Origin of the sequence: Advenella incenata, assembly GCF_004217095.1 — a bacterium.
Lineage (GTDB): Bacteria > Pseudomonadota > Gammaproteobacteria > Burkholderiales > Burkholderiaceae_B > Advenella > Advenella incenata.
Genome location: NZ_SHKO01000001.1, coordinates 1,323,860 through 1,380,195, shown reverse-complemented (window position 1 = coordinate 1,380,195; position 56,336 = coordinate 1,323,860). Strand labels below are relative to the sequence as shown.

Here is a 56,336-nt window from a genome sequence, read left to right as displayed (position 1 = left end):
TTTTTACATTTGAAATATTTTTTAATAGCGTAAATGAGGCATAAATACAGCAATCGCTTTTCACTATGACCAAGGCGCCTGTCGCAGCGTTGGGCTGCGCCGGCATTTGCCCCGACCAAAACCCGCGGGTATGACGTGGTCCATCCGGTAACGGTCACCCACGATATAAGGGCAATGCGCAGTTATTATTTATGTCATACGATTGAAGTAATATGATTCAGTCGTCGCAAGCATTCCTATTCCTCGAAACCATTGTCACATGCAGATATTGCTGTGAACTCATGTTTATGTCCAACAAAAAAAGTGCAGCTAGTTGGGGTTGGCGATTATTCGCCCTTTCCTGGATTCCCTTTATCGGCATCTTTTCCTATGTGTTCTACCCGATAGAAGAATGGCTGCCCCCGATTTCGATATATTGCCTGGTGATCTCGCTGTGCATGATGATCAGCGGCGTCGTATTGATTCTTGTGTCACTGTCTTCGGGCGCCAGCGATAATCGCCGGATCCGCCAGACGGGTGAACCTGGCCAGGCCACGATCCTGTCGGTACAAGATTCGGGAACCCGGATCAATAACCATTTCGTGCTGAACGTGGGTGTTCGCATTGCACCCGCATTCGGGCCCGCCTTTGAGACTGTCTGCAGCCAGGTCATTCCAATCTACCATATGGCGCAGATCCAGAAAAACAATACGGTAAACGTGCTGTATCTGAAAGACACGCAGGAAGCGGTGATTGATTTTGAATAAAGCATTACCTATGAAACGGGGGCCGGACACCGATTGAGCAATTAGAAAATTTAGGCCCATCAGCCGATTGTGAGGCTCAGGTTCATCCCAAGGCCCCTTGCCGGTTGCTGACCCGCGAGATCCCCCCAGAGGCAAGCATATATGCGACAGAACATACCAAGCCCGCGCGAACAGTGAGGCCGATTGTAATAAGAGCGCGGGCTTGATCAGATGCAAAGCGCCTAAGTGCTCAATGTACCGGGTTGCCTTGCACCGGTTTGCGGGGAAGCCGGATTGCTGGAACGCCAGATGAGAAAAAAATTAAAGAAAGAAAGAATGAGAAGAACAGGAAAAAGAGGGGAAAAAAAGACCTTTAACACCGCCGACAGGCCCTGCTTGCTGCGTATGGGATTTGAGCCTGCCACCGGACTAAAGGTCCAGGCAAATAATAGCGCCCAGGCGAGTACCCTGCCTTGATCTGAATAAATTTTTGTACTTTTTTTTTGGGGGAAAACTGCCAGCCAGCGGGGGACTCACCCACAAGGCTTGCGGGCCGGACAGGCAACCTGAGAGCGGCAGCTAACGCGCAGCCCCCTCGAGCAGCAGATCGGTGGTCGTCGCGAGCCCTTCATACCCACTGCCAACGGGCCCGGCGCTGCTGACTGATATACGATCCGCTTAACCTGTCACGATCACTGCCTGCAGGCCCGGCCAAATAACCATGGCGATGGTGCCTGCGGGTGCCTGCTCAGGCCACGCCCTCCCACGCCTGCCGGATCACCTTGGCGCTGGCAGCCAGCGCATCTTCTTCCCTTGCCGAGAGTGCCGGCATGTAGGTCTCCAGCACCCCTTCCTTGCCAAGCAGCGACGGGAGTGACAGTGTCGTCTCAAAGGCTGCGATATGAGATCCGATGGGCACGACCAGTTTCTCGTCGTTCAGAATCGTTCTGGTGATATGCGCGGTGACCATGCCAATGCCCAGTTGACTGGCGCCGGTGCCTTCAATAATGCTGATATTGGCAAACCGGACTTCATCTTCGATCTGTTTCTGGAATGCTTCGCAATCCTTTTCATTGACATCCAGCACCTGGGCCAAGGGCACGCCGCCGATACGCACACCGGACCAAATAAACACCTGGGAAGTCCCATGTTCGCCCAATACCATGGCTTCAACAGACGCAGGATGTACGCTCGCGTGGCGGGCGATGTGAAAGCGCATGCGCTGGGAATCGAGCAGCGTTCCTGAACTGATCACATGTGCTGCATTGCTGTACTGGCGTGCCACTTCAGCCAGCGGGTCCGGCGGATCGGTCACCACCAGAATGATGGCCCCGGGCGCCGCTGCATTGATTTTCGGGATAATGTCCTGATAGATTTTTGCATTATCGTCCAGCAGCCGCAAGCGGCCAGCATCATCGCTTCGGTCCGTCGCCCCGCCTGTTTTCTCGTTCACACCCACGGTTACAATGACTAACTTGCACTGGTCAAGATCTTCATAGTGACCCGCCCGCACCTGAACCGCCGGCAATAATGTCGTTCCGTACTGGATGTCGGCCACCATGCCCTGGGCCCGTTTATGATTGCGATTGACCAGAACAATTTCGCGCGCGCCCCCTGCATACACCAGGGACATCAAACAGGCACGACCTACCGCACCCGCACCGATCAGACCGATCTTCATACCGTATCTCCGTTGGTTAACGCTAAAAAAGCAATCTGCCCAGTTTATCGCAGCTATGCATAACGGTTGTATGCATTCATGTTAAAACACAATTGAATAATAAATAATAGTGAACATCAACCCGTCTCTTTATGCAGACTCGCTGTCCGCCCGCGTTGATGCCAAGCCCGATAGTCGATTTCTATTTTGGTCAGCACGGTTGCTGAGCGCAGAGGTCACTCCCATGAAACTTCGTATTTTTATGCTGATTGTGATTGGCATTGTCGCCTTTTCGATAGCGGCAGGGGCAATCTGGCTGCTGACCCTTCCCCTGCCAGGCAACCATCCCCCGTTGCCCGGACTTGATTCGCACGAGTACGAAACGGCAATGGCAACCCTTGCTCCGCCAAAACGCCAGCGCCCTCTGATTGCCGTTATCGGTATTAACGAGGCCACCGAAACCACAGACTATCTGTTGCCCTACGGCATTCTCAAACGTGCCGGCATCGCCGACGTCATGGCGCTGTCCATGGAAGACGCACCGATCCGGTTATATCCGGCACTAACAGTTCGGGCCGATGCCACCGCTGAGCAGTTTGATCGTCGCTACCCCACAGGCGCAGACTATGTGATTGTACCTGCGATGAGCCGTGACGATGACCCCGCCGTCATTGCCTGGCTGCGTCATCAGAAAGCCAAAGGCGCGATCATTATCGGCATCTGTGCCGGCGCAAAGGTGGTAGCCGAAGCCGGATTGCTGGATGGCAGGCGCGCCACAACCCATTGGTATTATCTGAACTCGCTGCTGGAGAAGCATCCCGATATTGATTATGTGGCAAACCGTCGATGGGTGGTGGATAATGGCGTTGTCACCACAACCGGCATCACGGCGTCTATGCCGACGATGCTCATGCTGATCGAAGCCATCGCCGGCCGCGAAATTGCACAGCACGTTGGCCAGGATCTGGGCGTGACGCAATGGAGTGCAGCCCATGACAGCCAATCGTTCCGTTTTACCCGCCCCTTTGCCTTTACTGTCATTGAAAACACGTTGGCGTTCTGGCGCAAGGAACAGTTGGCTCTGCCGTTGCACACGGGTATAGACGAAGTATCGCTGGCACTGGTGGCGGATGCCTGGTCACGTACCTATCGCTCGCGCGTAACCACGTTCACGCCCGATCACGACACGATCGTCACGCGCAATGGCATGCAGATCATTGCCGACCGCGCCGCGACAACGTCGGACAACGGCACTGCCGTCCCAGTGGTTGACATGGCACATCCGGCCGCCGCGCTGACCGGCACGCTCAATGCAATCGGCAGGCGCTATGGCTTGCCAACTGCCAGCGTGGTGGCGATGCAGTTGGAATATCCATGGCCGGCAGCCATGCCTGATCACAACGCTGATCGCAACTGAACAAGGCCACCGTGGCCGGCCCGTGTGCAGCCTTAGCGTTGCGCCGGCTTACATAATAAGGAGATTGAATGCACAGCCAGCTTTATCATCAATCGTCCACGAACCTGATATGGCATGGAAAATAATGGACATCAATTACCTGCAGAGTTTTATTACCGTTGTCGAAGCCGGCTCGTTTGCCGAAGCCGGCCGACGTCTTGATCTGACCTCGGCGGCGGTCGCTGCGCGCATCAAGGCGCTGGAAGATGACATGGGCGTGGAACTGGTGCGCCGCTCTGGTCGATCGGTCAAGCCTACGGCAAGCGGCATGCGGATTATCGAAAGTACACGTTCGGTCGTCAGGCAGATCAGGGATATGCGCGCCATGGCGATGGACAGAAACAATCAGGGCGAACTGCGCCTGGGTTGCTTTGTCTCTGCTATGACCAATATCCTTCCGCCCATTCTAAAGCGTCTCTATGACATTTATCCCGAGGCGTCCGTTTTTGTGACACCGGGCGCCTCCATCGAGCTGTGTCGCAAGGTCGCGGCCGGGGAGCTGGATGCGGCCATCGTGGTCGAACCGCAGTTTGCCGTGGCAAAGCATTGCATCTGGCAAAAGTTCATGGAAGAGCCCCTGGTGGTGATTGCCCCTACGCATATGCTGGGGCGCAACCCCCATGATGTCCTGGCCAGCGAACCCTTTCTTCGCTACGATCGCAGCGTTTACGGCGGACAGCTTGCCGATCGCTACCTGCGCGACCACGACCTGCACCCCAGGCAGCGCCTGGAGATCAACAGTCTGTCCTCGATTGCCGTCATGGTGCACGAAGGGCTGGGGGTCTCGTTGGTGCCCGACTGGTCGGCCATGTGGCAATCGCTGGATATTGTACAGATCAAGCTGCCGGGCAGAACGCTGGTCCGGCGCAACGGGCTGGTGTGGAACCAGCACGGGCACCATGCCAGGCTGGCCGCCTGTCTCCATGAACAGGCCCGGGCGGTATTTGGTGTGGGCAACTGATGCTCGCCACCCCTGGCCCAAAAAAAAGATGACGCTATGCCGCATGCTGCAGGATTGCGAATCCATTTGCTGCGGCGCCAGGCTGTCGGCGCAACGCCGCAGCCTGGACCTGCCCGCGCCGTAAAATTAGCGCGGCACGGTGCCTTTGGTCTGGGGGGCCCGCAGAAAATCGAAATCCACACCTTTGTCTGCCTGCGTTACCGTATCCAGAAACAGCTTTTTATACCCGCGCTCGGCGCTTGGCACGACCACCGGCGTACGCTCGCGACGCAATGCCAGCTCCTGCTCGGATACCAGCAGGGAGATCTCGCGCCGGCTCACGCTCAGGCGGATTCTGTCGCCATTTTGTACATAGGCCAGCGGTCCGCCTATCGCTGACTCCGGTGTGACATGCAACACGATCGTACCGAAGGCGGTGCCACTCATGCGCCCGTCGGAGATGCGCACAATATCCTTGACCCCCTGGATCGCCAGTTTGCGGGGAATGGGAATGTAACCGGCCTCTGGCATGCCCGGTGCGCCCTTCGGGCCGATGTTTTTAAGTACCAGAATATCATCGGCCGTCACATCCAGTTCGTCCGAATCAATGCGCAACGCCAGATCCGCCGCGTCTTCGAACACCACCGCTCGCCCTTCGTGTTCCATCAAACCGGCATCAGCCGAAGACTGCTTGATAATGGCACCGCCCGGGGCGAGATTGCCTTGCAAAACCGCAATCCCGCCTTGCGGATAAATCGGATCGGCGGCGCTTTTTACCACTGTCTGCGCAAACCCGGGACCGGCGCGTTCAATTTCTTCACCCAGGGTGCGCCCGGTGACAGTCAGGGCATCAAGCTTGAGCAGGGGCTTGAGTTCACGCAGCAGCGTCGCCATGCCCCCGGCCTTGTGAAAATCTTCCATATAGTGCTGGCCCGAGGGCTTCAGATCGAGCAGCACCGGCGTATCTTTGCCCATGCGATCCAGCGCCTGCAGGTCGATATCCAGGCCAACCCGTCCTGCAATGGCGGCCAGATGCACAATGCCGTTGGTGGAGCCCCCGATGGCCAACAACACCCGCATGGCATTTTCAAAAGCATCGGGCGTCAGGATTTTATCGATCGTCAGCTTATCGTGCGCCATCTGAACGGCCTGTGCCCCGGTCAGCTCGGCAATGCGCATGCGATCTGCCGTCACCGCCGGCGGACTCGCTCCGCCTGGCAGACTCATGCCCAGCGCCTCGCTCAAACACGCCATGGTGCTGGCGGTCCCCATGACCGAACAGGTGCCCACGCTGGCCACCAGTTGGTTATTCACATCTGCAATTTCCTGGTCGTCAATCTCCTGTGCTCGATATTTACCCCAGTAGCGGCGGCAGTCAGTACAGGCGCCCACTCTTTCGGAACGGTGCGAACCGGTGAGCATGGAACCGGTGACCAGCTCAATCGCAGGAATGCCTGCAGAGGCAGCGCCCATCAACTGGGCCGGTACTGTCTTATCACATCCGCCAATCAGGACAATCGCGTCCATCGGCTGGGCCCGAATCATCTCTTCGGTGTCCATCGACATGAGATTGCGCAGGTACATGCTGGTCGGATATGAAAAGCTCTCATGAATGGAGATCGTGGGAAAGTCCAGCGGCAAGCCACCGGCCAGCATGATGCCCCGTTTGACCGCTTCGAGCAGTTGGGGCATATTGCCATGGCAGGGGTTGTAGGCGCTGCCGGTGTTGGCAATGCCTACAACCGGACGGGTCAGCGCCGAATCCGAGTACCCGGCGCCCTTGATAAACGCTTTTCTCAGGAACAGAGAAAAACCATTGTCGCCGTAACTGGTCAGGCCTTTTTTCAATCCTGTTGCTTCGGGTTGGTCATCCGACTGGTTGCGTCTGGACATGTTGCTTTACCTCAAGTGTGATTAGCGGGTGGTGATATTGCCGTCTTTGATAACTTTGTCCCACAGGGCAATTTCTGCCTTCAGGCGCTCTGCCGAAGCGTGGATACTCAGGGGATCGGCATACACCCCTTGCTCCAGTAATTGTTTCTTGACTTCATCCTTGGCCAGTGCCGTAGTCAGTGCTGCGTTCACCTTATCCAGGACCGCCTTGGGCGTACCGGCCGGCGCCATGACGCCAAACAGGGAGCTTACATTGTAATTGTCATAACCTTGTTCCTTGGCGGTGGGAATATCAGGCAACATGGATATGCGCTCGGGCGTCAGCACAGCCAGTGGCCGCAGCTGTCCCGATTTGATAAAGCTGATGGCTGCCGGTACAGTTTCAGTCATGACCTCAACCTGCCCGCCAACCAGGTCAGTCATGGCCGGACCGCTGCCGCGATAGGCGACGTGCACAATATTGACGCCTGCGATCTGCTTGAACAATTCCATGGCCATGCGTTGCGGCGCACCGGCTCCGGAGGACGCAAAATTGAGCTTGCCGGGGTTCTTTTTGGCGTTCTCTGCCAGCTCGGGCAAAGTCGATACCTTCAAGGACGGATTGGCCACCGCAACCAGCGGCACCGAACCCACTACACCAACAGGGGTCAGATCTTTTTGCAGATCATAGGTCAACTTGCCTTTTTCCAGTATGGACATCACAGAATGCGAGGTGAGTGCCCCCATTAGCAGGGTATAGCCATCCGGTCGGGCTTTGGCAACTTCGGCCGCGCCGATATTGCCGCCGGCGCCACCTCGGTTTTCAATCACCACCTGACCGCCGATCTGGTCACCCAGATTTTTCCCCACAATGCGCCCGATCACATCGGTCGCGCCACCCGGCGGATATGGAATGATCAGCCGGATCGGCTGATCGGGATACGTTTCGGCATGAGCGCCAGCAAACGGTGCGAGCGTCAACGGGCTGCCAAGCAGCAGACAGGTCGCCACACTGGCTGCCCTGCGATGAAATCTGGTCATGAACATATCTTGTCTCCCGATTATTGGTATGGGTTACTTGTGCTTTTTGTGAACTTGCGTGCCCTTGTCATCTGCCCTGCATGGGATGCCGACAAGGTTTCACCATCAAGGCGCCGGGCGCCGCTGTAAAAGGGGCACTTTGGCCAATTTGCCTGGCCAGCTGTCCCTGGCATAGAGCAATGTGCAGTATGACAAATGAAAAGCCTGCGAAAACCAAAAATTTTTTTGTTTTATCTATAAAAATTGCACATCAATCGCTTGTGCAGGCGCTACCGGAAAACCCCTGATTGACCGCCAGCGGATGCCGGTATTATGGTATAGCCAGCGTCCCAGCCGCCACCATCAAAGGGCTGGCTGCCCGCAACTGGCTTGGACGCGGCACCCGCGGTACACCCAGTTGTGAACGGACCGCGGCAAACCAGACCAGGAGTGCCTTATTCATGTTTATGTGCACAAGAACAGCGCTGATGCTGATGTTGCTCGTGGAGGCGGGTCTCTTTTACGCGGCATCGCTGCTCCATGCTGGCGTTGTCCTGGGTGGGTATATGCATTTGCGTGCAGCAACAGCCGAAGCCGTCATTGGTACCATACTGGCTGTGGGGGTGGTGTTCTGCATAGTCCGCCCTGGGCAAACACCGCAGGTAGCGCTGTGGACACAGGGTATTGGGCTGGTGGGAACGCTGGTTGGCGCATTCACGATCGCCATTGGCATAGGACCGCAAACGCTGGCCGATCAAATTTTCCATGCCTTTTTGCTAACCGTGCTGACAGTCGGAATTGTGCTGGCATGGGAAATCTGGCACAGGCCACCGTAAAAGCACTGTCTCGCCGACAATGACAGACCGGCGCTACCAGTGGCCGGTTCCCGTTAGCTGCTGCGCTGCATCAAGGCGTTTTTACCCCTGCATTGTCCGCTGCCACCCAATCATGGACGATCGCGCCACCTGAAGTCAAAAAACAGGTGCAGGCACTATAATGCTCCAACATGCTATCAACACCGGTCAACCTGGCCAAGCCGTCCTGCCAGATCGCCCTATTATTGACATGAATTCCGACTGCAGCAATGACACAAACGCACACAACAATAACGGATACCCACCAAATTCAGACCAGCCAAGGTCGTTTACATGCCCAATCGTGGTCGCTGCCGCCAACAGGCGCAGACCGCCAAACGCCAATTATTTTGTTACACGATTCTCTGGGTTGCATTCCTCTTTGGCGCGATTTTCCGCAAAAACTGGCACTAGCCACCAGGCACCCGGTGATTGCCTATGACCGTCTGGGATTTGGCCGCTCCGACCCCCATCCGGGCACATTAACGGCTGATTTTATCGCCCAGGAAGCCACGCAGATCATGCCGCAAGTATTTGCAGCATTTGATATCGACCGCTTTATTGCTTGTGGCCACAGTGTCGGCGGCGCCATGGCAGTGCAGGCAGCTGCGCAATTTCCGGATGCCTGCAAGGCGCTCATTACCATGGGCGCGCAGGTGTTTGTCGAGGAACTCACACTCAACGGGATACGCCAGGCCAAACTGGATTTCGCAAAACCGGAGAATTTGTCCAGGCTGGATAAATATCACGGAGACAAAAGTCGCTGGGTTGTAGATGCCTGGACCGATACCTGGTTATCGCGGGAATTTTCACAATGGCATGTTCGCAGTGAGCTGGCGCAAATCCGGTGTCCAAAACTGGCGGTCCATGGCGACAGTGACCCATACGGTTCGATCGAGCACGCCCATGTTATCGCCGCAGGCGACGGACGAGTTGAGATTCTGAACGGCATCGGCCACGTACCCTATCGGGAAGACGAAGTACGAACGCTGGCGCTTATCGCCGCGTTTATCTCTGAAATCGATAAATAAAGGTATGTCGTTTAACCGCTGAGCCTTCTGTCCCCGGGGCGCCTGTTCTCTTGCCCGCACCATACGACTACACGACACGACAGCAGTGAACGTGACTTCATGGTTTTGCCCGGCCATCGCCAAATTGCCTGCCGCGCGGGTGCCTTGCGCGAGCCGATGCTGCGGCTTTTTTACCAACGCTGCGCAATATCACACTTGGAATCGCCGCTGTGGGCCAGCATCGCGTTATAGTAGATTTTTGCACACCTGTATTGTCAAAGGACTGGTCAAATGTCTTACCACGCCGTACTCACAGCCATCGGGCTATTCGCCCTCACCTTTCTGAGCCCGGGGCCCAATCTGTTTCTGATCGTGCAGACCAGCCTGTCCCAAGGCAAATCGGCCGGCATCGCTGCCGGTGCCGGGGTTGCGACAGGCGATGCAATCTACGCAGCACTTGGTTTGGTGGGCATGGCAACCATTATCGCCACCAGTCACACCGTATTCGCCTGTATTCAGATATTAGGTGGCGCATACCTGATCTGGTACGGCTTCAATCTGTTCAGACAGGCCCGGGGACGCACCAAAGCGGTCATTGGCAATACGGCAGCACCAACATCGGCCGCCAGCGCCAGCGTGAATTTCCGCAGAGGGATGATTACCGATCTGGCCAATGCCCAGACCGCGCTGTTTTTTGTGAGTATTTTCTCTGTCACGATCACACCTTCCACACAATGGCCTACGAAGCTGGCCATCTGGGTGGGCATTAGCCTGACGTCCCTGCTGTGGCGCGTGATGGTTTCCATGGCCTTTTCCCGTCCGTTGGTCCGGCGCGGCTACATGCATGTGCAGGCGTATCTGGAACAATTGGTCGGCGTGGTGCTGATGGGATTCGGCGTAAAGTTGATTATCGGCGGATTCAAACCCAACTGATCAATGAACGGGCCAAACACCTCGGGCTGAACGCAGCGTAGCGAATAATCTGCCCCAGGTGAATCAGTGTTTAGTGGTAAGCCCTTTGCCGGGCCGATTGGGCGCATCTTTATGCGTCTCGGTCACGCCCTTGTCAGTGATCTGCACCCATTGCAGACCCGCTTTGTGCCACTGCTCGTCAAGCATGCTGTCCAGTTGCTGCCTGCCAAATTTTTCATAAGCTGATTCATACACCAGCACCGAACCCGCCTGCGCGTTCTTCACGTAAAACTTGGCCCATTCAGCACGGACTTCACATTCGTCATCCTGATTTGCCAGTGTGTTGCCTTTCTCGTCAGCCCAGTCCCTGAATGTCATGACATGCTCCGGGTAAATACACCACTATACACCCTCCCCGGCGCGCTTTCATGTCTTTGACAGTTCTGCTCATTTCGCGCTGTCCCAGCGATCCTGCGATACTTCTGCCATATTAAGCAATGATGCTTGGTATGTGTGCAGTGAGTACACTTTCGTTTAATGATCAAGGACTTGCAAAGCGAGCTCAGGCTTGAGCTGCAATGGCTATTGTCGCCTGTTGCATAAAATCTCGATGACCAGATGGTTCCCACGCTATGACATTGGGGTCACCGTCGGCTACAGAGGTCAAAACCGACGCTTGCACGCTCGCAACCATCATATTCAGATGCGTCATCGAACAGCCCCGCTGCCAGCGGTAAACTGCTGCACAAACAGTCGTAGGCCTTTGAATTTTTTGAAAAATATATCGTTTATGCTATAATCGCGACATCTAAAAAATCATTATATATTCATGAACGCTCTTGCCTTCGCGCTGTCTGGTACGCATCGGGTTTACACCCGAGGCATGCTGCCGGGCCGCATTCGTGCAAACGTTCCTCCAGCCTTTCGTCTGACCCCCCAATTCCTAAGGTGGTTCGCCGTACTTTTCTTGGCCGTGCGTCAGGAAATCACGGCCATCACTCTTGTCCCAGATTCCTCTCGCACGGCGTAGCGGCTAACAAGCCGGAAACGTCCCCATACCAGACAAACCATGAACGCGCCTGCACACAGGCGCCCAAAAGCACATCTGTCTGGCCAGGGTCCTGTAAATACGATTCTCTGCCGTTTATATCGCAATATCTTGCGGGTAATCGGCAATGGGAGTGGAAATGGAACTGCACAATCACCTTGCCCGACCGGAACCGCACAATGCGCTGCGCACCGTTGACTATTGGCAATCCTTCGCCGAACACGCCGACGTGCTGATTCTGCATACGACGCAAATCGTCGTTGATGCCGGCAACCCGACGCATATGCCCGCCCAACATTCGCTCGCACCGGAAGTGATGTCATGAGATTCGACGTCAGCATAAGCAATGAGCAAATCGAGCAGGAACTGGCCAATCTGCAGGCAAGGATGGCACGGGGTCGACATGCGCTGGGCGATCTGCCGGTCATGGATATGCAATTTCCCGACATTGAGTTCCGTGTTCGCAAGATCGCCCGCGAACAGCGCGTGTACGCCATTGATACCGGCACGGGGCTTCTGGCGGGTTATTCCGTTTTCGATATTCTTCCCGAAGGATCGCGCCAGTTGCACTGCACCGTACGCAGCGTGCATTCTCGCTATGCCGCGCCCTATCAGGGACGCGGTATAGCCTCGGCCCTGTATACCAAAGTGCTGTCCGATGGTTTCGTTCTGGTCAGTGGCGCTCGTCAATCAAGAGCGGCCTATGCCTTATGGAAGTCTCTGGGCCGACGCATGCGATTCGACGTGGTCAAGATCACCCCCGAAACCATTGAACCGCTAAAAATTTCAGAGCGCGACAACCGGTTCCACGATCTGGATGTCCGACTGCAGCTGTGCGCGCCTTAATCAAAAAAATCATTGCTGGCAGGTGACGATCTTCAACGCCGCCTGTCCGGTAACCGTGTGATGCCTATGCCGCAACCCGACTGTGCTCACACTGACTTATTGCAGTAATTTATCCATGGGAGTAAAAATGGATCTGAGCAAGAAAACCATACGGTCTAAGCACCCGTGCTCCAGCGGCTTCCGCTGGTTTTTAAAGCACACCCCAGAGGGTGCCGACTACCAGTATCTGATCGATACGCTTCTTGCCGAAGGGCGAGTCACTGATGCATGCTGGCTGGTCGATCAGTTCGGTTCAGTCAGGGACAAACAGGCGATCGACAGCCTGGACAGTGACGCTGTGGTTGCCGCGAGGGATTTGGATATTGCGGGAAATTTGCATAGCGACACGGTATTGCGTGTGGCCGGTGCCCTGCATGTTCATGGCAGCGTGCGGGTTGGCGGCGATATTCACATCCAGGGAGATCTGGTGATCGAGGGAAACCTGAGTTGTGGCGGCACGATTGTTGTGGAAGGGTCCGTTCGCGTAGGATGGGGTATCGATGTGGCCGGCAAATTTCAATGCGATGGCGATGCCCGGGCCGGTTGGTCGTTAGACTGCGCAAGCTCCATTGAGGTTGGCGGCATCATTGTTGCCGGTCAGGATATTATTTGCGCCGACGCACTGGACTGCAAAAAAAGTGTGCGCGCCGGTGGCGATATTTCAGTTGAAAATAACCTGACTGCAGCAGAAGGCATCATTGCCAAGGGTGAGATAAGCAGCGGCATGCATATCAAGGCTGATTGGGGCATTCAGGGCGGGGGCAACATCACGGCAAAAGGTTCGATCATGGCCGGTGAAAGTATTGTTGCGGCAGCCGACGTTCGTTGCGGCAGTGGGTACGGCGTATTTGCGGGAACGCGGGTAATGCGTGAATTCTGGCCCGACAATGCAATTGTTTGCGCCGCACACCGACCCGAGCAATTGCAAAGCGGCCATTGGACCGAGCCGCAATATGCTTAAGACCTTCTCTGGTCACGCAAGCACGGTGTACAGGTGCCATGTGCAAGGTCGGCGCCCCATAACCTGCATGCCAACGACGGCCAAGTCCTCGAACCCTGCGCCAGTTAACCGGCCGCATCGCGCAAGCGTCACAATTGCATTAATTAACGGCATACGGCGATCGCGGCCCGACGCTACGAGCCGTATCGGCAAGCCAACTCTACAGGTTTTGCAGCAGGCGAACAATGCCGTCTAAATCGCCGCCCGGCACAACAGGCGCCTCGGAATAATAATTATCCCTGTAGCGGTCCCCCCGGCATTTTCTTTTCTCTTCGTAGTCGCCATTTTTCTTGTATTCGCGCTCTACCTTACAGGGACCATCCCGATATTTCTCCTTATATTCCCGCTGGTGATAGCGATCGCGATAATCATCGTCGTCATCATCGTCATCAGCCATTGCCATGATCGGAAAAGCCAGCACGCCGGCAAGCAGCAAAGTAAACATGCTTTTCATAGGTAGCTCCACATTTGAATTATCTCAAGTGTAATAGCGAGAATGCAGTTTACGAAGCCACCGAGACGGCCAGTTTTTTCAATCGCTTGCAAAGCCACTTTTCGCATAAACAAATTGCTTTCAATCGATTGCAGTCACTCCCGACGAAAATGTCGGGCAGTATCTTTCTTGCCACCGCTGGCTTGACGGATCTGTTTATTGACAGGTTTGCATTAGCTCGCTGGTCTTCTTTAGCTTACGGGCCCACTTCATCTTACTGATCTTCCTCATTTTACTGATCTGCTTTTTCTGCGACGAGCAACAGATTGACAATCAGGCTGCGGCATTCGAGCCGCCCGGTTGCCCGCCGTTGCACAAAAAGATATAATTTCTTCGAGGCCACGACCTCACCCATTTGGGGACCTTATCCGGGACGGCCCGGTTCTTTTTAAAGGAGGCCCAAATGGCCTGGTTTTTATTATTTATTGCCGGATTGCTGGAAATTGTCTGGGCGTTTTCCATGAAGCAATCAGAAGGCTTCACACGCCTGGGCGCTACCTCGGTAACGCTGGTCGCAATGGTGCTCAGTTTCGGGTTATTGTCCTGGTCCATGCGCACCCTTCCCCTGGGTACCGCTTATACGGTGTGGACAGGCATTGGTGCTGTAGGCGCCTTCGTGGTCGGCATTGTCTTTCTGCATGAACCCATGAGTGCCATGCGTATTCTTGCCGCTGCGCTTATTGTTGGCGGGCTGGTCCTGATGAAACTTTCATCGTAATTCTTTAACTATGTCATTTGTGGTTCGCCGGGCTCCCGGCGGCCCCGACCAAACCCTTTTTTGCATGGGGCTCAAACCCCAAGCCTGCCCGCAGGCCCCCATCACACCCACTACATGGCCCATGGGGTGCGGTACACCTTGTCTATTTACGATTAACGATTACTTCCCGCACATCGACCACCGTGATATTGTCGGGTGTGCAGCCTTGCGCTTTAACCAGTTTTTTGATGGCTTCGCTCCCGGTATTGGCGCGAATTTGAAATGTAGCGCCATTGCGGATTTTGAGCGTAAACTCGTTGAATTTGACTACACTCATGCTGACTGCTCCGTTTGAAAATGTGAAATTCTGCCAAATATACCGCAGAAACCAGCGGCGACAGACCTGCGCCGGCTTCGGCCCGACATAATGTCTGCTGGCAGATTCAAGATCCACCCTGCCCTGGTGTCGACGTTGCTTCATGCACTCCATCGTCGTTCAGGATCTGGCCACTTTTCCGAGGCACAAGCAACGGCGCGGTGGGACGCGGATGGGCATGCGAATACTGCAAATCGGCGCCCGCATAGATATCGTCGGCGGCCACCTCCGTTTCAAAGCGCTCATTGTCACGCTCGCGGATTTCACGGCTGATTTCCCTGATTTGATCCTCGTCGACCCCCAGTTGCTGCAAGATAGCGCCACCAAATACCATCGCCGATTCGAACGTTTCCCGCATCATATAATCCACATTCTTTTTGATCAGATGCAGCGAGTGCTCGCGATCATACGTGCGCACCAGCACTTTGGCCAAGGGAAACGCGCTGGCTACCAGCTCAACAATTCTGTTGGTCGTCTCTTTATTGTCCACGCAAACGACAATGGCCTGTGCCTGTGCCGCCCCCGACGCATGCAATATGTCCAGACGAGAGCCATCGCCATAATAAATTTTGAAGCCGAACTTCTCGGCATTCTGGATCATATCTATGTCGGTATCAATGATTGTGACATCGACACCCCGTGCCAGCAGCAATTGACTGGTGACCTGGCCGAAGCGACCGAAACCGATCATCAGTACATTGCCAGTCAGCCCGTCAGCGATACTCACGTCATCCAGAGACTCAAATTTGCCCGCTTTGGTGTACCGATTAAATATAATCCCCAGGATCGGCGTAAGCACCATGGACAGTACCACGATGGCCGTCAGGCTGGATTTGACCGAGCTGTCTATGACTTGCGCACCAGCGGCTGCGGCAAACAACACGAAGGCAAATTCGCCCCCCTGTGCCATCAGCAATGCACGGTCCAGCGCCTCGCGGTGCGGACTGCGCGTGATACGCGCCACAAGATAGATCATCAGCGCCTTGACGAACATCAGCGCCAGCACACCGCCGAGCACCAATGGCCAGTTTTGCGCAACAACCGATAAATCTAGCGACATCCCCACGCCCAGAAAAAACAGGCCCAGCAAAATACCCCGGAATGGTTCTATATCCGCCTCGATCTGATGGCGGAAGGTGGACTCGGACAAGAGCACTCCGGCCAGAAATGCCCCCATCGCCATGGACAAGCCGCTCACTTGCATCAACAGGGCTGCTCCCAGCACCACCAGCAAAGCCGCCGCGGTCATCACTTCCCTGGCGCGGGCAGCGGCCAGCACCCGGAACAGCGGATTGAGCAGCCAATACCCGGCGCCGATCAACGCCGCGATCGCAAACAGTCCGATACCGATATTCTGTAGCCTGGCAGAGGTGCTTTCAACGATATGGTTAGGGGCCATAAATGCCACAATCGCCAGGAGCGGCACGATCAGCAAATCCTCGAACAACAATATCGCAACGATTTTCTGGCCCTTGGGTTGCGCAATATCGCCCCGATCGCCCAGCAACTGCATGACAATGGCCGTAGAAGTCAGCACGAATCCTGCCGCCGAGATAAAGGCGATCTGCCAACTGAAGCCAAAAAGTAGGCCTACGCCAGTCAGACCCAGGGCGCAGGCGACAATCTGCAAAGTGCCCAGGCCAAATATTTCACGACGCAACCCCCACAGGTGGGACGGCCGCATCTCCAGTCCGATAACAAACAGGTACATGACAATACCCAGTTCAGCAATCTGCAGGATGGACGCCGAATCGGTAAAAAAAGCCAGGCCGAATGGCCCGATGGCCAGGCCGGCAACCAGATAACCCAATACCGACCCCAGGCCGATGCGCTTGAATATGGGAACGGCAATCACTGCGGCAGCAAGCAACACAACCGGCGACAACAAACTGACTGAATGGGCTTCGGCACTCATACTATTCTCATCTTTTTCTGTATATTCAAAACGGACAGGTACCGTGCGCTTGGCGGTCCAATAACGCAACCACACTTGCCCTGCTGTGAGGAAAACTTGGTCTGTATGCGCCGCAAGCAAGATCGGTTGCGCTGCGGACTCGTGAAGATTCGCTCGCCTGCGGCAAATAGTCTGCCACAAATAACGGGTGGTTATAATCACATGGTCCGGCCCATCCGCCTGTTCACGTTTAGCAAACCAACGGTTGCAACCCTGACCTGCACGATATACACCCGGAAAACCACCACGCCAGTGTAATTCGTATCACCGACGATGCGCCATATGTAGCGCCGTTTTTTTTGCTACAGACAAAAGGCACATAAGCGGTATCACAGTTGGCCAAGCCCTGTCGTGCCAGCAATTACAGCTGCAATAAGCGCGGTTAAAAAAAGCAAACAAATATCCAGCGCGTTGATTTAAATACGTTTTCTGGATATCGGCCCGTACAGAACAGCAGCAATGCCATAAATGCATACCCCGATCTGACGCGCAAGGACGGCGTTGCGGTTATTTTCCGACAAAGTCGCCTTGGGAATGTGCCCAAAAACTGCTGCTGTCGCTTGAGGATTTTCTACTACCGTATTAACTGCAGCTTCGCCCTAGTGGGAAGTGTTATCGGTGGCGCGGTAAAAAAAGTGTGTCAACACCGATTTTGAGCACTAAAAATTGTAATTAAGCATGAATGCCCAACAACGCGCATTTCCACCTCCGGCCAAATAATGCCAGCCTTAGCCCAATCTCGCGCTACGGCAGCCAACGCACGCTCATCTGCAAAAAGCCCCGGATATGACACATACATACCCTTATTAAGAGGATGTAACGAAGCGTGTTTTGCGCGCATTTTTGTTGATACGATAAATTGTGTTTATTAAAACGCTTTGCAACAGAAGGGAGAAACATTATGCTTCATTACGCAATCATCTTTTTTATTATCGCCATCATTGCAGCTGTGTTCGGATTTGGTGGCATAGCCGCTGGGGCCTCTTCGATCGCACAGATTCTTTTCGTCGTATTCCTGGTCCTTGCCATCGGCTCATTTTTCTTCGGTCGCGGCAAATAATTCATACTCATTAACAGGTTAACAACACGACGTACAACTTGGCGCAGGCCGTGCAGTCAGCGCCTGAATCGGCCCTCAACTGATTCGGCGCGGCTGGATTCTCATTTATTCCCTGTTCGCGGGCCGTTACGGATGGGCGAGCGCAAATGCACCATCAGCGGTGCAGCAGGTATCATGTCATGGGCTTATAGCCAACCCAGCCCCTGAAAGTGAACCCGGCATAAAATACGTCCACATCTACAAACCCGGCTTCGCGCAACAATGCCGTGTCCTGAGCCACCGAAAGAATCGGCAAGTCCCTACTGGGGTTTTTCCTGGCGCCGCCCGGTGGCATTACCAGGCCTGACGCCGTTGCAAATGCCACGTTGCGATCCAGCCAGCGGTCTTTATCGGATGCAGAACCTGGCAGACTGTGATGGGCAACAACCAGTGGCGCCCCGGGCTTGAGCCTGCAAAAAAGCGCCCGCAGGGTTTCAAGTCGCTCTGCCTGCTGTAGAAAGTGAAGGGTCAAAAAGCACGTTGCGGCATCAAAGCCCGCTTGTTCAATGCTGTCGATATAGCCTTGCTGAAAAGTAACGCGAGAAGCCAGTGGCCCAAGGGTCTGCCGGGCCAGGTCAAGCATCTGTTCAGACGGATCCACGCCATCGAAACGCCAGCCCGAATGCAGTTGCGCAAATTCCCTTATCTCCAGCCCGCCTCCGGCCCCCAACACTAGAATGCGCGCATCGGCCGGCACACGCTCTGCGAGCAGGACCGCTGCCATCGTGTAAAGGTCGTGCAGACCGGGCACCATTTTTTCTGTTCTGGCGGCGTAATTTGCTACGAGATCGGGCTTTGAAAATGCTTCCATCTATTGTCACCTTTTGTCCAACTCCGTTCATACTACAAGCATTCAGGTTTACCAACAGTAAACGAACGTGCCGTGTTCAATAATGCAGTTCCGGCCTTCTTGCCAGATGAAAATAATTTATACCGAAAGAGGCATCAATTGCCCGCAGTGTACAGAGCAATGACTCCGGATTACAAACAGTATTCCCCAACGACCGATAGCTGAAAAAGGCTCTGCATCGCCTTTATTTTTCTTGCCGGCAAGAAAAAACAAAGGCCTGTGCTGAAGGAGATAAATGACGATAACCCAAAATGAGATCGAACTGGGCCTCACTGCCTGATAGTGGACAATAGTTGATTTGTTCCTGTCGAAAGCCACTCATGCTTTGCGGAACCACGGAAACGCCGCTGCCGACGGCTACCAGCGAAAGCACCGCATGCATTCCATAGGCTTCCTGTGCAACTCTCGGTATAAAGCCTGCGTTCGCACATAGACGTATGACTTTCAAATGAAAGCCCCGCCCTTCATTCATGGGCCAAAGAACGAATGACTCATCCGCCAATTCGGCCAACGTCAGATCAGATCGCTGGCCCAGCGGATGGTCTTTCGCAATCGCCAGGCATAATCGGTCAGTATCGAACGGCGTCAGTTCTATATCGTCGGCACTCACCAGGGGCGGAATCAATACACTCAAATCCAGTGCACCGTTGCGTAACGCGGCAACCTGCGACGCGGTGGTCGCCTCGCGCAGCTCAAGTCGAACGTTAGGATGCTGCGCCCGAAACCGGCGAATGACACCGGGCAGGCGCCCATACAGCGAGCTGCCTACATAGCCCAGACGCACAATGCCCGTTTGCCCGGCGGCCACATCCTGCGTAGTCGTGACGGCCAGGTCCGCCTGCCAGAGCGTTTCTCGTGCTTGATCAAGAAACGTTTTCCCCGCAGCCGTCAGGCCTAATACGCGATTACCGCGTTCAATCAGGATGACACCAAGATCGTCTTCCAGCTTACGGATCGCACCGGTAAGTGGGGGCTGCGACATATTTAATCGTTGTGCAGCACGATGAAAATGAAGCTCTTCAGCGACAGCAATGAATTGCTCCATTGTTCGCAGGGTGATACGGCTTCTGCCATCTGTGACCATGTTTCCTCTCTGAAAGCCTTGGAACACGCGAAGTAATTCACGATACAAATATTATATCGCAGAAGCATATATTTAATATTTGTTATATCACAGGCCCGTACTCATACTCTATGCAAAGGTACAGTTAAAAGCGGAGGACGTAATGATGAACTTTGAAGGTCAGGTGGTACTGATTACCGGAGCGGGTCGGGGACTCGGTCTCGCATATGCCAGATGTATTGGACAACTGGGGGCGAAGGTCCTTATTCAGGACCTGGGTACAGATGCCCACGGAGATGGCGAAGACCCGCAGGTAGCGCAACTGGCTGCCGAACAACTTCGCCTGGAAGGGCTGAAGGCAGAAGCGATCTGCGGCGCCGTCGACTCGCGTGACGCCTGCCATGATCTGATCACACGTGCCATGAAGATATACGGGCGGCTGGATGCCCTGGTTCACAATGCAGGATGGGTTGACTACGAAAGCATCGAGACAATACAGGAAAATTCCTTTGACCGTATGATGGCTGTCACGGTCAAAGCGCCTCTCTGGCTCTGCCAGGCCGCATGGCCAGTCTTCAAAGCTGCCAACTACGGGCGTATCGTAATCACGACCTCTTGCCGGGCGCTTTTCCCGCACTATGCACAGAACGGGCTGGCCTCATACGCGGCAGCCAAGTTGGCTGCGGTCGGGCTTGTCAATGTCCTTGCCTGCGAAGGAAAGCAACATGGCATCTTCATTAATGCGATTTCTCCGGTAGCCAAGACGCGCATGTGGGGAATAAACGAAACTCCCGATGAACTGCGCCCGAGTGAGGTGGCGCCAGGTCTGGCCTACCTTGCATCCGCAAATTGCGTTGACACAGGCTGGATATTGCGGGCAGCGAACGGTCAATTTCATGCCACCCGGGCTCAGGAGGCTGCACACGTGGATTATCCCAGGAATTTACGGGCCATCCACGCAACAACGATGAATGAAGTTGCTGCCAATTGGTCAAAGATTGCTATCGCAAATAAGGAGCCACGTTGATGACTGCCGTCTCTATTGCTCACGCCAGCCAGGCAATCCTTGGAGAATCTCCCTTTTGGAGTCGCTCCCGAGCGCGTCTTCTATGGGTCGATACGCTAGGTACTTCTTTAAATACGTTCGACCCCGCAACAGGTCAAAATATCGAAGAGATCATGGCTGGGCCAATTGGTTTTGTCATTGAAACAGCCTCCAACGACTTCATCTTCGGTATCGGCTGCCATATTGTGACAAGAAACCGACGCGGCCAGTTGCTGACAATCGCAACAGCTCCCCATGCACAGGCGGGCTACCGCCTCAACGACGCTTGTCTTGATCCTTTTGGGCGACTGTGGGTAGGCCTGATGGACGAAGCATTGCAAGAAGGGTCCGGGTACCTTTACCGTCTGGACCCTGATGGTGTATGGCACATCATCGACTCAGGTTTTACATTGGTCAATGGCCTCGCCTTTAGTGGCGACGGAAAGACACTCTATGTCACCGACTCCCGGACCGGGATCATCTATGCCTATCAACTGGATCCAGTCTCAGGTCAAATTAACAATCGACGCGTGTTCGTTACCATAAGCCCGGATCTGGGCAAACCGGATGGCCTGATCCTTGACCACGAAGGGTTCTTGCTCAGTGTGCTCTTTGATGGTTCGGCCATTGCACGCATATCGCCAGCCGCAGACATTGTTCAGATGATTAAACTTCCCGTGCCGCGTCCCACAAGCTGCGCCTTTGACGATAGCCATCGGCAACTGTTTGTCACATCGGCTCGACTGGGTTTATCGATGGAACAATTGGAACAGGCGCCCGCCTCAGGATCTCTGTTGAAAGTCGACTATCGTCACGTTGTACTGACTTGACAGAGTCCGGTCAACGACACGACTGCGCAGTCACTGGCTTTTGCGCTTTTGCTAATTGGAAAGCCAGACCTGCAGAAATGGCCACTCTCGAATTGCATTTTTTTAAATACAACAATCATCGTTGCCTGCCGTTTTGCTCATCCGCATTATATGTGGCGGATGAGCGTGAATTCGTACTGATGTAATGAACACGGCGGGCTGGCATACAGATGCTATCTGGTCGTACCTGTTGTCAATACATGGCGGCGAATGCCTGCTGCACTTTGTCCGCTGCCGTCACCCCGTTGGCGATCAAAAGCTGGGTTAATACCCGAGCCTTTTGCGGATTCAGGTCATAGGCGACGACAAAACCACTTTTGTCATCGTCCACCTCTACATTGCGATTCACAAATCCGGAAGGCACGCGCGTTGCACGCACGACCACAATGCCCTTTTGCACTGCCCGCAACATGGCCTCCATGGCCGGCTTGGATACATTACCATCACCCACACCGGCAATCACAATCCCCTTGGCATTGCTCTCTATAGCATGATCAATCTGCGAGGCATCCATATTGCTATGCGCATAAATGATTTGCACGCGCGGCAACTGGTCGCCCTTGGGCAAGGCATAAGGTGCTTGAGCGGCCTGGCCGGCTGGCGCAAGAAAGCGCACCGAGGCGGGATCCACATAGCCCAACGGACCTGCATTCAGAGATTGAAATGACTGGACCGACGTGACGTTCGTTTTGGTGACCCAGCGTGGTGCGTGAATCGTATCATTCATCACGACCATCACGCCACGCGCCCTGGCTTGAGTGCTTGCTGCAACCTCGACCGCTTCGTACAGATTGCGCGGGCCATCCGCGCTGAGCGCACCACCCGGACGCATGGAACCGACCAGCACCACCGGTTTTGCCGAATCCAGCACATTGTGCAGGAAGAAGGCGGTTTCCTCCATCGTATCGGTGCCGTGGGTAATGACCACAGCGTCGGCTTCATTGCCCTCAAAAATCTGCGTGATGCGATTGGCCAGCGAAAACCATACTTTATCGTTCATGTCCTGCGAGCCAATATTGGAAATCTGCTCAGACTTGACCGTTGCCAGTTTTTCAATGCCAGGCACGCCCTGGACCAACTGCTGGCCCGATACTTCGCCCGAATTATAGCCAATGGCTGACCGTGCATCAGCAGCGCCGGAAATGGTGCCCCCGGTAGCAAGAATAATGATGCGGGGTTTATTGCCAGCTGGCTCGGACGAGGCAGCACCCGCGCTGCCTGCGGGCTCGGCGGCGATTGCCGGCAGCGGTGCGAGCAATGTAGAAAAAACAATGGCTGCAGTTGCCAATGCCGCTTTGCAAGAAATGAGGGCCGATGGCCGCCAGTTGCGGGGGTGAATATTCATAGGTGTCTCCTTGCCTATAATTGCTGTTTGAATTGCTGTTTGAACTTCTGTATGAAATATCGATAACATCAAAAGTGCCGGACCATCGCATCGCCTTCGAGCATCATCGACAAAAACCAGCAGATGCCATGGTTTCCTGACAGACTGCCACGACGAATGCAATATACGTAAATAGGGAAGGATTTTTTTAGCGGCCATCGGCTAGCGCCTGTTGTGCCCCGCTGCTTTGCCTTGCCCTCGCTGCTTATGCGGTACTCTTGCCGTTGTGCGTTCGGCTTCAAATATAAACCGAAACGCCCTTCGCTGCTTCTTAATGGGTTGCAATGCCGGCAAAATACCCTATTTATTTTCGCTCCCATCGTTCTATTTGAATCGTTCTATTTATTTGAGCCGCGTGATATTCCATGCTTTATTTCAAACAGCACAAGACTACGATCGGCCTGAAAAGCCACGTCCTGAGACATCACAGCAGACGGGCAAACCCATCTGCTGTGATCACTATCGCAAGAATTCACTGACCCACTGCACAAATTCCGACGGACGCTCAATATTGGACAGATGCACCACCGGCAACACTTTGAGTTGAGCCTGCGGCAACAAGGCGGCCAAGGCCTCACTGTGCGATAAAGCTGTCACCGTGTCGTATTGTCCCGCAATAATCAATACCGGCAAATTGATCAGCGCTGCTGTGCGGCGCAAATCGGCATCTCGCACTGCGGCAAAACTGCCGGCCAATCCTTGCGGCCGCGTTGTCATCAACATTGCACGAAATATTTCAACTGTCTCTGGCGCCTGCTTCATGAATTCGGCAGAAAACCAACTGCCCAAAAAGCCTTCTGCAACCGCCGCCATATCTGGTGAGATCTGCAACTGCCGGATGCGTTCATCCCATTGCGGCGATGGCCCCAAATAACCAGACGTATTGGCCAGAATCAATTTTTTTAGCCGTTGCCTTGCGTATATGCCCAACCATTGTCCGACAAAACCACCAAGCGAAAGCCCCAGAAAATGCACGCGATCCAGATGCAATGCATCCAGCAACTCGACCACATCGCGTCCCAGGCGATCCAGCGAATAGGCACCGGCCGGTGCATCGGAAGCGCCATGCCCCCTTGCGTCATAACGCAGAATATAAAAATTTTCTGACAGACTGGCGATTTGTTGATCCCACATCGCCATGGTGGTGCCGATAGAATTGGACAGCATCAATACTGGTTTGTCTGCCTGGCCGTCAAAGCGGTACGCAAGACGGGTACCATCACCCAAAGTAATAAAAGAAAGTGCATTCATGGTCATTCCTTATTGGTAAGAGAGATAAATTTTGCGGATTACGTGCGACACAGAAATCGTATAAGATTATCGAATCGGGCTGGGCGCCCTTTATTCCCTGCTGTGTAGCCTGAGAGGAAACCATCTTGACCATGAACAACGATCGTCTGAACGGCATTACCACTTTTGTTCGTGCCGTCGAAGCCGGCAGCTTCTCGCTGGCTGCAGAGCGTATGAACCTCACCCGTTCGGCTGTAGGCAAGACCATTGCCAGACTGGAACAGCGTCTGGGCGTATTGCTGTTTCAACGCACCAGCCGCAAGCAAAAACTGACCACAGAAGGACAAGTCTATTACGAGCGCTGCCTGCGCGCGCTGGCAGAGCTGGACGCGGCGGATGCAGAACTCAATAGCGGTCGCTTACAGCCGCAAGGCGTATTGCGCATCAGCGCTCCCAAACTGATTGGCCGACACTGCATCACACCAGTATTGACTAAGCTGATTGAGCGCTATCCCGACTTGCAAATCGAGATGATTTACAGCGACCGGGTTGCCGATCTGATTGAAGATGGGCTGGATCTTGCCGTGCGGGTTGGCCCCCTGGCCGACAGCAGCAGCCTGGTGGCGCGACCGCTTGGACAACAACATCAGGCACTGTGCGCCTCGCCCGCTTATCTGGCCCGCTACGGCGCCCCCGAAAGCGTGGTGGCGCTCAATGGGCATCGCGCCATTGCGTACCATCGTGCAGGACAGGATCTGGTCTGGCAAACGCTTTTTGCCAACACGCAAGGCCTCACGGTTGATATTCGCTTAAGGCTGGACGATTTGCATTCCCTGACCGACGCAGCCATCGCCGGCGTGGGTTTGGCCTGGCTGCCCGACTGGCAACTGGCGCAGTTCATACGCAGCCGGCAATTGACCGCCGTTTTGCCCGAACTGCGGCTATTGCCAACTGAAATACATATCGTGTGGCCGCAGACCCGGTTCCTGGCTGCCAAAACACGTATCGCCATCGACACGCTGTTGGCCGATGCGCCCGCCTTGCTGCATGGCCAGATCGGTCCGCGTTGAACCTGTCGGCCAGAATCGAGCAAACAACAAGAACGCCAGGCCAGTTTCCGTGCAAGAAACGGATAGCGCGCCATTTCATTGCCATGAGATAGTTCAGGCTCCAAACCAACACAGGAGCAGGACAGCATGGAACTGAAAAACAAATCAATCATCATCACAGGAGCAAGCAGCGGAATCGGCGTAGCGGCAGCGGCCCTGTTTGCGGCTGAAGGCGCCAATGTGGTGCTGGGCGCACGCCGGGGTGCGGAACTGGACGCGTTGACCAGGACCATTGAAGGCATTGGCAAAGCCGTTTATCTGGCTGGCGACGTCACGGATGAAGGTTATGCCGATGCCCTGACAGATCTGGCGATCAAGGAATTCGGTCGATTGGATGGCGCATTCAATAATGCTGGTATCGTCGGAGACATGGGGCCGGTGCCGACCATGACCATGCGCAACTGGAACGATGTCATCTCCGTCAATTTGACCGCTGCCTTCCTGGCGGCCAAATCGCAGATACCGGCCATGAGCAAAAACGGCAGCGGCTCGATCGTCTTCACATCCTCTTTTGTCGGCTTCAGCAATGGTGGCATGCCGGGAATGGGGGCCTATGCGGCATCCAAGGCGGGGCTGCTCGGGCTGGTGCAGTCGCTGGCCTCGGACCATGCTGCAGATGGCATCCGCGCCAATGCGCTGCTACCTGGCGGCACAATCACACCCGCAGGCGGAGAAGGCAATCCGGATGTCCTGGCGTTCATCGCGAGCCTGCATCCGATGAAGCGAATGGCAGACGCCAAGGAAATAGCCCAGGCAGCCCTGTTTCTGCTTTCGGACAGATCGAGCTTTATGACCGGCAGCCCGATGATTGTAGACGGCGGCATGTCGGTCAGGCTCACTTGAGCGGGCCGATCTGTGCTGCACACCATGCCCGATGTGCTGTAACGCGGCGTGAGACGAGACGGTGCGACGGGACACGCTGCGGTTTAAGCGAGCAATTGAAGTTTACTGCAAACAAAAAACCAGCCATGACGGCTGGTTAGATGCAGATAGCCAAACTGCGTGGGTTACTAGCGGTTTGCCCGGACAGCGTTGTTGTAGCCATCGATCATGAATTTAAAATCATACTGGCTCTTGCTTTCCTTGAAGCTTCTGTAATATTTGATGCAACTGTTCAAACTCATGAGGGTTGAATCCGATGACACTTGTGGATTCTTGTCTTTGATTTTCTGATATTCAGCATTGAATTCGGACAGCTCCTGCCCAAGCTGGTCTGCAATCTTGTCGGCCTGCTTCAGCTTATCCGCATTGGTCAGATCCTCCTGGCTGTCAAAGACACTAACCAGTTGTTCGGCAAGATGCATTGAGTAGGCTTTGCGGTATTGATAGTTGTTGCCGGACTGCTTAAGTACCTCGAGCTCCTTTAGTTTGGCTTGCTGGTAAACAACATCCAACTCCTTGGCAAACGCGGAATAACTGGCGAGGGCATCTTCAAAATGCTGTCTGATTTGAGCGTCTGCTTCTTTGCCCTTTTTCAGGGCGTCTGTTTTATACGAAGCTGATTCGTAGTACTGCTCGAACACGGCGGTATCACTTTTTACTGCTTCCAGTTTTTTCATCAGATCATCGGCGGCTTGATCAAGCGCCGGGCGACTGCGTTTACCTTTGATGGCTTCTGCGTACTGCGAGAACGTATACTTGAACGTTGCAGACGGATAGCCAAGGCTCTGGGATGGTTTTGCCTTTGGAATATTTAATCTGACATACGCCTCGTAAGAGGCTTGCAGGCCGGAGAGCCCCATCAGGTCGTTATTCATCGCAATGTAGTTGTTAAGGCTATTGTCAGCCTGAACACTAGACTCCTGTGTCGAGGCTGTATTCGAACCTGCCTTTTCATTGCATCCGGCCAATACCAGACATGAGATTAAAGCAACCGCCAAAGCACCTTTTTGAATTTTCATTATGATCCTGGAAATTTTTATAAAAAAAGCTGCAGGATTATAACCGACCGAAACTGGCATAGCGCTGACTGAATGAATCAAGCTACCAATCAGGCAACTATTTACAAGTGAAAGCCAGTTTGTTTTCCGCTAGCAATGCAAAAATCATCAAGTGCCATACGACTCAATTTCTGTACTCAGCTGAAACTTACCTTACAAGAGGCAACAGACAATGACACCTGTCATCTACTATCATGTGGGCAAAGTAAATACACTAGGGGATTACAAATGAAAAAAATGCTAGTCGTTGTCGGGATGCTGATGATCTTTCTCTCGGGCTGCGTGGTGCATGACCGCCACTCGGGATATCGCGATGGTTATCGGCACAAGGGACCGAAATACGAACGCAAGTACGATCATCATAAAAAGTACAAAAGCAACCGTTCCTATCATCGCAGCCGCTCCTGTTCTCCTGGCCAAGCCAAAAAAGGCCGCTGCTAAGCAGTAATGTACGTTTAAAAACCCGTCTGGCAAACCGCCCCGAAAATTTGGACGCTGGTCAAAATCTTGGGGCGTATCTCATTGGCGGGCTTTATTTTTTTCCGGCAACGTGCGTCCGGCAGTTGCCTGTCGCCGGGGCTAGACCGAGCATGCGCGCAACGCCGCTATGTCGCCCGATGTGATGATCGATAAATGACGTGTTATTTTTTCTGCAGGCCAGTCCCACCAGGCGACGGCCTGCAGCACGGCGATCTCGTCAGGCCGGTAACGTTGCTTGATCGGTTTGCCCGGATTGCCGCCGACAATCGTATAGGCAGGCACATCGGCGACAACAACCGCGCTTGCTGACACGATGGCGCCATTGCCGATATTCACGCCGGGCATGATCAGCGCGTCATAACCTATCCAGACGTCATTGCCGATTACAGTATCCCCCTTGTAGGGAAGCTCGTTTAACGTCGGCATAACGCACTCCCAACCATTGCCGAAGATCTGAAACGGATACGTAGAGATGCCCGATAGCTTATGATTTGCACCATTCATAATGAATCTGGCACCACGTGCGATCGCACAGAACTTGCCAATGATCAGCTTATCTCCGATAAATGGATAGTGATACAGCACATTGCGCTCGAAATTTTCCGAGCCATCTGGATCATCGTAATAGGTGTAGTCGCCAACGATAATGTTCGGATTTTTCACCGTATTCTTGATAAAACACACTTGAGCAAAGCCATCCATTGGATGTTGGTTTTTCGGGTCTGGTCCGTGCATCATTGCCTCATCATTGAACGATAAAAGAATATGGATCATTCGATCCGCCAATCAAATTTAAAGCCCGCTTCCGAATGGTAGCATGCTAGTTTGGACGTTCAGTTCGTCTTGTGAAGACTGCTTATGAACGCGCCCTGCTCTTTTTTTCGCCCTGTTCTACTCCCTGTTCTACTGGCACTTTTTCGATAACCGTATGGTTATCAATGCTCCAGAACAGACTGTACCGACGCAGGTCAAGCGGCGCGATAACCTGTGGTTATTGACAAGTGACGCAATTGAAAGTGATCCTAGAAATGGGGTTTGGCAGATATTAAGGACCGGCGCCAGCAAGCCCTGATGAAAAGAAACAGCACTATCGCAAACACTGATAGGTTTTACGCGAATAGCGCAAACGCTAATTGATTTCCGATAGGACATTTTCATAGAATGATCTTAGCCAATACGATTGGAGATCATTATGAAACGCATCTTTGCTGCATTGGCTTTGCTATTGACGCTAGCAAACTCGCAAGCGCAGCAGCCTGGCGTATGGCCAGCGCAGCCAGCATTTCCTAAAGTCATTCCGCCTATACCGATTACCGGCATTCTTGGCGTATTCTGCCCCAAAGAGGCATTCTTGAATCACCTGTAAATTGCAGAAGGGTGAAATGTCGCAACGGCGCTGCCTTGCGACAGCGGCGCTCGTTTCAGCAACAGGCCCGTGCCTTCTGGCTTACAAACTAACCGAGCCATGAAAATCAATACGTGGGCGGCTCGGCTGTCAAACCCGGAATCGGCAGCATCCAACATTGCGACTCCCTCAAACCACGCGCCAAACCCTTTTTATCTGGAACCGGGTAACACCTGGTTCCAGAAAGTTGCGCCGTCAACAAGCAGAAACCGGGCACGAGTACTCCCGGGCAACGCCCAGGTATTACTTCATGCTCAGAAAATCCACGGCAAGATTCGACATGGCGCGCACGCCAGTAATCATGGCCGACTCATCCACATAGAAATGCGGCGAGTGATTCGGGGCGGCCTTGCTCAGGTCCTTGCCTTTGGGCGTGACGCCAAGGTAGAAGAACATGCCCGGCGCTTTCTGCTGATAAAACGAGAAATCTTCCGACGCGCTGGATTTGGGCTGCAGATCATAATTGCCCTCGCCAGCAACCCGACGCAAAGTGGGCCCCATTTTTTCGGTAAATTCAGGAGGATTAACCACGGCGTTATACAGTTCCACAACCTTGACCTTGGCGCTGGCATTGGCGCTGGTGGCGATCGATTCGGCAGTATGTTTAATCCGCTGGTGAATGTCTTTTTTCATTCCTTCATCATACGTGCGCACGGTACCCGTCATGGCGGCGTCCTCTGGAACAATATTCATCCGATTGCCGGCGTGAAACGTTCCTACCGTAATGACCGCCGGCTCCAGTGCAAGATTGGACTGGCGACTGATAATGGTTTGCAGTCCCATGACAATTTGCGAACCCACTACAATCGGGTCCACGCCCTGCCAGGGCCGCGCGCCATGCGTCTGCCTGCCCTTGACATCAACCCAGAACTGATCGGCGGCCGCCATGGCGGGACCGCTGCGCCAATACAATTTTCCTGCCTCATAAGAACTGGACACATGCAAACCAAAAACAGCGTCCACTTTGGGATTGTCCATCACGCCTTCAGCGATCATTTGTTTGGCGCCCCAGGTATTGGTGCCATCAGGCTCAAAATCGGCCGGGGTTTCTTCAGCCGGCTGAAAAATAAACTTGACCGTGCCAGGCAGCTCGTCCTTCATGCTGGCCAATACTTCTGCAGTGGCCATCAGCATGGCCGTATGCGTATCGTGACCGCAGGCATGCATGACATCGACCGGCTTGCCCAGGAAAGTGCCGGTGGCCTTGGAAGCAAACGGTACGTCAACCTGCTCCTTCACAGGCAAGGCATCCATATCGGCGCGCAGGGCCACCACCGGTCCCGGCTTGCCTCCTTTTAGCACACCCACCACACCAGTGACGGCAACGCCTGTTTTGACATCCATGCCCAGGCTGCGCAGATGGTCTGCGACCAGCTTGGCTGTACGCTTTTCCTGGTTACCCAGTTCCGGATGTTCATGAATATCACGGCGCCACGCAATCAACTTGCTTTCAATTTCCCTGGCCTTGCTATCTATCTTCGCGCTCAGGGCCGAAGGCGGCGCCACTTTCTGGGCGTCCGAGCCAGCGGCCACGGCGGCGGCCGCGCCTGGCAATAACGGGGAGCCAAGACACAATGCGGCGGCAATGCTCAGGCGAAGCTGTTTGTACTTTTTCGTTGACGATATATTCATGAGTACTCCTCTTTCTATTTGCGACTAAAAACGTTTGTTGTTGATTGTATTAGTGCAAATATTATCACCCAGGGCAGCGCAAACGGAACGTTTCATTGCATTTGTGCTATTTGTGTGGCTATCACAAGTCGCCGGCGACACAGGTGCACTTGACGCGCGATCCATGAGGTTCGGAAAGATCCGGGACAAAAGTCAGGACTGCGCAAATTGATTGATATACAGTTTTGCTGCTCCTTGTGATTTAACGCTGTTATCTGGAATTAAATTTGGTCGACTGCACCTTGATATCGGCTCATTCGGTGCGGATCATTTTTTTAAAAATGCTTTGCGCTTCGCCCGCTTTTTGTCTTAATATGCGATGATCCTCGGTTCATATACCTGCATCCGTATTCTTGCTGAATACTTTGATATCGCGAAATAATGTACGTAGTGCGCAAGCATCTCCCCTGCAAAGGCATCTCGGTCTGGCAATTCTTGTTATGCTTGGCCGTGCTTGCGTTCGTGTGCAGATCGGTGATCCCCAGCGGCTATATGCCTGTATTGTCGGGCGACAACGGTAGGACGATTGTTCTGACGCTTTGCAATGCGGATGGTGGCAATGAAACGCTGCAGCTGAGCATTCCCAAGCAAACTCAGGACTCCCCAGTTCAGGAGCATGCCAGCCAGGAATGTCCATTCGGCCTGGTCATCTCCCAGGGCATATTGCCCATCCTAGATTCACCGGCAATGCCGGTAACCGTATGGCAACAGCGCCTAACGCCCTTTATTGAGCACAACCAGGCCTTGCCGCCACTGCCGGCACACGGTCCGCCGCTGGGATCACGCGCGCCCCCTTCTCACCTCGGCTGATATTTCACTGGTGATCGCGGTATCTGCGATCGCCATCCCGTGATTCTCATCTCCCGAGGTTTTTTCATGCCTATTTTTCCTGCTCACACGCGGGCTGCCCCTGTTGCAGCCTTGCGTGCACCGGTGGCATCACCTTCTTCGCATCTATTTTCACGAAGGAGGCCCCATGCTGCCATTCAATAGATTTCTGCGCATTATCGCGGTCCTGGTCGGCTGCGTCATCCTGTACGGCTGCTCACGCCCTGCGACATTGGCCAACATACATGGGCGCGATCTGACCGGCGCCAAATTTGGCCGAGACTTTTCACTGAACGGCACCGATGGCGCTCGCCATACGCTATCGGATTTCAGCGGTAAGGTTGTTTTGGTATTTTTCGGATTCACCCAGTGTCCGGACATATGCCCCACCGCGCTATTGCGCGCGGCAAATGTCAAAAAAATGCTTGGCAAGGACGGTCAGCGCCTGCAGGTATTGTTTATTACCGTGGACCCGGAAAGGGACAGTGCGCAATTGCTTGGCAATTATGTGAGCGCCTTTGATCCCACGTTCCTTGGACTGTACGGCTCGTTGCAAGAGACCCAGCAGACCGCTAAAGAATTCAAGGTCTACTACAAAAAAGTGCCCACCGGATCGTCCTACACCATGGATCACTCTGCACTGAGCTACCTGTATGACACCACCGGCCGCCTTCGGATCGCCCTTTCACATACCCAGCCCGACGAGGAGTATGTACAGGATATTCGCAAGATATTGGCCCTTGATTAATTATTTCGGAGAATGTTATGTCTATATTTATCAATGCATTGGTTGCCCTGCTGTCCACGTTTATTGTTGCATCGACAGCTTATGCGCAAGTAAGCGTGGACGATCCCTGGGTGCGCGCCACCGTCCCACAACAGACTACCACTGGCGCGTTCATGCGGTTAACCGCCCAATCAGACACCAAGCTGGTGAGTGCTGCTTCACCAGTCGCCGATCATGTTGAGCTGCACAAGATGACGATGGAAAACGACATCATGAAAATGCGTCAAATTCCGGAACTTGCAATAGTTGCAGGTCAACCGGTCGCCCTTGAACCAGGCGGATATCACATCATGTTGATCAATCTCAACAAACAAATCAGCGAAGGAAACGTTATCCCTATGACGCTGACCTTCGAAGACAAGGACGGCAATCATACGCAAATGAAGATCCAGGCCACTGCCCGATCCCTGCATGGCGGTCACAGCAAACATCACCAGTAAGAGCACATCGTTATGTCACACTCAGCACCCATATCAACAAAGGCAGCAGCGATCAACTTTCTGCGCAGGATCCATTTTTATATCGGCCTTTTTATTGCACCTTTCATATTCGTAGCGGCATTGACAGGAACGCTTTATGTATTGACGCCACAACTTGAAAATGCCATTTATGCAGATGCTCTTTATGTCAATCCGCAAGGTGCCGCCAGGCCGCTCTCTGAGCAAATTGAAGCCGCACAACACCATGCTGGCCAGCAGGCGAAAATCTATGCAGTCAGGCCCGCACCCGAGGCGCGCTATACGACACGCGTGCAATTTGCCGATGCCAGTTATGGGGCGTCGGAGTCCAGAGCCATTTTTGTCGATCCCTATACCCTTCAGATAAAAGGCGACATGATGGTCTATGGCACCAGCGGTGTGCTGCCGATTCGCTTATGGCTGGACAAGGCGCATCGCACCCTGCTGCTGGGCGATCTGGGCAGAAACTACAGCGAACTGGCTGCCTCCTGGTTATGGGCTGCTGCATTGGGAGGACTGCTGCTTTGGTTCAGCACCCGCGCGTCGCGCAAGACGGCAAAAAAAGAAAGCACTTTCCTGAAAAATCGCCATTGGCATACAACGCTGGGCCTGGTGCTCTTTGTGGGCCTGATCTTTGTGTCGGTGACGGGCCTGACCTGGTCGCGCTGGGCAGGAGACAATATCAACCAATTGCGCGCCGACATGGGATGGCTCACGCCACAGGTCAACACCTCGCTGGCTCACGACTCGCACGCGATGCATGCAGACCCGCATGCAGAACACCATGCCGCCATGGCGGGTACAACGCAGTCGATACAAGACTGGCCACGGGTCGTTGCCGCAGCCAGAGAGGCCGGGATCCGTGCCGGCATGATAGAAATTCGCGCCCCCAATGAGCCAGGCAAAGCCTGGACGGTCACGGAAGTTGATCGCCGCTGGCCCACACAGGTTGATGCGGTTGCCGTCAACCCGCAAGACTTCAGTATCGTTGATCGGACCGAATTCAATACCTTTCCTTTGGTGGCCAAGCTGACCCGATGGGGCGTGGATGCGCATATGGGAATATTGTTCGGCCTGCCCAACCAGCTGTTGCTGATCGCTTTCGGTATCGGGCTTTGTGTGATGATCGGGCTGGGGTATCGCATGTGGTGGCTGCGCCGGCCGGTCGCTTCCAGGCCCAATCCGGCAAGAACGCTTATTGCAGCATGGATGAGCTTGCCGGTCTCGCTCAAGGCAATTTCAGTTGCGATAGCTGCGCTGTTGGGTTACGCCTTGCCCCTGATGGGCATCAGCCTGGTGGCGTTCATTGTGATCGACATTGTCCGCTGGAAATTGGGCAAAAGCAGGTCTGCGGTTATGGTGCGCAAAGGCGTTTGATCGTGCGCAAGAGGGGCAGAAAAGTCAATTTTCCAATGTTACTTGCCCGCCTTGAGGAGCAAGATGCAGAGGCGAGCGGCTCTACAAAAACGCTGAGCCATTCCCAACAATAGGAACGTGGCGGATCAACAGAGTGTTGATCCGTTCGGTATAGCCACGAATTTAATTTTTATTAATTGTAATGCGACTTATTATCATTTGCGTTCCAACAAAAACTAGTATATTATTTTTAAATGTAACCATTGGTTATTTTTCTTAGGCATTTCATAAGGAAACACCATGAGCCACACTAAATTGGATAAACAAACAACGAATTTCGAAATAGCAGTTTCACAGATCATCAACAATTTCCATCATAAAGATATTGACCTGATAGAGCTTAATGCGTGCACTGACTCGTTCTGGTGTCACATTCCGAATCGCCCTCGCCCTACGCCACCATTAAGAATGATCTCTTTCGAAGAGTTAATCCAACACTAATTATATCTGCGCGCTCTCTATGAGATGCGCAGTCATTATTTATGTATGTACAGAGCGGTTAGGATAAAGACATGCTTTTACAAACAGACCTAGATACACAAGTTCGAAATATTATGGGGATGATTGCCCTTTCAGATTTAGATCTCGCACGAAATACAAATGACTTCTTAACTTTAGGGAAGGCTTACCGAAATATTATTTCGTCCCTACAACAGCGTCCGACATCCGATCAAATCTCTACAAACATTATCTTCGGTTTCGAAGAGTCACGGAAATTCAGCTCGTACCTCACAAAGGACGCATTGTCATTATTGGACGACAAAAAACAGAACAATGTTATCGAAGACACATTGGACTTTGAAGCCGAAGAGAAAGCGGTATTAATTGATAAGGCTTTAAATTTACTAAATATATTAGATTACGAATATAGCCAACTTTTTAAGACTTTAGTGACCGATATTTTTATCATGCCCTCAGGCTGCGCTCGCGGCGGCACCACCTCTGCTGCGGTAGGTATTATTTGGGCAAATCCGAGGTGCTATTACAAAGTAGCCGAAGTACTCGAGTTTTTGATTCATGAGATGACTCACAATGCATTATTTATAGATGAGCAATTTCATCAACATTACAACTATGACGAAATTCTAAAAAAAAACAATTGGGCCATATCGGCGATTCTAAAAACTCCCCGACCTTTAGATAAAGTAATACACAGCATTATTGTTGCAACAGAAGTTGTACTCTTTAGAGATAAACTTCTGGGGCATCCGGAAAGGCCGTTAGTTCATCCTCCCACAAATATGTTGATAGATCAGGCACTCATATCAATTGATTCAGTTAAAACAATCATATCTACCAGCAATTTCAAAGCGCTGATCAGTCCTCGAGTCAATTATCTGCTTCAAAATGCAGAAGAAAAGTTATCGAAAATCAAACGATTGAATTAAGAAAATATCTATGAAAAACATCCTTTTCAATAGACATGCCGCTTTGTCGTTAGGCTTGGTCGTTATACATCAGTCTCTCATTGCATTATCAGCTTTGTTCCTTACACAGTTAATAACTGCATATCAAACCAGCGAGCCTTTTTCCGCAAGCTTGTTTTGGTACCTATTCTGCATGATCACGCCATTTCTGCCCGGCTGCCTGTCACTTGTCGAGATGCAAAAGTGGGTAAATGGTGTTCATAAAAATTTTATCGAGTTGGTGCGGAAAAAGTGCTTCTCACGACCAGATATCTATACCAATATCAAGCTGAGAAACTCGATCGAATCAGCCATTTCCCGCAACTCTTTTCCCATTCTTAGCGGATTTATTGCTTTTATACAAGGTTCCCTGACCTTCCTGTTAAATAGTGGCTTAAGCCTGATCGTCATCGGCATCATTCTGCCCAACGAGCTGATTTTTGGCTATTTATTAAGTGTTGTCATCAGTATCGTTTCTATTGCTTTCCTGCATAGACCCATTGCTCGCGAAACAAAAAAAGTCGAACAAACCTTTGCCGACTACGGCTCCGACTTAGCAAGAGTCTGGAGCAATACAATTCTTGGGAATGTGCAAAACTTTGATAGTTGGAGTAATCAGGTAACGAAGACAGGCGATAGGTATTACAAACAATCGTTGAGGCAAACCAAGCTTCAACAAACTGGCAACCTGGTTTTAGGTATCTTTACATTGCTGCCAACTGCTTATTTGATTTATTCAACTTTGGTTAGCGGTACATTGGACCCTGCGGTAGCCGCCGCAATTATAGTGAACCTGACCAGAGTATTTCATATACTCAACTCACTGGGCACCCTGGTTTACCAATTGCTGGATTGGTCCTCTGTTAAGGCAAGTTATCAATTTCTTTACGATATCGTACGAGACTTGGAGAGGGATGGCCACATTGCAAATGCACCGGTCAGGCCCATTAAGCTCAATGACACCGAAATTGCGGGCTACGCCGAAGTGGCAACACAATTAGCAGCGACAAATTGCGGGCGGTTCACATTAAGAGGAGAAAACGGTTCCGGAAAATCCACCTTGCTTTTATATTTGAAGAAACACTTCACCAAGGATGCATTCTACCTGCCGGCATCCATGAATACGCTGGTATGGAACGTTGACACCGCACCTTTATCTACCGGCCAGAGCATGCTAACGGTTCTACATGAAATTACCGCATATCCAGATATTAAATATTTTTTACTGGACGAATGGGATGCGAATTTAGATAAAGATAACACAGCAAAAATTCATGAACTTCTGGATGAATTGAGCAAAAAAGCGGTTGTACTGGAAGTTCGACACTAAGCCACAGTCCAGCAGCTACGCCGCGTTCTTGCAGGTTCTTGCGCCAAACTAAAAAACACCGATATTATTAAACTGCCTGAGCGTTCTTCAGTAGCTCGGCCTGCCTGGTCAGCGCTCAAAGGCGTGCCTTCTTTCAAAGAAAATGATTTTGTTTGGCGCTACGTGTCACCCTTACCGGAACCGATTTATAAGATGGTGTTCCGCTATCCTGATCAAAATAATCCAATGGTACGAGCACATTGGCTTCGGGATAATAGGCGCCGACCGAACCGGGTGCAATGTCGTAGGCAATCACGGTAATGCCGGTCATGCTGAGCTTTCTTTCCGAAACGACGGTTTCAATATCGACAAGATCACCATGTTCCAGGCCTTGCTTATCCAGATCAATGTCATTCATGAACAACACATCTCTGCGCCCAAACACCCCTCTGTAGCGGTCATCCAGCGCATATACGGTCGTGTTATATTGGTCATGGCTACGCAGCGTGATAAGACGCAGTACATCATCACCCTCTACGTTGGCGTCCTCGCTGACGCCTTTGAATACAGAAAACATCGCCTTGCCTGTTTCTGTTGGCCATTTACGCTCTGTAGGCGGCAATGGCATGCGAAATCCGCCGGGAATTCTGATTCGCTTATTGTAGTTGTCAAAACCGGGAATGGTTTTCTCGATCAAATCACGAATGGCATCGTAGTTGCTTACCAGGTCCTGCCACGGGACCTTGCTTTGCGGCAACGTGGCCATGGCCATGCCCGCGACAATGGCCGGCTCAGATTTGAGAAATTCAGAGGCCGGTTTTAACTTGCCCGATGAGGCATGCACCATGGACATGGAATCCTCTACTGTTACGGACTGTCGCTCGCCTGCCTGAATATCAAGTTCAGTACGACCCAGGCATGGAAGTATCAGCGTTTCCCTGGCCACAAGCAGATGCGAGCGATTCAGTTTTGTACCGATGTGTACGCTCAAGTCCAGCTGCTTCATTGCCTGAAACGACTGCTCGGGATCAGGCAATGCAACAGCGAAATTTCCACCCAGACAAATCAGTGCTTTTGATTTTCCCTCAATCATTGCCTGCATTGCTCTTACCGAATCATGCCCATGCTCTTGAGGAGGCGCAAATCCGAATACCGCTTCAATATTCTGCAGAAACTGGCTTGACGGCTTTTCGGTGATGCCGACAGTGCGATTGCCCTGTACATTGGAATGTCCACGCAACGGGCAAATGCCTGCCCCCGGTTTGCCAAAATTGCCGCGCATCAGAAGCAAATCGGCAATCAAACGAACATTCGCCGTACCTTTATTGTGCTGTGTAATGCCCATGCCATAGGAGACGATCGTGGCCCGGGATTTGGCATAGGCGGCTGCCACTTGCTCCAGGTCGGCACGCGGCAAACCGCTCTCTTTCTCTATCCTTTCCCAGGACGTGCCACGCAGATCGTCAGAGAACTGAGCAAATCCTTGTGTGTGCTCTGCTATAAAGTCGTGATCAATGACATCCTGATCTGTCTCATCCAATGCCAACAGCGCTTTCATGATGCCTTTGAGCGCCGCGGTGTCTCCACCTGATTTCACCTGATAATACGATGACGCAATTCTGGTCGAACTGTAGGTTGCCATCTCGACCACGTTCTGGGGATCGGTAAAGCGCTCCAGCGCTCTTTCTTTCAATGGATTCAGAACGATAATGGGTACGCCCCGCCGTGAAGCCTCATGCAGCGTGCCCATCATCCTCGGGTGATTAGTGCCGGGATTATGTCCAATTGAGATAATCAGTTCCGTATCGTCGAAATCGTCCAGCGATACTGTCCCTTTGCCTATTCCGATTGAGCGTGGCAATCCCACGCTGGTCGCTTCATGGCACATATTGGAGCAGTCTGGAAAATTGTTCGTCCCAAATTCACGGGCATAAAGCTGAAAAAGATAGGCTGCTTCGTTGGACGCCCGGCCAGAGGTATAGAACTCTACCTGGTTCGGCGACAGTCCCTGCAGAACCGTACCGATACGCTCAAACGCAGCATCCCAGCTTACTGGGCGCAATGTGTCCGTTTCACGATCATAGGATAACGGCTGCGTCAGGCGACCATAATTTTCCAATTCATAATCGGTTTTTTTCAACAGCGAGGTCACCGTATTCTGTGCCAGAAAATCTGCAGTAACGCGTTTTTTCGTTGCCTCCCAGGTCACCGCTTTTGCGCCATTCTCGCAAAACTGAAACGTGGAGCGATGCTCTTTGTCAGGCCAGGCACAGCCGGGGCAATCAAAGCCCATTGGCTGGTTAGTGCGCATCAGCGTGACGGGCGCTTCCATCATATCCATTTGCGTTCGGACAGCGACAGCGGTTGCCTTGAGCGCCCCCCAGCCGCCAGCTGGCGCATCGTAGGGGCGTATGCCCGGTACCTCACGTCTTTTCGTAGTCATAGGACCTCCTGCACAACGGTGAGCAACGCAAATGAAAACTGATTAAACCGATGAAGCCTGCACGCTTTCTGCTTCGACCGGCTTGCATGAAGCAAGCGACTCAAGCAGCGTAGCGGATGGAACAAAAAACAGCGTACCGGTAACGGCGCGGCTAAAATCGAGTAACCGATCGTAGTTACCGGCAGGCCGTCCGACAAACATATTTTCCAGCATGGTTTCGATGATACTCGGCGTACGCGCATAGCCAACAAAGTAAGTGCCAAACTCACCCATGCCCGGCCTGCCAAAAGGCATGTTGTCTCTGATGATCTTCAATTCGCGTCCGTTTTCTTCCACGGTCGTCAGTGCGCTGTGGGAATTGGTCGGTTTGACATCGTCGTCAAGCTCAATATTGGCAAATTTGCTGCGGCCAATGACCTTTTCCTGCTGCTCGACGGTAAGCGCATTCCAGGCGTTCATATCGTGCAGGTATTTTTGCACCAGTACGTAGCTGCCACCAGCAAACGTTTGATCCTCGTCCCCGATAACAGTGTAGTCTTCGGCCTCTCGGCCTGTGGGGTTTTCAGTGCCATCGACAAAGCCGATGATGGCGCGCTGATCGAAGTACCGGAATCCGTGAACTTCGTCGATCACCGTCACGGCATCGCCAAGTTTTGAAATCAATTGAGTAGCAAGCTCGAAACACATATCCATTTCGTCGGCGCGAATATGCAGTAGCAGATCTCCAGGCGTGGACACGGCGATCCGCTCTCCCGACCCGATAGCCTTAAAAGGATGCAATTGCATTGGCCGCGGCTGGCCAAACAGCCGATCCCATGCCTCGGAGCCGAATCCGCAAACACAGCTTAACCCGCTTGCCGGAAAGCGTGTACCCACTGAACGCACCAGGCCCTCGACATCTTCGCACCAGGCGCGCACCGTCTCAAGATGCTCGCTGTCTTGAGCTATGGTTGCAACGATGAATATTGCGTTGCGGGTGACCGGATTGGACACAGCCTGGGGTTCATTGATAGAAGTATTCATATGTTCCTGATGTACGGGCAAAGGATAGATTGATAACGGCAACAGCGCTCTGAGTACGGGTGGATTGCGCAACAGGAAAGCGTTCGTGTCAAAAGCACGACAACGTCCATCCTGAGAACCCGCTGCTGCTGGCTATTACGTCACAACATTGTCTTGATTTTACGTTTTATCGTGATAATAAGTCGCGAAAAAATTTGCGCCCTCGCAAATTCATGGACTGAGCCGATCCTATGCAGGTAGGCAACCCGATAAATGAGGCGAGCACGGAATGACAACAGCAAAGGCCTATGGGTAAGGGATGCGGCATGTTGATCTGATCGATTGCAGCATGTGAAGCAGTTTCTCACCAGCGACGCATTAGTGACAAAACACAGCTCAAACAGGCCGGTTTCAGTGCCAATCCAGATTTATTCATTACAGATTTACTCGGTATTTATTTTTAATATTTATTATTTATTATTTATTATCAGATATACACCAAAGCACTGGCGTTTTTGAGGCACCCATCATATTGTCTATGATCACGCCACAAACATTTATTCGCGAGCTGCCAGATGGGCAACCCCAATTGGCTGGTGCTTCAGTTTAGTCAAGAAAAAGTGCCATGCCGATCTTGTGGGATGGGCATGGTGGAAAAGTCGGGATCCGATGCAGGTATCCCGACGCATCGGATTGAAGACAAATAATGACGTTAATTAGCTGCCGACCTTGCAATCCTTGACCAGAACGTTACCAACGGTGGAGGCCTGACCCATTCCCCCCTGTCGCGCGTCCTGGGTGAGCATTTTGCCGTTGACTGAACCTACGTTTTCACGGGTGAATTTGTCGGTGGTCCAGGTATATCCATTGCCGCGGAATGTATTGCCGACCATGTCGGCGTTGCTGGTCGTGGCACGCGTCAGTTCCATCGCCTGGTTGGAATAGACGACTTTGGCGGCCAGCGGTTCCTCACCCTGGAAGGTGTACTGGACGCTTACGGGCTGAGTGTTGCCTTGACCGCAGCTATATTCGACCGTTTGTTGCGACAAATCCTTGCCGTTTTCATTTGAAGTAGAACATGCAGCCAGTCCTGCGCATAGACACAAGCCAGCGAGTGTTTTGAATTTATAGTTCATAAATGGTCCCTTTGAAAATCCAGGCATCACGCCTGCTCGTAAATTTTTATACCATCGCCGCTACACAGCACGTGTAAACGTTCGTGCCCAATTGAAAACATTCGTGGCTATACAGGGCGCATGCAATCGTTTGAAAAATGAATTCATATAGTCAATTGCAATTGCATGTGTGGGTAAACAACACTTTTTTCTATAAACAACACTATTGGCCTCGAAACCCAGGGCCCGGGGCTGCGGTCCATGAGCAAACAGACAATGTGGAACGCGCGAGCGCCTTTACCGTTGCCAGACAAATTATTTCAAACGAGCTTGAACAAGCCATGGAATGTTCGCTGAAAAGACGGGAGGCGCTTAGCGATGCACTGGCGCGCCTGGCCTGCGTCCCCACCGCCATTGCGCAGGCGGATCAATTTACCTTCCCCGATCCTTATTTCAATTATGATATTATGTCGAATATAACTATATGACTAATAGATATAAAGAACAGAACCAACCGTTCAGGGAGACAATAATGAAAGAACTGACTAATGCAGGTCGTCGTCAGATGCTGATATCAACAGGCAGCATCGCTGCGATGGCAGGGCTGGCTGGCGTAGCACGCGCCGATCTGGGCAAGCCGGACCCGGGCGCTGGCGGCTCGGCCGCCAAGCCTTTGCCCGCCTACGCTAGCTGGAAAGATGCCGACAGCATGATCGTCCATAGCGCGAACACGATTGAAACCCGGCGAATGGCTTTTGGAAACGGCGTCATTACGCCAACTAATCGCCTGTTTGTCCGCAATAACGTGGCGCCGCCGACTGACGCCAACATGGTAAAAGAGCCCGAGAGCTGGACGCTTGAGGTCAGTGGCGTTGCCAAGCCACGCAGCTTCACCGTGGCCGAGCTTAAAACCCTGGGCTTGGCCGCCGTACCCATGGTCCTGCAGTGTTCAGGCAACGGTCGGGCCTGGTTTCCACATAAACCCAGCGGCACGCAATGGACCGTGGGCGCCGCCGGCTGCGTTATTTTTACCGGCGTGCCAGTCAAGGCGCTGTTGGAAGCCGTTGGGGGCATGACAGAAGGCATGGTCTACATGACCAGCACGGGCGGCGAACCCATTCCGCAAGGCCTGGATCCCAATACCATCCGGGTCGAGCGCTCGGTGCCGATTTCAGCCATGGAAGACGCTATCCTGGCATGGGAGATCAACGGCGAGGCCTTGCCGCTGGCGCATGGCGGCCCCTTGCGCATCATCGTGCCGGGCTATACCGGCGTGAACTCCATCAAGTACATCAAGCACCTGTCATTCACCAAAGAGCAATCGCCGGCCAAAATACAGCAAACCAGCTATCGATGGTCGCCGGTAGGCGAGAAATCCAGTGCCAGCCACGATTCCATTTGGGAACTGCCGGTCAAGTCCTGGATCAACTATCCGTCTGACCCGGAGCAAACCGTTGCGGCCGGGCGTGTGCAGATCAGTGGCATTGCCATGGGCGGGATGACCGCGGCCAAGTCTATCGAAGTCTCCGTCAATGGCGGCAAAGACTGGAAAAAAGCCGAGTTCGTCGGACCGGACCTGGGCAGGTATGCGTGGCGTGAATTCGTCTTTAGCGCTGACCTGGCTGCGGGTACCCACGAGCTGGCCTGCCGGGCCACCAACGAGGCTGGCGATACCCAGCCCGAAGCACGCCGTGAAAATAATCGCGGTTATATCAACAATAGCTGGCGCGACCACATGGTGGCGGTCAAAGTCGCCTAAGGAAAAAAATGAAGCATGTTGTATTGTCGGCCGTAGCGGCTGCCTTATGGATGGGTGTGCCAGGCACCGGTTTTGCGGCTGACCCTGATCCACAGTTGGAGAAAGGGAAAGCCCTGTTCATATCGGATGCCGCCCCGGCCTGTGCCGTGTGCCACACCCTGAAAGACGCGGGAGCGGCCGGAACCATTGGCCCCGACCTTGATGAACTGAAAGCCGATGCGCCACGCATTAAAAAGGTCTTGCAGGAAGGAATGGGCGTAATGCCGTCCTTTGCCGATTCCCTGGACGAAGCATCCATGGATGCCATCGTGGCCTATGTCGTGCATGCGACAGGCGGTGGGAAGTAGATAAGTCAGGTTCACGCTCAAAAAAAATGCCCGCATTCTTTTGCGGGCATTTTTCATTGGACTACGCCATCGAAGGGCGCTCGAGAGATGACATAAACCCCTAGCACCTGCAGTCAAGCATGTGTTTGCCGCAAGCCTCTTGAGTCATGGGAAAATCATGACACCCCAGCGTTTTTCACAAATTGAACTGGTGTGGTTTTCCATATGGAGCCAATTTCGGCGTCTGACAGACAGCTTGAGCTTTTCTTCTACATCGTTGATATCCGATCAATTAATATTCATCGTTTTTTACCTCGGTAATATGGCAACCGGCTTGAATTCCGCTGACATATTCCTTGCATTGCATCTTGGCTCTTCGTAAAGATTATCAAAAGCGTTTTCCTCGAAACACTCGTCTCCAACAAACATGCCATGACTGCAACTCTGATCACCCACAAAAGTAATCAATGAAATTGATATATCCGCATCAGGATCTTGCTGCAAAGGCCAAAGTATCTTTTGCAGAACAGAGAACGCATCTTTGATCTGATCTCGATCCTTCAGAAGTACCCCAAATGGCAGCTCATTATATTGCCAAAACTTTGAAATTCGATTGCTGTGTGTTGCGCGCTCAGATCGGGGAAACCCGCATTCCCTTGCTCAATTACGTGCAAGCTGGCATATTCACCGATAGGAGGACAAATTTCGACACAGAGGGTATGGAGTATCTCCTTACCGATCTGGCGCTCTCTGATCGATCGTTCGCGCTACAAATATTGGGGGATTCAATGGCCCCGGACTTTGTAGAAGAAGATCAGGTCATTATTGATTGTGAACTTGTGCCGCAGCCAGCCGATTTTGTGGTCGCGCGCAATGACGGAGAGGAAGCGACCTTTAAGCAATACAAGATTCTATCTATCGGCGAGAAGGAAGTATTTGAACTGGTTCCGTTGAACGATAACTACCCTTCAATGCGAAGCGACCAGCAGCAAATCCAGGTTATCGGCGTGATGGTTGAGCAGAGGAGATACCGATGTAAGTGGTTCTGGTTGGCTGGGCATTTTTTGCCCTTTTATTAGAATAAAGGTAACAAACAATGAATTATGAAATTAAGTGTGTGATTATAGCAACTGCAATTGGATTGGTGGGTTGCGCCGCGCCTACCAAGCAAATATCAACATTGTTGGCTACATCACCAGTAGAAGGTACCTACATAGGTGCATCCAATCGCAAGGTGAACCTATCTTCGTTCGAGAACAGTGGCACTTATCAGTATGGTTTGATTTTCGTCGGAGACGGAATTATCCAGAAATACAAGTCGTCCGAGCCAAAGCAAATAAAGCAGAACCAGTTGGTGACATTCAAGCAGACGGGTAGCGCGTACCATGGAGATGCCCCGAGTCAGTGCAATATCGATGCAATCGTTCGTGATGGGAAATTACAGGTGTCGCCCTCCGGTTTGTGCTCAACAGATGAAAAAAATATGAAGGGTGATTATGCCTATTCTAAAGCCGCTAGCATCATACCCGAGCAATATAGGGGGAAATGGGACGTAACTTCAAAATGCGATGTGCCGGCAATGATCGAGCAATCGTGGCTTACAAGCGATACAGACTACGGAGCAGCCGAAGTCATAGCGACCAACAAAACCGCTCCTGGGGGATTAGAAATAATCGGTATAGAAGAGTACGAAGACACCGTAAGCAGGTCCAATTTCATCCTAGCTCTAAATGGAAACCGTCTGAAGCTGAGAGGGGAGCATCATACTGTTAAATTCAACAAGCTCTTAATGCGATGCCAATGATGAAAATTACCCGTTGCGTTTTCTTGCTTCTGTCTACTTTGTTATTTGAAGCAGCTCTTGCCCAATCAATTGATTTGGGTCCCATAGAACCGTTGCTAAAAGACCCGTATAGCGCGAAGTTCAGTAGCGTGAGTCAGCACAGAGACGGGACTATATGCGGATTGGTTAATGCCAAGAACAGTTACGGCGCCTATGTCGGAATCAAGCCATTCGCAATCCCTTCAGATGGCATGGCGTACATAGTTGATGACAAGAATGGAGAACGATTTGACTTTGATTGTCTTGGCGGAAAACAGAGATATACCGTAAAACAGTTATCCCGGGGGGTTGAGCAAGACAAAAAATGCCCTGATGCTGGAGAAATGGCATTCAGCTGTCGAGTATCAGACGGCAAGGAGCTTCTGCTGTGCAAAGTGCCTGGCGGCGTCTTCTACAGCTTTGGCCCCCGGGCCCGGCCAGAATTGACGCTGAGCAGATTAAAACGCGACGTAACGTACACCACCGAAATTATGGGCGGTAAATCGTCTCAGCGAACTGTAGTTATGAACGGAGACTACAAGTACGAAGTGTTTGGAGGTGATACCCAGGGCGTTAACGTTTCCAGAAAAGGTAATTCTTTGGAGTATTTTGCTTGCAACCCCAGTTCAGTCTTCGATCGAATGGAAATTCTAAATCCTTCAGCGAGCAAATAAACCACTTCAGAGATTACGCCATGAACAAAACTATTAAATTCGTACTTTTGCCTGTGGTGATCGGGCTGGCTAGCTGCGCAACACAACCGCCAGTAGCTCAAAAGCCTATCGCACCCTCGGGCTAGGCACGGACGTTGAAATTAGACTGTTGTCATGCACAGCCAGAATCACTACACATACTCATATTCATTTATATTTACTTACATATGTTATATTTGGGCGCAGCAAAAGCCAACACTTGGGCGCAATTTAAGAAAAATACCAGAGCGGGGACAGATGAAGAAAGCAATTAAATGCGCCGCAGTCAATGCTGGGATCTGGCCGGCCGGAAATGCAGCGCGACCGAAACGGTTAAAAGAGTGAACTAAGGGTTTTACAAATGGGGGCGCCGACCCTATCAAGCTCTTGCAAAATCTGAAACTAATTGCGGGCACAATCAATGGATCTATCGACTCAGTGTAAATACATATCATCACAGATTTTTCCGCAAACAAAAGATCCACAAATAAAGGACAACGCATATGGCACGGGGACAGAAAAATAAGTATGGCTGGAGATTCGGTGTGTTCGCACTTTTTATTATCTTCGTCATTGGCTCTTGCAGTAATGGGAAGAAGGAAGCAAAGTCCGATAGTCAGAATCGCGCTACCGTTTCACGCTCGGCCGTTGAACCTTCACGTCCAACCGAAACTCAACCTACGGCGCTATACAGTAACCCTGCCCGCTTATCAGAGGCCACTACTAGTAATGCAGCCGCTACGCCTACAAAAAACAAGAGCCCTGTTACTAAAAGCAATAGTTCAGCGAAAGCAAGCAAGCCCGGAAGCAAACAAACTACTCGTCCAAGTCAGAAACGTTCTTATGCCGCTGGCCCCTGCCCATGCTCACGAGCACTTAATTGCGTCGGGCCACGTGGGGGTAGATATTGCATAACCAGCGGCGGCAACAAACGATATAGGTAATTACTGGAATCTCACAATGGATGATTTGAGCCAGCGATCTACAACAGCAATTAGCGTGAAGCAATCCGTATCAAACAAGGCACACGTATGCCAGTATGATGCTATCGGCTGGTGAGCACCCGATGTGGGTAGCCGATCAGATGGGGCACTCAGATTGGACGATGATTGCGAAGGTGTACGGCAAATGGATGCCAGATGCCAATTTGACCGCTGGCAGCAAGGCTGTGGCCCTTTTCCATGTGTGACGGAATAGTGACAAAACACACCATAAACAGCTATATTCCAGCGCAATCGAGCACAAATCCAAAATTATAACTTATTGATTTTATTGGATATGTGTAAAATCACTGGCGGGTTGGGGGGGATTCGAACCCCCGATACGTTACCGTATACACGCTTTCCAAGCGTGCGCCTTCAGCCACTCGGCCACCGACCCTGTCATCAAGAACTTACTGCGACCATTGCGTTAATTCAACAACCCGTTCTCAATTTAGCCTGCTATTTTAGCATCCTTTCGACATAACGCGCAATCATATCGATTTCCAGATTCACTTTCGTCCCTGCTTGCAGGTGTTTGAGCGTAGTTACTTGCAAGGTGTGCGGGATGATATTGATACTGATCTCGCAACCGTCTGCATTATCCTTGACCGAGTTGACCGTCAGGCTCACGCCATTGACTGTGACCGAGCCTTTGTAAGCCAGGTATTTTGCCAGTGCTGTCGGCACCTGAATGCATAACTCGTGCGACTCGCCCACTTGTTCAAAGCGCGTGACCTGCCCCATGCCATCTACGTGCCCGGAGACCAGGTGCCCGTCCAGGGAATCGCCCAGTTTGAGCGAGCGTTCCAGGTTCACTTCGCCGGCCTTGTCCAGCCCCGCGGTTTTATCCAGGCTCTCTCGCGAGACATCAATCTGGAAAGCGCCCTCATCCAATGACACGACGGTCATGCAGGCGCCTTGCACGGCGATCGAATCGCCCAGGCCAATCCCGGAAAGATCGAAATTGTTTGCCTCGATAGTGACATGCACGCCATCATCGGCGCTGTTGCCGGCCGGTTTGACCTGGCTGATGCGGCCAACGCCGCTGATAATTCCTGTGAACATTCGTTACTCCATATCGGGCTGAGTCCCGCCCGATTGCAATTGTAATTGATTCCAGCGTGTCGGCATTCTGGCCCGCAGGCGCATGTCCTTGCCGCAGGCAGCGGTGTCGAAGAACTCAAAGCGATAGGCGTCGGCCAACACGTTAAATGGGGTATGCGCAACGGCCGAGCGGGCATCGCCCAGAATGGTCGGAGCCAGGTAGACCAGCAGTTCATCCACGCACCCGGCCTGCAGCAGCGCGCCATTCAGACCAGGCCCGGCCTCAACATGCACTTCGTTTATATCCTGTTGCCCCAGCCAGGCCATGACGGCTTTCAAGTCCACATGCCTGTTTTTTTCGTTTACCGTAATCACGCGCACGTTGCGCGCGGCCAGGCGTTCGGCCTTGGCAACGTTATACTCGGTCACGAAAATCCACACCGGGTTGCCGTCAAATAACCTCGCGTCTTCGTCAATGGCAAACTGGCTGTCAATGACGGCCCGAATGGGTTGGCGAGACGTGTGTACATCGCGCACGGTAAGCTGCGGATCGTCGTCGCGCACGGTCCCAGAGCCGGTCAGGATGACGCAGGCACGGGCGCGCCAGTGGTGTCCATCGGCACGCGCCTGGCCACCGGTGATCCATTGCGAGCGACCATTGTTCAGGGCGACCTTGCCATCGAGCGTACTGGCAATTTTCATGCGGACCCAGGGGCGTTGAGTGCTCATGCGCGATACGAAACCGGGGTTGATTTCCAGCGCCTGCTCAAGTCCCAGGCCAATTTCAACTGTGATTCCAGCGTCCTGCAGCTTGCCAATGCCCGCTCCGCTGACCAGCGGATTCGGGTCCCTGGCGGCAATCACAACCCGCGCAGGTTTTACCGCAAGCAGCGCATCCACACACGGTGGCGTGCGGCCATAGTGGCTGCAGGGCTCAAGCGTAACGTAAAAGGTTGATCCCGCCAGCGCATGCCCCTTGGCCTGTGCATCGCGGATGGCGCATACCTCGGCGTGCGGCCCGCCTGGTGGCTGGGTGGCGCCCTCGCCCAGGATCTGGCCCTGGTTGACGATCACGCAGCCCACACGCGGATTCGGGCTGGTGCTGAACATGACGCTGCGCGCCAGGGCCAGTGCCCGATCCATATAGTCCTGATCATTCATAAACCAATGTTCCGATGATAAAGAGTCAGCGTGCCCGCCGACACATGCCGGCGCGCGCTGCGCCACACCACAACAAACCCTCAGGCATTATCGACAGCATCCGGGCGGCCGCCATTATGTGGCTTGACCGGCTTTTGCATTTCCTTGATGGCATTGACGAACTCTTCGATATCCTGGAAGCTTTTGTAGACCGAGGCAAACCGTACGTAGGCAACCTGATCCAGTTGCTTGAGCTCGCTCATGACCAGCTCGCCGATGTGATCGGTCGAGACTTCTTTTTCGGGATAATTGAGCAGTGATTCCTGAATGCGAGCAACTGCCCGCTCCAGCAATTCGGTACTGACTGGGCGTTTGCGCAATGCCAGCCGCAAGCTGGCTTGCAGCTTGGCCGGATCAAACTCGGCCCGGGTGCCATTGCGTTTGACCACGGCAGGCATGGCCAACTCGATACGTTCGTATGTGGTAAAGCGCCGGTCACAGGACAGACACCGGCGACGACGACGAATGGTGTCGCCTTCTTCGGATACCCGCGAGTCCATAACCTGTGTATCGTGGTGTGAACAAAACGGGCATTTCATTTTGCTAAAGTCCTGTGCCGGGCAATAAGGTTATTGCGTTGAGATAACGCGCGGTTTATTTGTAAACCGGGAAGCGCGCTGTAAGTTCATTCACTTTAGCACGAACAGCAGCGATGTTTGCCTCATCGTCTGGGTTATCCAGCACATCGGCAATCAGGTTCGCAGTCAGTTCAGCCTCGGCCTCGGTAAAACCACGTGTGGTCATGGCCGGGGTGCCCAGGCGGATGCCGCTGGTCACGAACGGTTTTTCCGGATCGTTCGGAATCGCGTTCTTGTTGACGGTGATATGCGCATCACCCAGGCGAGCTTCGGCAACCTTGCCGGTAATGCCCTTGGCGCGCAAGTCCACCAACATGACGTGGCTTTCGGTCTTGCCTGAAACAATGCGCAAGCCGCGTTTGACCAGTGTATCGGCCAGCACTTTGGCATTGGCCACGACCTGCTTGGCATAGTCAGTAAATTCCGGGCTGAGCGCTTCTTTGAAGGCAACTGCTTTACCGGCGATGACATGCATGAGCGGGCCGCCCTGGATGCCAGGGAAGATGGCGGAGTTGATGATTTTTTCGTGCTCTGCCTTCATCATGATCACGCCGCCGCGCGGGCCACGCAAGGATTTGTGCGTGGTTGATGTGACAAAATCGGCATGAGGAACCGGGTTCGGATACTGACCACCTGCAACCAGGCCTGCATAGTGAGCGATATCGACCATCAGGTAGGCGCCATTGTCATGGGCAATTTTGGCCATGCGCTCAAAATCGATTGTCAGGGAGTACGCAGAAGCACCGGCCACGATCATTTTGGGCTTGTGTTCTTTGGCCAGTTGCTCAACCTGTTCGTAGTTGAGCACTTCATTTTCGTCCAGCCCATAAGGGATGAAGTTGTACAGCTTGCCCGATGCGTTGACCGATGCGCCATGCGTCAGGTGACCGCCCTCTGCCAGGCTCATGCCCAGCACGGTGTCGCCGGGCTTGAGCACCGCCATGTACACGCCCTGATTGGCCTGTGAGCCGGAGTTCGGCTGCACGTTGGCCGCTTCGGCGCCAAACAGTTCTTTCAGGCGTTTGATAGCCAGCTCTTCAGCGATATCGACAAATTCGCAGCCACCGTAGTAGCGCTTGCCAGGATAACCTTCTGCGTACTTGTTGGTCAGCTGCGTGCCCTGCGCCTGCATGACTGCCGGGCTGGTGTAGTTTTCAGAAGCAATCAGTTCGATGTGCTGCTCCTGACGGGTATTTTCTTGTTGGATGGCACTCCAGAGTTCAGGATCTACCTTGTCAAGAGTTAGCGAGCGGTCAAACATAACGTGTCCTATATAAAGCGGGTAATTGGATAAAATTCAAAAGGAAACTTTGGGATTCAGCGAATACAGCCCCATGATCGTGGCCTGGTCCAGCACATGGGGCGCGATGGCCTCGGCCACGTCGGCGCAGGTAAAGCTGCCGGTCAATGGCAAGGTATCGATATCCAGCGCATAGACCGTAAAATAATAGCGATGTACCAGCGCATCATTAAAAGGCGGGCATGGACCGTCATAGCCAAAGTAATCGCCCTTCATATCGTGATCGCCGGCAAACCAGTTGGTAAAGTCGTTAATACCCTGGCGCATGTCCTTGGCTGCCAGCGGGCCGCTTTTTCCCTTGGGCGTCACGCCGTTGGAAAACTCACCTTCGGCGATCTCGGTGATATCCGCCGGAATATCAACCAGCGCCCAATGATAGAAATCAACGCGGGGCAGGCTGGCCGGCACTTCACGGTCGTCCTGATTGACGTCATCGGGCTTGCTTGGCACGTCTTTATCTACGCACAGGACAACGAATGAACGCGTACCTTCGGGCGCATCGGCCCAGGCCAAATGTGGGTTTTTGTTGTCCGACAGGATCATGTGCGCCTGCGTATCCGGCTTGGCAAAGGCGTTGGCCGGCCCGATTGCTTTTTCGTGTTCAAATGACTGGCTGCTGATTTTCATGACATCCCCTTCAATACAATAAAAACAGATCAAAATGCGCTTGTGGCGCGGATGAACGCCAGGCAAAACGAACCGTGTTGCCTGTTGTTCCTTTACCGCCTGAAAAACCGCAACCTGCCGCACTCACGGGGTGGGCAGATATGGCTTCGCGTCAGGCGCTTACGGTGACCCGGGCAAACTTGCGTTTACCGACCTGGACCACATAGGTGCCAGCCTCCAGCTGCAGATTCTTGTCTTCCACTCGCTGGGAATCGACCCGCACCCCACCCTGCTGCACATTGCGCCCGGCCTCGGTGCCGGAACTAGCCAGACCGGCCTCTTTGAGGATCCGCAGAATACCCAGCGGACCCGGCCCGAGGTTGATTTCGGGCATTTCTTCCGGAATGACACCATCGCGAAAGCGCGCCTCGAAATTGGCCAGCGCGTTGTCAGCGTCTGTTGCGCTGTGAAAGCGCGTAATGATTTCCTGCGCCAGTTCGACCTTCACATCGCGTGGATTTCTGCCCTCTTTGACCTGTTGCGCAAGTGTAGCAATGTCCTGCAGCGACTTGAATGAAAGTAATTCATAATAACGCCACATTAATGTATCGGAGATGGACATGAGCTTGCCGAACATGGAGTCAGGCGTTTCCGTAATACCAATGTAATTGTGCTTGGACTTGGACATTTTTTCGACACCGTCCAGACCTTCGAGCAAGGGCATCGTCAGAATGCATTGAGCCGGCTGGCCATATTCCTTTTGCAATTCACGGCCCACCAGCAGATTGAACTTCTGGTCTGTTCCGCCCAATTCCAGGTCTGCCTTGAGCGCGACCGAATCATAGCCCTGCATAAGCGGGTACAGAAATTCATGAACAGAAATGGGAATGCCGCCCTTGAAGCGCTTGGTGAAGTCATCGCGTTCCATCATTCGGGCAACCGTGTAGCGGGAAGCCAGTTGGATCAAGCCGCGCGCGCCCAGTGGATCGCACCACTCGGAGTTGTAGCGCACTTCAGTACGTGACGGGTCCAGCACCTTGCTGGCCTGCTCATAATAGGTTTTGGCATTAACTTCGATCTGCTCGCGCGTGAGCGGTGGACGGGTCGCATTGCGCCCGCTGGGGTCGCCGATCATGGAGGTGAAGTCGCCGATCAGAAAAATAACGTTGTGCCCCATATCTTGAAGCTGGCGCATTTTATTGAGCACCACGGTATGCCCCAAGTGAATATCGGGAGCGGTGGGATCCAGGCCCAGCTTGATACGCAGCGGCGTACCAGTGTTACGGCTGTTTTGCAGCTTGACGGCAAATTCAGACTGAACCAGCAGCTCGTCGCAGCCGCGCAGCACGGTTTGCAGGTCGTTTTCCACTTCCGGACTAAGGGGTATTTCGGGTGTTGACATAAATTTTCTGATTCCTGGGCGCGGGCAGATGGGTAAAGGAAGGACATTGGCAACAGAACCAAGCCGATAAACGCCCTTTTGCGCATATTTCAATGTTAAATTATACCCTTTTCGGCCAGGCAGATGCTCATGACCCAAGCGCAGGAACCCCGCTATTTGATCGGCTTGATGTCCGGCACCAGCACCGATGGCGCCGACGGTGTGCTGGCTGCCTTCTCCGGCACCGACCGGCCGCAAATCGTAGCGTTTGCTTCGCGTCCCATGCCTACCGCACTCAGAGCCCAATTGCTGGATTTAAATCGTGCCGGCAACAACGAGCTGGAGCGCGCCGGCCTTGCCAGTTGCCAGTTGGCCGACTTGTATGCCCAGGTGGTGGCCGATTTGCTGGCGCAGGCGAACCTGCCCGCCAGCCGGATCGCAGCCATCGGCGCTCACGGGCAAACCGTCAGGCATCGCCCCGAACTGGGCTTCACTATTCAGCTCAATGCCCCCGCCCGCCTGGCAGAAAATACCGGCATTGCGGTCGTGGCCGATTTTCGCAGCCGCGATGTGGCCGCTGGGGGTCAGGGCGCTCCCTTGGTGCCTGCCTTTCACGAGGCAATTTTTGCCAGCGAGCAGACAGTGACGGTACTGAACCTGGGCGGCATTGCCAATATCAGCATCCTGCGTCCGGGCCAGGACGTGACCGGCTTTGATACCGGACCGGCCAATGTGTTGCTGGATATGTGGTGTCTGGCCCATACTGGCGAATCTTACGACAAGGACGGCGCATGGTCGGCCGGCGGCACCGTGCACCAACCTCTTCTTGACACGCTTATTGAAAGCGAACCCTGGCTGGCATTACCACCACCCAAATCCACAGGACGGGATCTTTTCAATCACACCTGGCTGCAAACGCGGCTTGCGGGGTTTGAGGCCATTGCGCCGCAGGACGTGCAGGCGACATTGCGGGCCTTTACGGCGCAAACCGTGGCCCTGGCCATCCGCCGCTATGCTGCCGATAGCCAGACACTGATTGTGTGTGGGGGCGGAACCGGTAACCGCGCCCTGCTCGAAGATCTGCAGTCCCGCCTGCCTGGCGTGCAATTGAGCACCAGCGATGCGCATGGCATTGCCTCGCAGTCTATGGAAGCGCTGGCGTTTGCCTGGCTGGCCCATGCCTTTCTGTCTGGGCACCCCGCCGGCACGCCGTCGGTGACCGGAGCACGCAGAAAAACCATACTGGGCTGCCTGTACCCGGCGTAGCGGTCGATCCGCAAAGGTCGATCAAAAGGCCTGATTACAAGCCCAATAGACAAGCCCAATAAAAAATCCGGCATCCCAAATAAGGGAGCCGGATTTGTCTGACTGGTGCCGTGCGAGCAAATGCCTTTGGAAAGGTAAAATGGATACAGATTTAAAGGCATACCGTAAAGAAAAGCCTTTAAGCACTGCCATTAAGGGGATACTTGCCACCCCCTTGTCCAAACACCACGCAATCGTGCGTTCGCGCTTAAACCGAGAACGAAGAGCCGCAGCCGCAGGTTGTGGTCGCGTTCGGGTTACGGATCACAAATTGTGAGCCCTCGATATCTTCCTTGTAATCGATCTCTGCACCAACCAGATACTGAAAGCTCATTGGATCAACCAGCAGTTGCACACCGTTTTTGTCGATCGTCGTATCGTCTTCATTTATCACTTCATCAAACGTGAAGCCATACTGGAAGCCGGAACAGCCGCCGCCCTGCACGAACACGCGCAGTTTGAGCTCGGGGTTGCCTTCTTCGATAAGCAGGTCTTTAACCTTTGTGGCCGCCGCTTCGGTAAAAAGCAACGGGGTTGGAGGGGCTTGCAGATCGACAGATTCGAGAACAGTACTCATTTTTAGACTCCTGGTGGGATACAGCCACCGTTAGCAGAAATTCATTTTACCATATGGCGCAATCAGGGAGACAGTTCGGCGGTGCGAGATGCACGCACCGTCTTGCCCTCGAGCACACGCATGGTGATTTTTTTGGGCACAAAGCCCTCTGGGAACATCAATAGACCCTGGATTCGCTGAATGGTTTCAAAATCCAGTTTTAATATTGGGGCCGGGGCTTGTTTTTTCAAGTCGGTCACGGCTGGAATGCTGTCCGAACCCGTACTGGCGTGCTCGACTGTGTCCGGAATCAGATCTACAGTGGCAGCCTCACCATTTAAGGTGCCGGTTGCCGTAAATTTGAGCTCACCTTTAAAGACCGTGCCTGCCTGGGCCTGCCGGGACACCAGCACCTTGAAACGGACCCGCCGCCCTTCCACGACCGCATCAAAACCGCGCACACTGATGGCACCCTGAGGGCCGGCCGGCACTAGTTCATCATAAAAGGACAACTGCTCGGAGGTGCGCGACAGATCATCCTGCAATTTTTTGACCTGGCTTTCGTATTCGGCAATCGTCGCCCGATCCATGGTCATCTGCGTCTCGGAGATATCCAGGCGACTTTGCAGCTCCGTCAACTTGATTTTCTCCTGCATCAGCGCATGAGACAGCTGTTCGGCCAGCTCGGTCTTCTGACTGAACATTTCGCGCTGCATCATATTATGCGTGTAATAATACGCAGCGCTGCCCCCCATAGTGACGCCAACCAGAAACAGAAAACCGCGCGCGAACATGGACATATCTGTCAGATCAGGGAAGAATAGCCACGCCGCCCAGACCCGCCTGCTCAGGCAACCCAAAAAGCAAATTCATGTTCTGTACAGCCTGACCGGCAGCGCCCTTGACCAGATTGTCCTGAACCACAATGATAATGAGCTGATTGCCATTATCCGGGCGGCTCACGGCAATTCGC

The 56,336-nt window shown here is 53.1% G+C and carries 58 protein-coding genes, 1 tRNA gene and 1 pseudogene (1 of these 60 cut by a window edge); 32 read left to right on the top strand and 28 right to left on the bottom strand.

The annotated features are described in order from the left end of the window. The first annotated feature begins 287 nt into the window (after positions 1-287). Positions 288-746: a hypothetical protein gene (locus EV681_RS06255; protein WP_130303536.1), complete on the top strand. Its 459-nt coding sequence runs from the start codon at positions 288-290 to the stop codon at positions 744-746. A gap of 288 nt (positions 747-1,034) precedes the next feature. Next, positions 1,035-1,202, top strand: a complete 168-nt coding sequence (locus EV681_RS22495) for a hypothetical protein (protein WP_165392962.1) — start codon at positions 1,035-1,037, stop codon at positions 1,200-1,202. A 271-nt stretch (positions 1,203-1,473) separates the two neighbouring features. On the opposite strand, the gene EV681_RS06250 is transcribed toward EV681_RS22495, so the two are convergent. Then, entirely contained in the window at positions 1,474-2,406 is a 933-nt protein-coding gene (locus EV681_RS06250) for a lactate/malate family dehydrogenase (protein ID WP_130303535.1), read from the bottom strand. A gap of 223 nt (positions 2,407-2,629) precedes the next feature. Between EV681_RS06250 and EV681_RS06245 the strand changes: the two genes are divergently transcribed. Together EV681_RS06245 and EV681_RS06240 are read left to right on the top strand one after the other, a co-directional pair. Then, positions 2,630-3,802 (top strand): DJ-1/PfpI family protein, encoded by a 1,173-nt coding sequence (locus tag EV681_RS06245; protein WP_165392961.1) that lies wholly within the window; start codon positions 2,630-2,632, stop codon positions 3,800-3,802. 124 nt (positions 3,803-3,926) lie between these two features. Further along, positions 3,927-4,802 carry a LysR family transcriptional regulator gene (locus EV681_RS06240; protein ID WP_128395550.1) on the top strand — a complete coding sequence of 292 codons (876 nt, stop codon included), beginning with the start codon at positions 3,927-3,929 and terminating at the stop codon, positions 4,800-4,802. Between the two features lie 126 nt (positions 4,803-4,928). Here EV681_RS06240 and EV681_RS06235 read toward each other — a convergent pair whose 3' ends face one another. The 3 genes from EV681_RS06235 to EV681_RS22765 form a co-directional block, all read right to left on the bottom strand. Beyond that, positions 4,929-6,674, bottom strand: a complete 1,746-nt coding sequence (locus tag EV681_RS06235) for an IlvD/Edd family dehydratase (RefSeq protein WP_130303534.1) — start codon at positions 6,672-6,674, stop codon at positions 4,929-4,931. Between the two features lie 21 nt (positions 6,675-6,695). Next, positions 6,696-7,700, bottom strand: coding sequence for a Bug family tripartite tricarboxylate transporter substrate binding protein (locus EV681_RS06230; protein WP_130303533.1), 1,005 nt, complete (start codon positions 7,698-7,700; stop codon positions 6,696-6,698). Between the two features lie 304 nt (positions 7,701-8,004). Beyond that, positions 8,005-8,136 carry a hypothetical protein gene (locus tag EV681_RS22765; protein ID WP_278044076.1) on the bottom strand — a complete coding sequence of 44 codons (132 nt, stop codon included), beginning with the start codon at positions 8,134-8,136 and terminating at the stop codon, positions 8,005-8,007. On the opposite strand from EV681_RS22765, the gene EV681_RS06225 reads away from it, so the two are divergent. The 3 genes from EV681_RS06225 (at position 8,135) to EV681_RS06215 (ending at position 10,470) form a co-directional block, all read left to right on the top strand. Beyond that, positions 8,135-8,509 carry a hypothetical protein gene (locus EV681_RS06225; protein ID WP_130303532.1) on the top strand — a complete coding sequence of 125 codons (375 nt, stop codon included), beginning with the start codon at positions 8,135-8,137 and terminating at the stop codon, positions 8,507-8,509. The genes EV681_RS22765 and EV681_RS06225 overlap by 2 nt on opposite strands. Positions 8,510-8,877: 368 nt before the next feature. Further along, positions 8,878-9,558, top strand: coding sequence for an alpha/beta fold hydrolase (locus tag EV681_RS06220; protein ID WP_242612152.1), 681 nt, complete (start codon positions 8,878-8,880; stop codon positions 9,556-9,558). A gap of 270 nt (positions 9,559-9,828) precedes the next feature. Then, complete coding sequence (locus tag EV681_RS06215; RefSeq protein WP_128395213.1) at positions 9,829-10,470, top strand: homoserine/threonine efflux transporter; 642 nt, start codon at positions 9,829-9,831, stop codon at positions 10,468-10,470. Positions 10,471-10,533: 63 nt separating this feature from the next. Here EV681_RS06215 and EV681_RS06210 read toward each other — a convergent pair whose 3' ends face one another. Then, complete coding sequence (locus tag EV681_RS06210) at positions 10,534-10,827, bottom strand: hypothetical protein (RefSeq protein ID WP_130303530.1); 294 nt, start codon at positions 10,825-10,827, stop codon at positions 10,534-10,536. A gap of 809 nt (positions 10,828-11,636) precedes the next feature. Here EV681_RS06210 and EV681_RS06205 point away from each other — a divergent pair. From EV681_RS06205 to EV681_RS06195, 3 genes are all read left to right on the top strand, one after another. After that, the gene (locus tag EV681_RS06205; protein ID WP_128395211.1) at positions 11,637-11,822 is read left to right on the top strand and encodes a hypothetical protein; all 186 of its coding nucleotides are present in this window, start codon (positions 11,637-11,639) and stop codon (positions 11,820-11,822) included. Further along, positions 11,819-12,343 (top strand): N-acetyltransferase, encoded by a 525-nt coding sequence (locus EV681_RS06200; RefSeq protein ID WP_128395210.1) that lies wholly within the window; start codon positions 11,819-11,821, stop codon positions 12,341-12,343. The genes EV681_RS06205 and EV681_RS06200 overlap by 4 nt, the downstream gene beginning before the upstream one ends. A gap of 127 nt (positions 12,344-12,470) precedes the next feature. Then, positions 12,471-13,343: a hypothetical protein gene (locus tag EV681_RS06195; protein ID WP_128395209.1), complete on the top strand. Its 873-nt coding sequence runs from the start codon at positions 12,471-12,473 to the stop codon at positions 13,341-13,343. Between the two features lie 199 nt (positions 13,344-13,542). Here EV681_RS06195 and EV681_RS06190 read toward each other — a convergent pair whose 3' ends face one another. Then, entirely contained in the window at positions 13,543-13,836 is a 294-nt protein-coding gene (locus EV681_RS06190) for a hypothetical protein (RefSeq protein WP_130303529.1), read from the bottom strand. A gap of 442 nt (positions 13,837-14,278) precedes the next feature. Between EV681_RS06190 and EV681_RS06185 the strand changes: the two genes are divergently transcribed. Further along, positions 14,279-14,593 carry a DMT family transporter gene (locus tag EV681_RS06185; protein ID WP_130303528.1) on the top strand — a complete coding sequence of 105 codons (315 nt, stop codon included), beginning with the start codon at positions 14,279-14,281 and terminating at the stop codon, positions 14,591-14,593. Between the two features lie 142 nt (positions 14,594-14,735). Here the strand turns inward: EV681_RS06185 and EV681_RS22490 are convergent, their stop codons facing one another. After that, entirely contained in the window at positions 14,736-14,909 is a 174-nt protein-coding gene (locus EV681_RS22490; protein WP_165392960.1) for a hypothetical protein, read from the bottom strand. Between the two features lie 106 nt (positions 14,910-15,015). Further along, positions 15,016-16,863 carry a monovalent cation:proton antiporter-2 (CPA2) family protein gene (locus tag EV681_RS06180; protein WP_130303527.1) on the bottom strand — a complete coding sequence of 616 codons (1,848 nt, stop codon included), beginning with the start codon at positions 16,861-16,863 and terminating at the stop codon, positions 15,016-15,018. Between the two features lie 940 nt (positions 16,864-17,803). Here EV681_RS06180 and EV681_RS06175 point away from each other — a divergent pair. Continuing rightward, positions 17,804-17,962, top strand: coding sequence for a DUF1328 domain-containing protein (locus EV681_RS06175; protein WP_128395205.1), 159 nt, complete (start codon positions 17,804-17,806; stop codon positions 17,960-17,962). A 172-nt stretch (positions 17,963-18,134) separates the two neighbouring features. Here EV681_RS06175 and EV681_RS06170 read toward each other — a convergent pair whose 3' ends face one another. Further along, positions 18,135-18,812 carry a class I SAM-dependent methyltransferase gene (locus tag EV681_RS06170; RefSeq protein WP_130303526.1) on the bottom strand — a complete coding sequence of 226 codons (678 nt, stop codon included), beginning with the start codon at positions 18,810-18,812 and terminating at the stop codon, positions 18,135-18,137. A 223-nt stretch (positions 18,813-19,035) separates the two neighbouring features. Then, positions 19,036-19,896 (bottom strand): LysR family transcriptional regulator, encoded by an 861-nt coding sequence (locus EV681_RS06165; RefSeq protein ID WP_128395549.1) that lies wholly within the window; start codon positions 19,894-19,896, stop codon positions 19,036-19,038. A 181-nt stretch (positions 19,897-20,077) separates the two neighbouring features. On the opposite strand from EV681_RS06165, the gene EV681_RS06160 reads away from it, so the two are divergent. Further along, complete coding sequence (locus EV681_RS06160) at positions 20,078-20,941, top strand: SDR family NAD(P)-dependent oxidoreductase (protein WP_130303525.1); 864 nt, start codon at positions 20,078-20,080, stop codon at positions 20,939-20,941. Then, positions 20,941-21,789, top strand: a complete 849-nt coding sequence (locus tag EV681_RS06155; protein ID WP_128395202.1) for an SMP-30/gluconolactonase/LRE family protein — start codon at positions 20,941-20,943, stop codon at positions 21,787-21,789. Before EV681_RS06160 ends, EV681_RS06155 begins: the two co-directional genes overlap by 1 nt. A 232-nt stretch (positions 21,790-22,021) precedes the next feature. On the opposite strand, the gene EV681_RS06150 is transcribed toward EV681_RS06155, so the two are convergent. Together EV681_RS06150 and EV681_RS06145 are read right to left on the bottom strand one after the other, a co-directional pair. Continuing rightward, the gene (locus EV681_RS06150; RefSeq protein WP_130303524.1) at positions 22,022-23,173 is read right to left on the bottom strand and encodes an asparaginase; all 1,152 of its coding nucleotides are present in this window, start codon (positions 23,171-23,173) and stop codon (positions 22,022-22,024) included. Between the two features lie 498 nt (positions 23,174-23,671). Then, on the bottom strand, positions 23,672-24,463 hold the full coding sequence (locus EV681_RS06145) for an alpha/beta fold hydrolase (RefSeq protein WP_130303523.1): 792 nt from the start codon (positions 24,461-24,463) through the stop codon (positions 23,672-23,674). 131 nt (positions 24,464-24,594) lie between these two features. Between EV681_RS06145 and EV681_RS06140 the strand changes: the two genes are divergently transcribed. Further along, on the top strand, positions 24,595-25,512 hold the full coding sequence (locus EV681_RS06140) for a LysR family transcriptional regulator (protein ID WP_130303522.1): 918 nt from the start codon (positions 24,595-24,597) through the stop codon (positions 25,510-25,512). Positions 25,513-25,638: 126 nt separating this feature from the next. Next, a complete protein-coding gene (locus EV681_RS06135) occupies positions 25,639-26,394 on the top strand; it encodes an SDR family oxidoreductase (protein WP_130303521.1) in 756 nt (251 codons plus the stop codon). Positions 26,395-26,561: 167 nt separating this feature from the next. Here the strand turns inward: EV681_RS06135 and EV681_RS06130 are convergent, their stop codons facing one another. Continuing rightward, entirely contained in the window at positions 26,562-27,452 is an 891-nt protein-coding gene (locus EV681_RS06130) for a DUF3829 domain-containing protein (protein ID WP_165392959.1), read from the bottom strand. 267 nt (positions 27,453-27,719) lie between these two features. On the opposite strand from EV681_RS06130, the gene EV681_RS06125 reads away from it, so the two are divergent. After that, positions 27,720-27,932, top strand: a complete 213-nt coding sequence (locus tag EV681_RS06125; protein WP_128395196.1) for a hypothetical protein — start codon at positions 27,720-27,722, stop codon at positions 27,930-27,932. A 138-nt stretch (positions 27,933-28,070) separates the two neighbouring features. Here EV681_RS06125 and EV681_RS06120 read toward each other — a convergent pair whose 3' ends face one another. Then, the gene (locus EV681_RS06120) at positions 28,071-28,709 is read right to left on the bottom strand and encodes a Vat family streptogramin A O-acetyltransferase (RefSeq protein WP_423191198.1); all 639 of its coding nucleotides are present in this window, start codon (positions 28,707-28,709) and stop codon (positions 28,071-28,073) included. A gap of 454 nt (positions 28,710-29,163) precedes the next feature. Here EV681_RS06120 and EV681_RS22485 point away from each other — a divergent pair, with 454 nt between their 5' ends. Further along, the gene (locus EV681_RS22485) at positions 29,164-29,337 is read left to right on the top strand and encodes a hypothetical protein (RefSeq protein ID WP_165392958.1); all 174 of its coding nucleotides are present in this window, start codon (positions 29,164-29,166) and stop codon (positions 29,335-29,337) included. 282 nt (positions 29,338-29,619) lie between these two features. Here the strand turns inward: EV681_RS22485 and EV681_RS06115 are convergent, their stop codons facing one another. Continuing rightward, positions 29,620-31,008, bottom strand: a complete 1,389-nt coding sequence (locus EV681_RS06115) for an amidohydrolase (RefSeq protein WP_128395195.1) — start codon at positions 31,006-31,008, stop codon at positions 29,620-29,622. A 420-nt stretch (positions 31,009-31,428) separates the two neighbouring features. Between EV681_RS06115 and EV681_RS06110 the strand changes: the two genes are divergently transcribed. The 6 genes from EV681_RS06110 to EV681_RS06085 all read left to right on the top strand — a co-directional run bounded on the left by EV681_RS06110 (position 31,429) and on the right by EV681_RS06085 (position 37,272). Then, positions 31,429-31,857 carry a DUF2946 family protein gene (locus tag EV681_RS06110; protein WP_130303520.1) on the top strand — a complete coding sequence of 143 codons (429 nt, stop codon included), beginning with the start codon at positions 31,429-31,431 and terminating at the stop codon, positions 31,855-31,857. 166 nt (positions 31,858-32,023) lie between these two features. Beyond that, a complete protein-coding gene (locus tag EV681_RS06105) occupies positions 32,024-32,623 on the top strand; it encodes an SCO family protein (protein WP_130303519.1) in 600 nt (199 codons plus the stop codon). A gap of 17 nt (positions 32,624-32,640) precedes the next feature. Further along, a complete protein-coding gene (locus tag EV681_RS06100) occupies positions 32,641-33,102 on the top strand; it encodes a copper chaperone PCu(A)C (protein WP_130303518.1) in 462 nt (153 codons plus the stop codon). Positions 33,103-33,114: 12 nt separating this feature from the next. After that, complete coding sequence (locus EV681_RS06095; protein ID WP_242612150.1) at positions 33,115-34,497, top strand: PepSY-associated TM helix domain-containing protein; 1,383 nt, start codon at positions 33,115-33,117, stop codon at positions 34,495-34,497. Between the two features lie 551 nt (positions 34,498-35,048). Further along, positions 35,049-35,924, top strand: a complete 876-nt coding sequence (locus EV681_RS06090; RefSeq protein WP_130303517.1) for an aKG-HExxH-type peptide beta-hydroxylase — start codon at positions 35,049-35,051, stop codon at positions 35,922-35,924. A gap of 10 nt (positions 35,925-35,934) precedes the next feature. After that, positions 35,935-37,272 carry a hypothetical protein gene (locus EV681_RS06085; protein ID WP_128395190.1) on the top strand — a complete coding sequence of 446 codons (1,338 nt, stop codon included), beginning with the start codon at positions 35,935-35,937 and terminating at the stop codon, positions 37,270-37,272. Positions 37,273-37,405: 133 nt separating this feature from the next. Here EV681_RS06085 and EV681_RS06080 read toward each other — a convergent pair whose 3' ends face one another. From EV681_RS06080 to EV681_RS06070, 3 genes are all read right to left on the bottom strand, one after another. After that, complete coding sequence (locus tag EV681_RS06080; RefSeq protein WP_130303516.1) at positions 37,406-39,694, bottom strand: FdhF/YdeP family oxidoreductase; 2,289 nt, start codon at positions 39,692-39,694, stop codon at positions 37,406-37,408. A gap of 42 nt (positions 39,695-39,736) precedes the next feature. After that, a complete protein-coding gene (locus tag EV681_RS06075; protein ID WP_130303515.1) occupies positions 39,737-40,717 on the bottom strand; it encodes a Dyp-type peroxidase in 981 nt (326 codons plus the stop codon). Between the two features lie 695 nt (positions 40,718-41,412). After that, positions 41,413-41,832, bottom strand: a complete 420-nt coding sequence (locus tag EV681_RS06070) for an ACP-like domain-containing protein (RefSeq protein ID WP_130303514.1) — start codon at positions 41,830-41,832, stop codon at positions 41,413-41,415. A gap of 167 nt (positions 41,833-41,999) precedes the next feature. Here EV681_RS06070 and EV681_RS06065 point away from each other — a divergent pair, with 167 nt between their 5' ends. The 7 genes and pseudogenes from EV681_RS06065 to EV681_RS22900 all read left to right on the top strand — a co-directional run. Next, entirely contained in the window at positions 42,000-42,299 is a 300-nt protein-coding gene (locus EV681_RS06065) for a hypothetical protein (protein WP_165392956.1), read from the top strand. A 44-nt stretch (positions 42,300-42,343) separates the two neighbouring features. Continuing rightward, complete coding sequence (gene sorT, locus EV681_RS06060; RefSeq protein ID WP_130303512.1) at positions 42,344-43,570, top strand: SorT family sulfite dehydrogenase catalytic subunit; 1,227 nt, start codon at positions 42,344-42,346, stop codon at positions 43,568-43,570. 8 nt (positions 43,571-43,578) lie between these two features. Further along, the gene (gene sorU / locus EV681_RS06055) at positions 43,579-43,917 is read left to right on the top strand and encodes a SorU family sulfite dehydrogenase c-type cytochrome subunit (protein WP_128395184.1); all 339 of its coding nucleotides are present in this window, start codon (positions 43,579-43,581) and stop codon (positions 43,915-43,917) included. Between the two features lie 554 nt (positions 43,918-44,471). After that, entirely contained in the window at positions 44,472-44,975 is a 504-nt protein-coding gene (locus tag EV681_RS06050) for a LexA family protein (protein WP_130303511.1), read from the top strand. A gap of 17 nt (positions 44,976-44,992) precedes the next feature. After that, on the top strand, positions 44,993-45,700 hold the full coding sequence (locus EV681_RS06045) for a hypothetical protein (RefSeq protein WP_130303510.1): 708 nt from the start codon (positions 44,993-44,995) through the stop codon (positions 45,698-45,700). Next, positions 45,697-46,392: a hypothetical protein gene (locus EV681_RS06040; RefSeq protein ID WP_130303509.1), complete on the top strand. Its 696-nt coding sequence runs from the start codon at positions 45,697-45,699 to the stop codon at positions 46,390-46,392. The genes EV681_RS06045 and EV681_RS06040 overlap by 4 nt, the downstream gene beginning before the upstream one ends. Before the next feature lie 1,027 nt (positions 46,393-47,419). Next, positions 47,420-47,599 (top strand): annotated as a pseudogene (locus EV681_RS22900) (site-specific integrase); the annotation flags it as partial. Positions 47,600-47,702: 103 nt separating this feature from the next. On the opposite strand, the gene EV681_RS06025 reads toward EV681_RS22900, so the two are convergent. The 7 genes from EV681_RS06025 to tyrS form a co-directional block, all read right to left on the bottom strand. After that, a tRNA-Ser gene (locus EV681_RS06025) sits at positions 47,703-47,790 on the bottom strand. Between the two features lie 62 nt (positions 47,791-47,852). Continuing rightward, positions 47,853-48,458: a riboflavin synthase gene (locus EV681_RS06020; RefSeq protein WP_130303508.1), complete on the bottom strand. Its 606-nt coding sequence runs from the start codon at positions 48,456-48,458 to the stop codon at positions 47,853-47,855. A gap of 3 nt (positions 48,459-48,461) precedes the next feature. After that, positions 48,462-49,598, bottom strand: coding sequence for a bifunctional diaminohydroxyphosphoribosylaminopyrimidine deaminase/5-amino-6-(5-phosphoribosylamino)uracil reductase RibD (gene ribD, locus EV681_RS06015; RefSeq protein WP_130303507.1), 1,137 nt, complete (start codon positions 49,596-49,598; stop codon positions 48,462-48,464). A gap of 80 nt (positions 49,599-49,678) precedes the next feature. Next, positions 49,679-50,176, bottom strand: coding sequence for a transcriptional regulator NrdR (gene nrdR / locus EV681_RS06010; RefSeq protein WP_128395842.1), 498 nt, complete (start codon positions 50,174-50,176; stop codon positions 49,679-49,681). A gap of 55 nt (positions 50,177-50,231) precedes the next feature. Beyond that, positions 50,232-51,476, bottom strand: a complete 1,245-nt coding sequence (gene glyA / locus EV681_RS06005; protein ID WP_130303506.1) for a serine hydroxymethyltransferase — start codon at positions 51,474-51,476, stop codon at positions 50,232-50,234. A 36-nt stretch (positions 51,477-51,512) separates the two neighbouring features. Further along, the gene (locus EV681_RS06000) at positions 51,513-52,142 is read right to left on the bottom strand and encodes a YbhB/YbcL family Raf kinase inhibitor-like protein (protein WP_128395840.1); all 630 of its coding nucleotides are present in this window, start codon (positions 52,140-52,142) and stop codon (positions 51,513-51,515) included. 151 nt (positions 52,143-52,293) lie between these two features. After that, the gene (gene tyrS, locus EV681_RS05995; protein WP_128395839.1) at positions 52,294-53,523 is read right to left on the bottom strand and encodes a tyrosine--tRNA ligase; all 1,230 of its coding nucleotides are present in this window, start codon (positions 53,521-53,523) and stop codon (positions 52,294-52,296) included. 129 nt (positions 53,524-53,652) lie between these two features. On the opposite strand from tyrS, the gene EV681_RS05990 reads away from it, so the two are divergent. Further along, positions 53,653-54,768: an anhydro-N-acetylmuramic acid kinase gene (locus tag EV681_RS05990; RefSeq protein WP_128395838.1), complete on the top strand. Its 1,116-nt coding sequence runs from the start codon at positions 53,653-53,655 to the stop codon at positions 54,766-54,768. A 247-nt stretch (positions 54,769-55,015) separates the two neighbouring features. Here the strand turns inward: EV681_RS05990 and erpA are convergent, their stop codons facing one another. The 3 genes from erpA to argC all read right to left on the bottom strand — a co-directional run. Continuing rightward, complete coding sequence (gene erpA, locus EV681_RS05985) at positions 55,016-55,384, bottom strand: iron-sulfur cluster insertion protein ErpA (RefSeq protein ID WP_014749818.1); 369 nt, start codon at positions 55,382-55,384, stop codon at positions 55,016-55,018. A gap of 62 nt (positions 55,385-55,446) precedes the next feature. After that, the gene (locus EV681_RS05980; protein ID WP_165392955.1) at positions 55,447-56,157 is read right to left on the bottom strand and encodes a DUF6776 family protein; all 711 of its coding nucleotides are present in this window, start codon (positions 56,155-56,157) and stop codon (positions 55,447-55,449) included. 16 nt (positions 56,158-56,173) lie between these two features. Next, positions 56,174-56,336 carry the end of an N-acetyl-gamma-glutamyl-phosphate reductase gene (gene argC / locus EV681_RS05975; RefSeq protein ID WP_128395836.1) on the bottom strand. Its footprint extends 893 nt past the window's final position, so only the last 163 of its 1,056 coding nucleotides appear in the window; the start codon falls outside the window, past its right edge — the gene reads right to left on this strand; its stop codon occupies positions 56,174-56,176.

Excerpts from the sequence above, each read along its gene's own strand:
- EV681_RS06090 (WP_130303517.1), top strand. The coding sequence starts at position 35,049 with ATGCTTTTACAAACAGACCTAGATACACAAGTTCGAAATATTATGGGG.
- EV681_RS06100 (WP_130303518.1), top strand. The coding sequence starts at position 32,641 with ATGTCTATATTTATCAATGCATTGGTTGCCCTGCTGTCCACGTTTATT.
- EV681_RS06040 (WP_130303509.1), top strand. The coding sequence starts at position 45,697 with ATGATGAAAATTACCCGTTGCGTTTTCTTGCTTCTGTCTACTTTGTTA.
- EV681_RS06215 (WP_128395213.1), top strand. The coding sequence starts at position 9,829 with ATGTCTTACCACGCCGTACTCACAGCCATCGGGCTATTCGCCCTCACC.
- EV681_RS06195 (WP_128395209.1), top strand. The coding sequence starts at position 12,471 with ATGGATCTGAGCAAGAAAACCATACGGTCTAAGCACCCGTGCTCCAGC.
- EV681_RS06155 (WP_128395202.1), top strand. The coding sequence starts at position 20,941 with ATGACTGCCGTCTCTATTGCTCACGCCAGCCAGGCAATCCTTGGAGAA.
- EV681_RS06255 (WP_130303536.1), top strand. The coding sequence starts at position 288 with ATGTCCAACAAAAAAAGTGCAGCTAGTTGGGGTTGGCGATTATTCGCC.
- EV681_RS06235 (WP_130303534.1), bottom strand. The coding sequence starts at position 6,674 with ATGTCCAGACGCAACCAGTCGGATGACCAACCCGAAGCAACAGGATTG.
- EV681_RS06160 (WP_130303525.1), top strand. The coding sequence starts at position 20,078 with ATGATGAACTTTGAAGGTCAGGTGGTACTGATTACCGGAGCGGGTCGG.
- EV681_RS06105 (WP_130303519.1), top strand. The coding sequence starts at position 32,024 with ATGCTGCCATTCAATAGATTTCTGCGCATTATCGCGGTCCTGGTCGGC.
- EV681_RS22495 (WP_165392962.1), top strand. The coding sequence starts at position 1,035 with ATGAGAAAAAAATTAAAGAAAGAAAGAATGAGAAGAACAGGAAAAAGA.
- EV681_RS22765 (WP_278044076.1), bottom strand. The coding sequence starts at position 8,136 with ATGAATAAGGCACTCCTGGTCTGGTTTGCCGCGGTCCGTTCACAACTG.
- nrdR (WP_128395842.1), bottom strand. The coding sequence starts at position 50,176 with ATGAAATGCCCGTTTTGTTCACACCACGATACACAGGTTATGGACTCG.
- EV681_RS06130 (WP_165392959.1), bottom strand. The coding sequence starts at position 27,452 with ATGAAAATTCAAAAAGGTGCTTTGGCGGTTGCTTTAATCTCATGTCTG.
- EV681_RS06070 (WP_130303514.1), bottom strand. The coding sequence starts at position 41,832 with ATGAACTATAAATTCAAAACACTCGCTGGCTTGTGTCTATGCGCAGGA.
- sorT (WP_130303512.1), top strand. The coding sequence starts at position 42,344 with ATGAAAGAACTGACTAATGCAGGTCGTCGTCAGATGCTGATATCAACA.
- EV681_RS06080 (WP_130303516.1), bottom strand. The coding sequence starts at position 39,694 with ATGACTACGAAAAGACGTGAGGTACCGGGCATACGCCCCTACGATGCG.
- EV681_RS06170 (WP_130303526.1), bottom strand. The coding sequence starts at position 18,812 with ATGGAAGCATTTTCAAAGCCCGATCTCGTAGCAAATTACGCCGCCAGA.
- EV681_RS06095 (WP_242612150.1), top strand. The coding sequence starts at position 33,115 with ATGTCACACTCAGCACCCATATCAACAAAGGCAGCAGCGATCAACTTT.
- EV681_RS06180 (WP_130303527.1), bottom strand. The coding sequence starts at position 16,863 with ATGAGTGCCGAAGCCCATTCAGTCAGTTTGTTGTCGCCGGTTGTGTTG.
- EV681_RS06045 (WP_130303510.1), top strand. The coding sequence starts at position 44,993 with ATGAATTATGAAATTAAGTGTGTGATTATAGCAACTGCAATTGGATTG.
- EV681_RS06085 (WP_128395190.1), top strand. The coding sequence starts at position 35,935 with ATGAAAAACATCCTTTTCAATAGACATGCCGCTTTGTCGTTAGGCTTG.
- EV681_RS06245 (WP_165392961.1), top strand. The coding sequence starts at position 2,630 with ATGAAACTTCGTATTTTTATGCTGATTGTGATTGGCATTGTCGCCTTT.
- EV681_RS06200 (WP_128395210.1), top strand. The coding sequence starts at position 11,819 with ATGAGATTCGACGTCAGCATAAGCAATGAGCAAATCGAGCAGGAACTG.
- EV681_RS06240 (WP_128395550.1), top strand. The coding sequence starts at position 3,927 with ATGGACATCAATTACCTGCAGAGTTTTATTACCGTTGTCGAAGCCGGC.
- ribD (WP_130303507.1), bottom strand. The coding sequence starts at position 49,598 with ATGAATGATCAGGACTATATGGATCGGGCACTGGCCCTGGCGCGCAGC.
- tyrS (WP_128395839.1), bottom strand. The coding sequence starts at position 53,523 with ATGTCAACACCCGAAATACCCCTTAGTCCGGAAGTGGAAAACGACCTG.
- EV681_RS06185 (WP_130303528.1), top strand. The coding sequence starts at position 14,279 with ATGGCCTGGTTTTTATTATTTATTGCCGGATTGCTGGAAATTGTCTGG.
- EV681_RS05980 (WP_165392955.1), bottom strand. The coding sequence starts at position 56,157 with ATGTTCGCGCGCGGTTTTCTGTTTCTGGTTGGCGTCACTATGGGGGGC.
- EV681_RS06210 (WP_130303530.1), bottom strand. The coding sequence starts at position 10,827 with ATGACATTCAGGGACTGGGCTGACGAGAAAGGCAACACACTGGCAAAT.
- EV681_RS06075 (WP_130303515.1), bottom strand. The coding sequence starts at position 40,717 with ATGAATACTTCTATCAATGAACCCCAGGCTGTGTCCAATCCGGTCACC.
- EV681_RS06140 (WP_130303522.1), top strand. The coding sequence starts at position 24,595 with ATGAACAACGATCGTCTGAACGGCATTACCACTTTTGTTCGTGCCGTC.
- EV681_RS22490 (WP_165392960.1), bottom strand. The coding sequence starts at position 14,909 with ATGAGTGTAGTCAAATTCAACGAGTTTACGCTCAAAATCCGCAATGGC.
- EV681_RS06145 (WP_130303523.1), bottom strand. The coding sequence starts at position 24,463 with ATGAATGCACTTTCTTTTATTACTTTGGGTGATGGTACCCGTCTTGCG.
- EV681_RS06175 (WP_128395205.1), top strand. The coding sequence starts at position 17,804 with ATGCTTCATTACGCAATCATCTTTTTTATTATCGCCATCATTGCAGCT.
- EV681_RS06110 (WP_130303520.1), top strand. The coding sequence starts at position 31,429 with ATGTACGTAGTGCGCAAGCATCTCCCCTGCAAAGGCATCTCGGTCTGG.
- EV681_RS06000 (WP_128395840.1), bottom strand. The coding sequence starts at position 52,142 with ATGAAAATCAGCAGCCAGTCATTTGAACACGAAAAAGCAATCGGGCCG.
- erpA (WP_014749818.1), bottom strand. The coding sequence starts at position 55,384 with ATGAGTACTGTTCTCGAATCTGTCGATCTGCAAGCCCCTCCAACCCCG.
- EV681_RS06205 (WP_128395211.1), top strand. The coding sequence starts at position 11,637 with ATGGAACTGCACAATCACCTTGCCCGACCGGAACCGCACAATGCGCTG.
- EV681_RS06125 (WP_128395196.1), top strand. The coding sequence starts at position 27,720 with ATGAAAAAAATGCTAGTCGTTGTCGGGATGCTGATGATCTTTCTCTCG.
- EV681_RS06190 (WP_130303529.1), bottom strand. The coding sequence starts at position 13,836 with ATGAAAAGCATGTTTACTTTGCTGCTTGCCGGCGTGCTGGCTTTTCCG.
- EV681_RS06115 (WP_128395195.1), bottom strand. The coding sequence starts at position 31,008 with ATGAATATATCGTCAACGAAAAAGTACAAACAGCTTCGCCTGAGCATT.
- EV681_RS22485 (WP_165392958.1), top strand. The coding sequence starts at position 29,164 with ATGAAACGCATCTTTGCTGCATTGGCTTTGCTATTGACGCTAGCAAAC.
- glyA (WP_130303506.1), bottom strand. The coding sequence starts at position 51,476 with ATGTTTGACCGCTCGCTAACTCTTGACAAGGTAGATCCTGAACTCTGG.
- EV681_RS06225 (WP_130303532.1), top strand. The coding sequence starts at position 8,135 with ATGTTTATGTGCACAAGAACAGCGCTGATGCTGATGTTGCTCGTGGAG.
- EV681_RS06050 (WP_130303511.1), top strand. The coding sequence starts at position 44,472 with ATGGCAGCTCATTATATTGCCAAAACTTTGAAATTCGATTGCTGTGTG.
- EV681_RS06150 (WP_130303524.1), bottom strand. The coding sequence starts at position 23,173 with ATGAATATTCACCCCCGCAACTGGCGGCCATCGGCCCTCATTTCTTGC.
- sorU (WP_128395184.1), top strand. The coding sequence starts at position 43,579 with ATGAAGCATGTTGTATTGTCGGCCGTAGCGGCTGCCTTATGGATGGGT.
- EV681_RS06135 (WP_130303521.1), top strand. The coding sequence starts at position 25,639 with ATGGAACTGAAAAACAAATCAATCATCATCACAGGAGCAAGCAGCGGA.
- EV681_RS06120 (WP_423191198.1), bottom strand. The coding sequence starts at position 28,709 with ATGATGCACGGACCAGACCCGAAAAACCAACATCCAATGGATGGCTTT.
- EV681_RS06165 (WP_128395549.1), bottom strand. The coding sequence starts at position 19,896 with ATGGAGCAATTCATTGCTGTCGCTGAAGAGCTTCATTTTCATCGTGCT.
- EV681_RS06250 (WP_130303535.1), bottom strand. The coding sequence starts at position 2,406 with ATGAAGATCGGTCTGATCGGTGCGGGTGCGGTAGGTCGTGCCTGTTTG.
- EV681_RS06020 (WP_130303508.1), bottom strand. The coding sequence starts at position 48,458 with ATGTTCACAGGAATTATCAGCGGCGTTGGCCGCATCAGCCAGGTCAAA.
- EV681_RS06230 (WP_130303533.1), bottom strand. The coding sequence starts at position 7,700 with ATGTTCATGACCAGATTTCATCGCAGGGCAGCCAGTGTGGCGACCTGT.
- EV681_RS05990 (WP_128395838.1), top strand. The coding sequence starts at position 53,653 with ATGACCCAAGCGCAGGAACCCCGCTATTTGATCGGCTTGATGTCCGGC.